The organism is Paenibacillus roseus, assembly GCF_016424485.1.
Classification (GTDB): domain Bacteria; phylum Bacillota; class Bacilli; order Paenibacillales; family Paenibacillaceae; genus Paenibacillus_D; species Paenibacillus_D roseus.
In genome coordinates this window covers 788,782-846,452 of the sequence record NZ_JAELUP010000103.1, presented here as the reverse complement: position 1 = coordinate 846,452, position 57,671 = coordinate 788,782, and the positions used below count along the sequence as shown (strand labels likewise).

Below are 57,671 nucleotides of genomic sequence, written 5' to 3'. Positions count from 1 at the left end.
GCTGCGGCGTCGTTTCGAACATCGAATCAATCAGGCCGACAACAGTCATTTTCTCTGTCGCTTCCGCTTTCTTGATATGTTCGTTAACAGTCGCCTTTGCCTCTTCTTTCACGCGGGCGGAATCTTCCTCCGACCAGAGGCCTTTTGCTTCCAAAAACTTGCCGAAACGAACAAGCGGGTCCTTCAAGGCCCATTCCGCCTCTTCATCCTTGGTACGATATTTGGTTGTATCATCCGCCATGGAGTGAGGACGGAAACGGTAAGTCAAAATTTCGATCAAGGTTGCGCCTTCGCCGTTGCGTCCGCGCTCGGCCGCATCAGCAACCGCTTTATATACAGCCAGCACGTCCATTCCGTCTACTTGAACACCTTTGATACCGGCAGCAATCGCTTTGTGAGCAATTGATGGAGCAGCAGTCTGCTTGGCAAATGGCGTCGTGATCGCATAGCCGTTGTTTTGAACGGCGTAGATCACAGGAAGTTTGAATACGCCGGCAAAGTTCAGACCTTCGTAGAAATCGCCTTCGGACGAACCGCCATCACCCGTATACGTAATCGCAACGCGCTTCTCGCCGCGCTTCTTGAATGCCATACCAAGTCCGGTCGCATGCAAAATTTGAGCGCCGATAATAATCTGCGGCATCAAGACGTTTACATCCTCAGGAATTTGACCGCCATGCTGATGTCCGCGGGAATACAGGAATGCCTGGTACAATGGCAGACCGTGCCATACGAGCTGAGGCATATCGCGATAGCCTGGACAAACAAAGTCTTCTTTTTTCAGCGCGTACTCGCTGCCTACCATGGAAGCTTCCTGTCCCGATACTGGGGCGTAGAAGCCAAGACGTCCTTGACGCCCCAGATTGACTGCACGCTCGTCCCAAGTACGGGTAAATACCATGCGGTACATGATTTCTTTCAATTGATCATCGCTAAGTTCCGGCATCAAATCCGGATTAATAATTTCCCCTTCAGGAGACAGAATAGAAAGCGGTGTTACCGGCTCTGTCTGAACCTCATAAGGAACCTTGGTCATGAACGTTCACCCCAATAAAGATATTTGAATATCACATAAAGCTGTTATAGAATTATTATAAACCTGTTTAGGAAGAATGGTCAAAAGAAAAATCGAAAAAAGTGTTATTTTATCTTATTTTTTCGATCTTCAGACGCATTTTTGTTTGTAATACAGCTCAAAAAATAGCATAGTACAGAATAGTACAATAGCGGAAAAAGACCGTTAGAATGCCTAATCCCTCCTATTGTTTACCCAAATCTTCAGAAAACCATGCAGGAAAAGGAGAAAGAATTATGAGTGATTATTTGAAGCGGACAATTGTCAAAGAAACCGTCTCCTCACGTTATCTCCCGGAGCGTGAGCGCGAGCTTCGCATTTTTTTGCCGCCGGGCTACAATGAAATCGTCAGTTACCCGGTTGTATATTGTCAGGACGGCGAGGATTTTTTCAATTTTGGCCGAATTGCAACACAGGCCAACAAGCTTATTCTTGAAGAGGACATGGAGCCTTTTGTTATTGTCGGAGTGGATGTGGATAAGCAGAAACGCACAGCCGAATATGCCCCGGACGGCGACCGTCACGATGATTATGTAAAATTTTTTGTGGAGGAAATGCTGCCATTCGTCTCTTCCCGTTATTCTGTCCGCAATGAGGCAGATCAAATCGTACTGGCCGGCGATTCGCTGGGAGCAACTGTCGGACTTCATATTGCGCTGCAATATCCGCGGCGCTTTGCTACTCTTATTTCATTCTCAGGGGCCTATTACCCTGCTTCACAGGCTATTGTAGAGGCCTATTCGGATTCACTGGCATGGCTGCATATGTTTATGTCCGTTGGCCTTCAAGAAACGGCCTACGAGACAGACAGCGGCGTATTTGACTTCGTGGCGCTGAACCGCAGCATGAAGCCCCTGCTGGAAAAGAAGGGCGCAAAGCTCCATTATTCGGAGCGTGACGGCCTTCACCAGTGGGGCTTCTGGCAGAAGCAGGTTCCCGAAGCGCTGCAATGGGCTATGCAGCCAGCTCGGATTTGACCTTAAGCAGCAGCCGCTTGCAGCCGGACTCGACCAGTTCATATACTTCATCGAAGTTGTCGGTATAATACGGGTCCGGCACATCGGTGAAGCCCCTTTCAGGCAACAGGTCCATAAATTTCATAGTCGTTGCTTGAATGCGCTGCTGCTTTGGCAGCCACTTTTTCACATCTTGCTCGTTCTGGCTGTCCATGCAAATAATATAATCAAACTGCTCATAATCATCGGTACTTACCTGGCGGGCTTTCATCCCATCATACCCGATGCCTCGGTTGTCAAGCAGCCTCCTTGTCCCGGCATGAGGAGGCTTGCCCAAATGCCAGTCGCCGGTCCCGGCCGAGTCCACCTTGATCTGGGTGGCAAGCCCCTCTTGCTCCACTAAATTGCGGAACACTGCCTCCGCCATCGGAGACCGGCATATGTTTCCCAAGCACACAAACAATACCCGTTTCATGGTGTTGCCCCTTTCACATTGTGTAGTAACGGTTTATGATTTTTTATCATTGGAAGTCGCGGCAACCTGCTTGAGCGAGCGGCGCGGCAGCTTCCATTTATAATGGACAGAAAGCATGCGGAAAATAATAATGAGCACAAACAACCCTAGCAGTTGCCAGGTTGTTGTTGCCCAGCCTATGCCAATCATGACACCGCCAAGCATGGCCCAAACGGCATAAATTTCATCCCGCAGCACAAGCGGCTTTCTCCCGGCAAGCAAATCGCGGATCATACCGCCTCCGATTCCTGTCAACATAGCCGCTACAATGACAGCGCTAAGCGGCACCTGCATGCTTGTAGCGGCCAGTGCCCCCTGAATGGCAAAGGCAGATAACCCGATTGCGTCGAAAAGCGCCTCGCTTCGCCGCCAGCGTTGAATCCAGCCAATAGGCAACAGGAAAGCGATTAACACTGCGATAATTGCTGTTTTCAGAAAAAGCCCCTGGCTCCATAATGTCGTTATCGGCATTCCAATCAGTACATTGCGCACAACACCGCCACCGAAGGCAGTCACCAGTCCGAGCACAAATACCCCTAAAATATCGTACTCCTCTTCCATCGCTACAATTGCTCCGCTCACCGCAAAAGCAATGGTGCCGATAATGCTGAACCAGCTGAAAATATCCAAATCCACGACCTGACTCCCCCGTCTCCCCTTCTACACCATTTGACTTGTTTTAGCAAATAGCGTCTTTTGATGTCTTTTCCCATTGTAGCGGCGCCCCATCATTCTCGCAACCCATAAATCTCTGATTGGAATTTTGTTCAAGTATCGCTAAAATAGAAGAGTTACGATCGCAGCACGTATAACTCAGCATGAAAGGTAAAGGATGAAAAGAATTGAACAAGAAAGGACATCTCTCACTCGCGCTCGCTGCCGGCTCGATGGCTGTCTATACGAGCGCATCTTATTCCGTATCGGACTGGAATCATACCGTGATTGCGCTCATGTTGACAGCCTGCGCCGGCATCGGCGGTCTGGCGCCTGATATTGACCATAAAACAAGTACAGCGAGCAAAACGATCCAATTCTCCGCACGCAAGCGCAAGAGATTGCGCGCGGCCTCAGGCGCTTGCTTAACAATCGGCCTGATTCTTACTGCCTTATGGCTCGCTGCCAAGTTCAACTGGATATCCTGGGATGCATGGATCAATCCGTTGTGGTCTCCCTATGCGGCTAGTGCGGCTGCGGCGGGCCCATTTTTGCTTGGCGGGGGACTTGTGTTTCTTCTGCTGTCGCGCTTGCGCAATCTGGTGCTGATTGCCGGAGGGGCCGGCCTCCTGGCCGCTGCCTATCTCAATGATTGGCACTGGATCGCCTCATTTGCAGGCATTAGTCTGTTGCTGCTACCTCTGGTCAAACACCGCGGCATTATCCATACGCCAGAGTTCGCGCTAGCTCTAACAATCGGTCTGCTCTCATTTGCCGGACAGCAGCCGGAGCTTGCACAGGCGGCAATTACCGGATTTATTATCGGCTGGTGGACACATTTGGCGGGCGACTGCTTCGGGAGCGAAGGCATTCCTTCACTGATTATCCCCAAGCTGAAGCTTGCCATGCATCTGTTCTCCAACGGAAGTGCCACAGAAAAGCTGGTTATCGGCATTTGCACATTGTGCATTACGGTTGTCTGGTTCTTGCTTGTCATGAATATTGAACTTGGTTCATTAACAGCCGGAAAGCCTATCCTCGTCAGCAGCATCGGCAACCGTATTCCAATCGAAATAGGCGAGGTGTAATACATGGGGAGTAAAATTGTGATTTTTACAGGCGGGCGCTTGGGAGAGTGGGCATTGTTCCTGGCTAACAGCGCTTCTTATATTATAGGGGCTGACAGCGGCGCCTGGTTTCTGGTTCGCAACGGAATCAGCCCGGATCTGTCGATTGGCGACTTTGATTCGGTGACAGAAGCTCAATTAAAGCAGATTGAAAGGGGAAGCAAGCAAACCTTGGCTTGCGACGCCATTGACAAGAATTATACGGATACTGAGTTGGCCTTCCTGAAGGCAGTCGAGCAGCAGCCTAGTGAAATTGTAATTGTCGGTGGGCTTGGTACACGATTTGATCATTCGCTGGCTAATGTGCATCTGCTCGTTCAGGCGGCTGCTGCCGGCATTGAAGCCGTTATTATGGATGAACACAACGAAATCCGGCTCGTAACAAACAAACTTTCCGTAAACAAAGGGGATCACCCGACCGTGTCCCTTCTGCCTCTGACCGAACAGGTTGACGGTATTAATCTGACAGGTTTCAAATATCCGCTCCACAATGCCACCTTGGCCATGGGCCAATCGCTTGGCATCAGCAATGTGCTTGGAGAAAAGACCGGGCATATTTCGATCTCAAGCGGCAAATTGCTTGTTATACAAAGCAAGGATTAATCACAAAAAAGGTATCTTCTCTGCAGCCAACCCTGCCTGGGGAGATACCTTTGCTATTGAAAACGGCACTATTCTGTAAGTAAACTGTCTTCAAGTGAGCTAGGCAGTGAAGACAGTGCTCGCAAACCGTATTAAAATACGAGCGGCGTTCCGTCCAAGAACGAATAAGTCATTCCGGTTTTGGAAAATGTAACCTCTTCCGGTAGTGCATACTCGCGTTGTAGATCAAGATCGTGAGATAAATGGGTAAGGATCGTCGTCTTGGGCTGAATAACAGAGATCAACTCCATTGCCTCTTGAACGTCATAGACAGATCTCGTTTCAATCGGGAACGGCTCTTTGTAAAAGCTAGTACCCAGAATGAGCAGTTCCAGCCCAAACAACGGCTGAAGCTGTTCCTCTGTTAAAGATATAGCATCCGAGCAATAAGCCCAGGCTGTACCTGTCTGATCATGGTCAAAGCGGAAGGCAAATGCGTAGCCGTTCTTTCCGTGATTCACCTTCCAGCTCTTCACCTTCCAATGTCCCAATTGCAAACCCTCGTCAAGGGAATACAAATCTAACGAACGGTTCAGCCACGGAAAACGGGCAGAAATCTCATCCAGCACGATTTGCGGCGCATAGAGCTGACCCTTTTTGTTTAGCCAGCGGCATGCATCCGCCCATTCGACCAATCCGCCAATGTGATCAAAATGTGCATGTGTAATCAGGACACGATCCACATCACGCAGACCCGCCAGTTCCATCTGCCGTCCAAAATCAGGACCGCAATCGATGAGCGTGTCTCCGCTAACTTTGTCGCAAATATGCAAAGAGGATCTAAGTCTCCGATTTACCCCTCTGCTTCTGGCTTCCTGGCACACTTCGCAGTCACAATATGTTCTCGGCACACCCATGGCGTCCCCTGTTCCTAGAAACGTAAGTCTTGTCATGAACGACAGCCATCCTTTACAGCGGCAAGAGCGCGATTTCGTTTTTGGTTTTCAGCCCGTCCATCATATCATTCCACGCCTGCGGTTTATTAGGCAGGGCGGAATAATATTCAGTCAGAAAGTTGTAGACAAGCTCTGCAGGCAAGCTGCCAAGCTCTTCTTCAGCTGGCAGAAAGCTCAGATCAAGTCCAGACACCGCATCACCTTGATGATCCCACGAAGGATGGACATAGCTGAAGTCCAGCTTGCGGTATCCAATATGAGACAGCACTTCTCTTCTGACATAAGAATTCATCGGTGTGACTCCGCCAAAGCTGTACTCAATTCGATACGGATCGTAAATTTCGGCAAACATTCCGATCGGTACCGTGCGCGACTCGCTGGCGATGCGCTCAATATCCTTCTCACGCTTTTTCAGCAGAAAACGGCCGATCCCAAGACCTGGCTTGCCGATAATTGTAAAATCGGTCATTGCCGTCCTGAAATGAGGATAATAGCGGTATTCAGTAGCCCCCACGACTTCTCCATTTGCAATTGCTACGTATACATGAATACCGGGATCCTGGATAGGCTCCTCCCAAAGGCTGAACTCCAGCACCTCCTCGGGAGGAAACACCTCCTGCATCAAACGGTGCATTTTCGGAAAATAAGAGTCTTGAATGGATGTAATACGGTAGTAATCCATTCTATCATTCTTCCTCTCTATCTATAGTTATGAAGGGATTCACCCATTGCATAAGCGCGCCATAATGACCTGATTCTTCATCATCAAGATAATTTTCCGCTACGCCAACAGGCGTCCTGCCGCACCTCAGGAGAAAGCTTACGACCGGGTCCTCCCATATGCCAGAAACTACGTTGTCCAGATACTCCTGAGCGGATGCCTCATGCGCATGACGGTGATAGCCTGGCATTCTTCCGCACCCAAGCAATCTGTCGCATTGCAGATGCACAACAACCTCGTACATGGATTGCATGAGCCATTTGCCGATTCCGGCTTTGCGAAATGCCGGAACAACGCAAAGATCCACCACATATAACGTATCCCCGGACGGGTCATGATTTCTTATGTATCCCTGATCGGCTATCGCTTCCCATGTGTGGGAACCTTGCAGTTGATCGCTCCCTACCCGCAATGCCGTCATTGAGCCGACCAGCTTGCCGTCAGCCACCGCACAAAGCGCTCCTTGAGGGAAAAGGCTTACGTGCTGCTTAAGCTGCTCATGCTTCCACCACAAGTCGGATGGGTACGGGGGTGGGAAACTTTCCTGCTGGATCGCAATCATCTGCTCGAAGTCTTGCTCCGTGTAGTTGCGGATCACAATTTGGAGCGGCTTTTGCTCCAGAAAGACATACATTTCCTTCCACACGAAGCATCATCCTCCCCACTATATTGACAATCGCATATTACCAATCCGGGTAAAGATCTGTCCTGCGGTCGCGCCATGTTGTGACAGAACCTCCCTGGCGCACCTTCTCCAGCAAGTCAACGTTCAAATCGCCTGCAACGAGCATGTCGCCGTTAATCTCCCCCTGCGCAATAATGCCAGCCGGCGGGAACGGGATATCATTCGGAGATATAATTGCAGCCTGACCATAATTTGCCCGCATAAAGTCGACCTTGCGAAGCGATCCGACAGTCCCGGTCGTAACAATATATACCTGGTTCTCAACAGCACGCGCATGACAGCAATACCGGACACGGTAAAACCCGTGGCGATCGTCCGTACAGGACGGGCAAAAAATCACATCCGCCCCTTTGGCCCTGGCCATCCGGACGATCTCTGGAAACTCGATATCGTAGCAGGTCAGCATAGCGATTGTACCGTATCTGGTATCGAACACTTCAAGCCCATCCCCTGGCGTCATGTTCCATTCTTCTACCTCGGTAGGCGTCAAATGCAACTTCGCCTGTGTATCAATCCGGCCGTCAGGGTGGAACAGGAAGGCTGTATTGCGAAGACCGGAACCGGTCTGGACGATATGCGTCCCTCCGATGATATAAAGATCATATTGCTGTGCCAGCCCGGACATCAAGGTTGTATAAGCCTCGGTGAATTCCGGCAGTCTTGCGATAGGAAATGCTTCATTGCTTTCATCTCCAATCGAGAGCAACTGCGTCGTCATGAATTCGGGGAACAGTACAAATTGCACCCCATATTCTAGGGCATTTTTCACATAATGAATGACCTGATGCCTAAATTCGGAAAAGGATGAAATATCCTTTAGCTCATATTGTACTGCCGCCGCGCGAAAAGTCATATAAATCTCCTCTCATTATACATTAAAAAAATCTCATTTAATTCTCATAATAGTGCTCAAACCCGTGCGGAATCAAACTCCGTTCTCTCCTTGTTATAAATTAGGGAATCTTATCTCTGTTATAGTTATGAGGCGAAGGAACTACAACTCAAAAATTTATGGGGGGAATTAAATCATGCTTAAGTCCCAACTGATTCAAAAAGTGATTATTACAGGTCTGTTCGCAGCAATCGGATTATCAGCGACCGGCATAGCAGGACAAGCCCCGGCAGCGTATGCGGCCTCGACAACTTCCGCAAAGGCCGATAATATTATTGCCATCGGAAAAAAATATTTGGGAACAAAGTATGTATTCGGCGCACCGACCGGAATCACCGCGTCTTTCGACTGCTCTTCCTTTACTCAATATATTTATAAAAAGAACGGTATTTCACTGCCTCGTTTATCCCAAGATCAGGCTAAAAAAGGGATTACCGTGAAGAAGGCCAATCTGCAGAAAGGCGATCTTGTCTTTTTTAAAGTGCCTTCCAGAGGTAAATCCATTGCGCATGTAGCTGTATATATTGGCAATAATAAAATTTTGCATACCTATGGAGATGGCGGCGTCAAATTTTCCGACTTGAATTCCCCGCATTGGGAAAGCAACTACGTGACTGCTCGCAGAGTTATTTCCTAAAACCAGCCGCGATGTTCTGACAATTTAAATGATTCAATTTTATAATTGACCGGCTATATGCCGGTCAATTATTTTTTTTCGGGAATTGCAGCACTATTGTCGTTCCCTGATTCGGTTTGCTGAACACATCAATATTGCCGCTATGCAGCTCGACTATCCGCTTGGCAATGGCCAGCCCGAGTCCTACGCCGCCTGTTGCTCTGCTGCGAGCGCCATCAACTCGATAAAAGCGCTCGAACAAATGGGGAATTTCCTGCTCCGGTATGCCCATTCCCTTGTCCTTTACATCAATCCGAACCGAATTTTTGTTGGAGCTGACTGTAATCGAAATCGGCTCCTTGCTGTACTTGATGGCATTGTCAAGCAAAATCACGAACAGCTGGCGGATTTTGTCCTTGTCCGCCACAATGGTAACGCCACTGCGTTCGGACTGAACGCGAATCGTACGCTGAAAAGTCGTATTGAGCATTCCCGCCAATTCATCAAGAACCTTCACCACATCAAAACTACTCAATCTCAGCCAGTCTTCTTGTTCGGCCTCAGCCAGCATCAGCATCGATTTCGTCAGGTTTTGCAGACGCTGTGCTTCATTGGAAATGGCCTCAATCGCCTCGTCCCGGACCTTGTCGTCATCCCTTCCCCAGCGTTTGAGCATACCAGCATAGCTGGAAATAACGGTAAGCGGAGTTTTCAACTCATGAGAAGCATCGGCGACAAATCGCTTTTGCTTCTCAAATGTGCGCTCCAGCCGCTCAATCATCTGGTTGAACGCTCGAATCAACTGTTGAAGCTCTGCTGACTCTTCGTTGCTGTTGATCTCAATTCGCCTCAGTTTCCCGCTTCTATCAATCTCCCGCATCGTCTGCACCATATGCGAGATGGGGGCAAGCAGTCTGGAGGTAAACCAGTAGGTCCCAAATATCGCAAACAGCACTGCGCCAAGGCTCGTCACGATCAGCGCACCGACCAGAATTTGCAAGTAGCTGTCCAACACATTAAGCTTCCGCACAATCTCCAGCATGCCGGTCAAATTCATGTTCTTGTCATAGAGCGGCACTCTCAGGTAGACGACGCGTTTGCCGCCGTAATTGTCTATGCCTGAAGAGTTGTTCCAGCTGAAACTAACCGGGATCGAAAGCAACTCCTCATCTGAGCCGATCTGATTAATGACATTGCCAGTCGAGCTGACAATCCGGATCATTTCATTTACATTGTAAAATTCACTGAGTAAATGAGGATCGTCAAGGGAAGACATCTGCTGAATCCGCTTGTTCTCCAGCAGCAAATTGACTTTATTCATCAGCAGCTGTTCCTCGCTGCGCGATGTAATTTTAATTACATAAAAATAAACGAAAATGTTAAATAAAATTAGAATAAAAATTAACCAAAAAATCGTGAATAACGTAAACCGTTTGCGCAGTGTCATTATTCCTGCTCCTTAAGCATATATCCGACGCCGCGTACGGTGTGAATCAGCTTATAGCGAAATCCTTTATCGATTTTTTGCCTCAGATAACGGATATATACGTCGACAAGGTTCGTTTCCCCGATAAAGTCATAGCCCCATACTTCCGACAATATCTCCTCACGGGATTTCTCCTGATTTTTATTCTCCGCCAGAAAAACAAGCAATTCAAATTCTCTTGGCGTAAGCTCGATTGGCACTTCCTTGCGAAATACTTTGCGGGTACGAAGCTCAATTGTCAGCTCCGTTACCTTGAGTACATCCGCTCCGCCCTCCTCCTTGCCCTTCTGCTGGAAGATACGCAGCAAATTCCGAACCCGCGCAAGCAGTTCTTCCATTGCGAATGGCTTCGTAATATAATCATTGGCGCCATGTTCAAAGCCGCTGACCTTGTCCGGCACCGTATCTCTTGCTGTCAGCAAAATAATCGGAATCTGGTTGCCATTATTACGCAAACGGCGCAGTACTTCAATGCCATTCAGCTCTGGCAGCATCACATCCAACAGCATTAAATCCCATTCCCCGGTAGCTGCCATTTCCAGCCCCTGGCGCCCGTTCTCGGCTCTCCCTACTGTATAACCTTCGTGCTCCAGCTCCAGCTGCAAGACACGGGCAATATTATCTTCATCTTCCACGACCAGCAAACGTTCATGTTCCATATATTAATCACCTAATTTCACAAGTTGCATACAGCAGCGCCTGCAATGACGCACTCAGGGTTGCCTGCCCACGGCATACCCAAGCCTGTAATAAATTTATGATAAAGAACACGCTGATGAAATGCAAGTCAAGCAGCTATAAGCAAGCTAACTATTGTATGAATTGGTCTATTACTGGATGCAACAACAATTGCAACTCCCGCTTCCATCGGGGATAATCGGTTGCCCACCGCCCTTCCCAAAGGCACTGCGTCCATGCAGCAAAGGCAAGCTGCGGCACACAAGCAACAGGGGAAGTTGGCAGCAGGCCCATCCATTGCCTGCGCTGTGGGAATTCCATGTCTTTATTCGCTAGCCAACTTGTAAGCAAGCCGCGACGACTTCTCCCTTCTGCGATCTTCGAATAGCCGTCTATCGAATTCACCCCCCATTTAGAAACCCAGGGGTCCGCAACAAACAGGACATAGTCCGCTTCATCCAGCAACGCTGCACATTCCGGGCTGCGCCAATGCCCCGAAATATCAATCAGAGTCACCTCAGCTTCCTCCGTTTGATAATCGAGAAGCCGCTCAAGTCTGGATGACGAATCCCTGACATCACGACCTGAATATGCTAGCGTGTACCATCTCGTTCTATCTTCCTTCCACAGCTCGTAGCCAAGCGGCTCGGCCTGCAGCCCAAGCCGACTTCGCTGCGGTCGTCCCGAGAAAGCAAGCAATGCCCGCCATTCCGGCTTATGGAGTGGATGCTCGACAGCAACACAGCTAGTGCACCTGGCTAGCAGCAGCTTCGCAAGCGTCAGCGTTATGAAGGTGGCGCCAGAGCCTTGTCCAAGCGAAGCTACAACGACTCGTTTTCCACGGGGCCTTGTAATGTCTGAAGCGCTGCTGGCGCCGACAATCCTCATGTAGCTATGCTGAAAGGTGACCAGCGATTCACTAACCTCTGCTGCCGATGATGGACGATGTTCCGGGTCAGGCGAGAGCATCCGGGTTAGCAGTGTGGATAAATCAGGAAACTGCCTGCTTGCAGTCGTTGTCTGAGGATTACTGGCACCTTGGGAGTAAATATGTCCAAACATCAAATAATAAATCAGAGCCCCCAGTCCGAAAATATCGGTACGGGCATCCGTCTGCGCTCCGCCGCTTTGCTCAGGAGCCGCAAATCCGGGCGTCCCAAGCCATTGTGTATCCTCTGAAGCTCCCCATCGAAACGAACGCGCGATGCCAAAATCAATAAGCTTGATTGTGCCCCCCGCCTCGATCATGATATTGGATGGCTTCAGATCGCGGTGAATAACAGGCGGTGTCTGACGATGCAGATAGTCCAGCACCCCGGCAAGCTGAATCGCAATGGGCAGCAATTCCGGCATCGGAAGCGGCAATCCTCTTTGGCTGCAATATTCCCGAAGCGTACAGCCTTCCAAATATTCGGTCACCAGTACGGCTTCTCTGCCTTCGTCCCATTCAAAATAATCTGCGACCCCAGGCAGACATGGATGATACAGCTTCATTAGCAGCCTGGCTTCCCGGAGATGACCTGATGCTCCTTGCGGCTTTGCCATGCGCTTGAGCGCCCACCGCTTGCCTGGAAGACGCAAATCCTCCGCCATATATACGGTTCCCATGCCCCCTTGTCCGGCAATTCCGGCAATTTTATAGCGTTCATTCACGATCATTCCTTGCTCCCATTGCGTATGCATATGTTCCTCCTTGGTTTTGTGGCAGCAAATATTCCCTTCATTGCGCCAGGCGTAACGGGTTTACGTCCTTTGACAGGCAAAAGCAAAAAAGCACCCCGAATCCAAGCGTTAATGCGCTTGATTCGGGATGCTTTCCCGTTAAATTTCACTGATATCCGCTCAGAGGCCGTTTCGGACTACCGTTTCTCCAAAAGCAACGTGATTTCATCACGGTTATGAAATAACTGCTTGGCTTTGCGGATTATAAATACTTCCTGTAACTTCTGCATGACGTCGCGAATGGTTTGCAGCGGCTTCCGATGCATTAATTTAATCGTTACAATGGCATCGCCCCCGCTGGAGAGCGCCTGGCTTAAGTCAAGCACCAGTTTGCCCATTTGCATCGGACTCCAGCTCATATCGCATACAATCAAGTCAAACGAATTCGGAGAAAATTTGACTTCCGATGCATTTTTTTTAAGATATGTTAACCGTCTGTTGGAGACGAGCGATGGGTGAAGCTCTGCCGGGTCGATTGCCGTAACGTCGAGCCCCCGGTCAAGCAAGAGGGATGTCCAGCCGCCAGGCGCTGCCCCGATATCCAGCGCCCGCTTGTGCTCGGCCAGATTAATCCCGAAGGTCCGTTCAGCTTCGAGCAATTTGAATTTAGCCCGAGAGATTTGACCTTCCTCGCGTTGGAAGCGCACCGCTCCTCCAGGCCAATCTGACAATAGCTCACGCGGCGTCCCCCAGCCGATCAGCAGACTATCCTTGGACGCGTACAGCGATAATATCTGCTCCGGCTGCTGGAGCGAAAGCTCGCTGCCGATGTCGATGAGAATTGCTTCTACGACAGCCTTGGTATCCGCAGCCGAATACGGGAACGGACTGTTTTCCACCCGACGCAGATGAACCGCTGTTCGCTTTCCTTCAAATACCTTGCGCGCATCGCGGACAATGTCGACTAGTTCCTCCAAGTCGTCGGTATCCTCGCTAAACGTGATTACATGATCAACAGGCTGAATATGTCGCAAAAATATCGGCTCGTGGTCCTCAATCTCTGTAAGCACCTGTTCCCGATCCTCCGGCACCTCAAAGCTGAACACTTCCCCGCTGCTGAGTTGCTGAAGTTTAATCTCCTTAAATAGCCGCCTCAGTTCCTCCATTGCATATGAGGCGAATCCGTGATTGGCCGTACCGATCCAACGGCTCACAGGGCATCACCCTGGTTGCGGACACGAATCCATGGCCGCTCATGCGCCCATTCAACTTCAATCGGCAAGTCATACGCATCGCTAAGAAGCTCACCTGTAACGACTTCATGCTTTGGTCCCGCTGCCGCAACTTTGCCCTCATGAATAAGCGCTACGTGTGTAAAGAGCGGGGTAATTTCCTCGATATGATGCGTTACATAGATTGCGGTCATATTTTGCTGGCTGAGCCGGTTAAGCTCTTTGAGGAATTTTTCCCGCTCATACAAATCAAGACCCGCACAAGGCTCGTCCATAATCAGCAGCTTCGGGTCTGCCATCAGGGAACGGGCGAGCAGCACTTTTTTGCGCTCCCCCTGCGAAAGTGAGCCTAACGGCTGATAAATCAAATGACCGAGACCCATCCCCTTCAAAAGCTCCTGCGCCCGAGTTTTCACCTCTTGTGGAATTTCCTGATAGAAACGCAAGAAGGCAAATGCCCCTGTCGCTACAATTTCCCAGACTGCATCAGCGAGCGTCAGTTTCTCAATCAGCGATTGGCTGATATATCCGATTTGTTTGCGAACCTCGCGGACATCACATTGGCCGAAGCGATTGCCAAGCACATCCACTGTACCCGAGGAAGGGAACATATAACCGGTAATCATCTCCAGCAAAGTCGTTTTGCCAGAGCCGTTTTTTCCAAGAATCACCCAGTGTTCCCCCGGATTGATATCAAGAGTAACACCATCCAAAATGACACGCTCATCACGGCGTAAATGCAGATTATTCAAATGAATCATTGCTTATCCCCACCTTATTATCCTCAAAACGCGCAGCCTTCGCTCTGACAGATCCCATTCTGCCTTACGCTTGTAAACCAGCGCCTTGTTTCATTCGTTATTACTGTCTCTCTCCGAAGCTCCTGAGCGCCTCAGCCGCATCCGCCATCGGACCAAAATGCAGGATCGTATCTGCTGGAGCATGTTCGGAAAGATGCTTGTACATTTGCATTTTACCTGCGGGACTTGAAGTATGCAAATAAATTTCCTTCGGGTAGCGCCCGGTCTCGACAATATGCCGCGCTACCTCCATTCCCGTCAACTCGCTCAGACCCAAATCGAAATCAAGCGATAAAATACCGATTTCTTCTCCGTCAATTAGCATGTTGCACTCGGTTGCATTGAGAGCCAATACGAACCCTTCCGGACATCGCCTGTAATCATCAAGAAAAACATGTATCATGGCCGGCCCCTCCTCTACTCCATCCACTGCTTCAGCAGCTTGATTTGTTCCCCATGGGTCCCGCTGGCATCCTTGCGAGTCTCCAGCACAACCGGAATATCCTTAAGCTCGGGAAGTTTGAGGAACGCGCGAATGCCGGGTTCGCCGATATATCCCTCACCGACCGCCGCATGTCGGTCCTGCTGCGAACCCGAAGGGTAAACAGAGTCGTTCATATGTACAGCCGCCAAATGTTCCATATAGCCGAGCTTGCGAGCCTGGTCAACAAACTTAAGATTTTCAGGCTCCTGCCACACTCCACTGGCGAATAAATGACAGGTATCCAGACAAAAGGCAATTTTATCCGGGCAACGGGTCAGGCCGCGAATTTGTACAAGCTCCTCAAAGGTAGTGCCCATCAGCGCATGATCGCCGGCCTGATTCTCAATAAGCAGCTTGGCCCTCCCTTGCCACTGCAACACCGTCTTGTCCAAGGTTTGTATAATGTTTTTATAACCCTGCAACGGGTCTTTCCCCTTGTAAATGCCAAAATGAACCACAACCCCGACCGAGCCGCATAACTCGGCTATTTCCAGATCATTGATCAAGGAAGCGACGGTCTGCTCCTGCTTGGACGAATCTTCGACAGCCAGGTTGGCCGGATAAGGCGAGTGGGCAATGGATAGCAGCCCGTTTTCCCGGCAAAATGCCGCACAGCGCATTGCGTCACCCTGATTTACCGCTTTGACGGCAAGGCTGCGCGGATTTTTGGGGAAATATTGAAACGCGCTCCCGCCCTGGGCGAGCGCTGCCTTCGCTGCTTCCAGATACCCTTTGCTTATACTGACATGGCTGCCGAATCGCGGCATAAACTAGCTCTCCTTTTGGCAATTCGGACAATAAAAGACTTTACGCGAAGCAAGCTCCGCCTTGACAATCTCCGTTCCACATTGGACGCACGGCTCTCCTCCACGGTCATAGACGAGACAATGCTCGTTATAACCGCCGGTCAACTGATCATCCTTGGTAAAAGGCAATTCAATGTAGCCGCCCTTGGCTGCAGCATCCTGAAGCACCTTGTGCATGGCCGCATATAAGCCGTCAAGCGTCTCTTCAGTGAGCGAAGCGATTTTCGCGTCTGGACGAATACCGGCTGTAAATGCAATCTCGTCTGCATAACAGTTTCCGATACCGGAAATAAACTGTTGATCCACGAGTGCAGATTTGAGCGTGCTGCGCTTGCCACGGAATTTGGCCTTGAACGCCTCCGGCGTGAGACGCTTGTCGAACGGGTCTGGTCCGAGGCTGCCAATCTTCTCCTCCACTTCCTTGACGGACAAATAATGCAGAAAACCTAATCTTAACCCGATAAAATATAAATACCCTTTATCTAACTGAAAGACTACCTGAGTCGTTCTGTCAGGCTTGTCATCCTCGCTCCCATAATACATCAAACCGCCCAGCATCAGATGCAACAGCAGGCGCTTTCCGTTATCAAGGTGAAACAAAATATATTTGCCGCGGCGCTCTACGAACCAAATCATGCGCCCCTCAAGTTCTTGCTTGAACTGTTCCGCCGGGATATTCACGGTCTTGTCCCGGGTTACTTCAACCGTCTGTATTGTTTGACCTGCCACCGTGCCTGTCAGCAGCTTGCGGTAGGTTTCCATTTCCGGCCATTCTGGCATCGGTCATCTTCCTTCCTGTTCGTCAGGGTCGTTTCCTTCTCTTATATCCCGAGCAAAGATAAAATATACGTATTCAACTCGCGCAAATCAGCAAAAATCCCATCCGGCTCAATTCCGGTCTGCTCCCGGTAATGGTCAAGATTACCGGTGTTTGTGAGTCCGGTCAGTACAAGCGCAGTGCCGCAGCCCGCGGACTTTCCCGCAGCAATATCGGTAGCCATATTATCGCCTACCATCCAGGTATCGCCAGCCTTTAGGCCCATTCGGTCAAGCGCAAACTCCACGAGAATATTGGAGGGCTTGCCGATTATCGTCGGCTTTACTCCCGATGCCGTCTGCAGCAGCGCCGAGAGCGAGCCCGCTCCGGGAAGCAGCCCATCATCGGATGGCAGCAGTACGTCCGGATTAGTCAGTATGTATTCGGCCCCCTCCAGCAGAAGAGCTACGGTCCGCTTCAGCTTCTCATAGGTAAGTTCCCGATCAATGCCCTGCAGGACAAAATCCGGGCGTCCCTCCGGCTCCAGCCTAAGCCCAGCGCAGGCTGCGGCCTGTCTAAGCCCCGTCTCGCCCAATATATGAACCGAAGCGCCGGGACGGATACGGGCAATGTAGGCCGCCGCGGCTTGCGCTGAGGTCACCACATCCTCCGCTGCTGCCGGGATGCCCATCCGGCTAAGACGGTTTGCAACGATTTCCGGCGCGGCGGTGGAATTGTTCGTGACGAACAAATACGGCAGGCCTGCCTCTCGCAGGCTGACAATCCATTCATCAGCGCCGTCTATTTTGCGTTCTCCGTGGTACAACGTACCGTCCAGATCGATCAGAAGCCCTTTTGGTGCGGATAATTTTTGTACAGACAAATTGCCTCCCCCTCCAGCCTAGCGGGATAATTTCCGCGTCAGCCGTTCAATGCGATTGGATAATGCTTCCTGTTCGGCACGCCGCTTGGCATCTGCACGATGCAGATGTGCGCGATCGCTGATAACCCGCTGCGCCCCCTTGGCATAAGCTAGCGCAGTATCGAGTTGCTTGGCCCGGTGCTCATAATACATGGCTAGCTCAATATGCGCCTCATATACAGAAGTGTACAAGACATGCCCTTTCATCGCTACCTTTTGCCACAATAACACAGCCCGCTCCCAATTTCCAATCTTCTTGTCTCTGGCCGCAAGCAGCAGCAGACTCGGCTCACCCTCAGGGTCAGTCTCCATTATGATGCGAAAGAGCGCCTCCGCCTGCTGCGTCTGCCCCATCCGCTCAAGCCACAATCCGGTCCGTATCCATTCCTCGGGCTTCTCCGGCGCATATCTCTCACCTGCAATCCGGTTATCGAGCAAACGGCCGAAGCGGATGGACAAGCAAGCCATCGCCAGCATATCCAGCTCATTGTGGACGAATACGCCCTCCAGCGGGGCAGGATTGCTGTCGGCAAGAAATTGAAAATAAATGGCAGGCGCCTCGGAGCCGGGCACATCATCCACACGGTGAATGCCGAGCCGTTCCTCTTCCACATAGCTCAGCTTGCAGGAGGCAAGCGTATTGCGCCAAATGCTTCTCGATGGATGCAAGAAATCCAGATGCTTCAGCTTCAGCTCTGCGCGGTCAAGCCCGTTCATTATAAATCTTCCCGCAAGCACTGGCCAGTCAAAAGTTCGTCCATTATAAGTAACCAGATACTGAAAGGAGTCCATGCGATCCTGCAAATCCGCCAGCATCGCTCTTTCCTCCGCCGGATGGCGGATCAAATATTGTATGATGACAAATTGCCGTTCTTCCACGAAGGCAAGACCTGCCATAAACGGGATATTGCCGGCTCCCGCCCCGAGTCCGGTCGTCTCCAGATCGAGAAACAGCAAATTGTCCATAGCAGGTGCGGCCAGTCCGCTTTCATCGGAATGAAAAGCTTTTAAATGTAACGCTGTATCAGCAAGCTCCGAAAGCATATGATGTCCATGCCGATGCTCGAGCGAATAACGGACCTCCCGCTGGAGGAAACTCCCCCATTCATTGCCCCGTTCCGTTACCTGAAGCTTTGTCCATACAGCCTCATGGTCGTCCCCTTTAACAGCCGCGGCCAGCGAAGATCCAGCCGCTGTTTCTTGACGCGCACTCGCCGGTACAACTGCTTGCGCACTTTCGGGCTGATCTGCGGGCTGCCCCTCTGTAACAGCCTCCTGCGAGCCGCGCAGCCGGTTCATCCGCTCTCTCATACTGCTCATTGCCCCACCCCCACTTGCTCCAGCATGACCAGCGCCTGCTCCTGGCCGAGCAGTTGATTTGATAACGATATCAGCCTGTGAAAATTCATTTTCCTATATTTGAAATTATAGAAGGCTCAAAAGCTGCATGCTCCTGTGTTTTCCGTTCATACCTGCTATTTCCGTACCGATACATGACGGGCAACCCTCCTTGCAAGGACATCTTCGTATCAAATTCTTGGCCGATTCCCGCACTTCGTCGAATCTTTTGTACACGTCATCTGCCAGGCCGATACCGCCGGGGTAATGGTCATATATAAAAATTGTCGGCAGCCCTGTATGGGCTGCTTTTATTTGTGGCGTTACATGGACGTCCCCTCGATCACACATGACTAACACAGGCACAATATGCTGGAATACATTTGCGATTCCCAGTAACAATTGCTCCAGCGTCTTTGTGCCTATTTCCGGGTCAACCTGCTTTAATTCCAGCCATGTAGCGCTGGTGTGCAGTTCTTCTTCAGGCAGGTGAATAGGCCCTGAACCAATGTTTTCGAACGTGGTCAATTTGATTTTTTTAAAAATGGTCGGGATCATGTTTACGGCTACATCTCCATAATTTACAGCCGCTTGTCCCCTGTCATTCGTCCGGTCAATCTCCAGCACTTTCAAGTTAACAGCCAGGTTGGCGTCCGTATAATACTCCACATCAACTTCCCGCACGTAAGCCTTTTTATGGTCCCAGTCGAGCTGTTCCACCTGATACTGCACACCTTCATGCAAATAAATCGCTTCGTCGTGAAGCAGGGTCATCGCGCTAAACCGATCCATTTCGCCTATAATCTTCACCGCCGCGACGTTAGACTGGTCAACGATTACGACATTTTCCTGGGATGCAGAACGCAAGCTTATTTCACTTGCCGGGAAAGATTGCGCGGCCCAGTAAAACATATCGCCGTTTCGATGCAGAACCCTTTCTTCCTGGAGATATTCTAAAATATCCGTAACATCCAGCGGACCGAATTCTTCTGTCGCCTTAAACGGCAGTTCATACGCAGCGCACCGCATATGATCGACAAGGATGAGAAGGTTCTCAGGATTTATCCTGGCGTGCTCCGGCGACCGGTCAAAGAAGTACTCCGGGTTTTGCACAACGTACTGGTCAATCGGCGTAGAGCTAGCGACCATTATTATTAAGGCCTCCCCATGCCTGCGCCCTGCACGTCCTGCCTGCTGCCATGTGCTGGCGATACTGCCAGGATATCCGGTCATCACGCATACTTGCAGTTGCCCTATATCTACGCCCAATTCTAGCGCATTCGTACTGACCACGCCCAAAATTTCTCCGTCCCGCAGCCCTCGCTCAATTTCGCGTCGCTGTTTCGGGAGATATCCGCCACGATAGCCACGAATTGTCTTTGAACCGATTTCGTTCTTAACCAGTTCCTGTATATGACTTAAAATAATTTCTACCCGAACACGACTACGAGCAAAGACGATCGTCTGAATTTTGTGCTTCAAAAACTCTTTTGCCAGGTTGTTTACCTCTATGGTAGAACTTTTTCTAATATTGAGCGGGGCGTTTACAATTGGAGGATTGTAAAAGACGAAGTGCTTCCGTCCGCGCGGCGCGCCGTTGTCATCTATCAATCGCATGGGGTTGCCCGTTAACTGCTCGGCAAGCTCCTTCGGGTTGGCAATTGTAGCTGATGTGCAAATAAAAGTCGGATCACTGCCGTAGAATTTACATATTCGTCTCAGCCTTCGAATGACATTCGCAACATGACTGCCGAATACTCCCCGGTATGTGTGCAACTCGTCAATGACGATAAATTTTAGATTTTCGAAAAGACTAACCCACTTCGTATGATTAGGCAGAATAGCCGAATGCAGCATATCCGGGTTTGTAATTACGATATGACCGGCTAGCCGAACCTTCTGGCGGATCGCGGGCGAAGTGTCCCCATCATAAGTGAAGCTCTTAATATCAATGCCCATCTCGTCAATGATTTCGTTTAATTCGCTCTTTTGATCTTGAGCCAGTGCCTTCGTAGGGAACAAGTACAGCGCCCGGCTTGAATCATCCCTGGCAATTTCCTGGAGTACGGGCAGATTGTAGCAAAGCGTTTTCCCCGATGCTGTAGGCGTTACCGCTACAATATTTTCTTGTGCAGCGACAATACGGAATGCCGTTTCCTGATGCGTATATAGCTCAACTATGCCGCGCTTGTGCAACGCTTCCCGAATTCTGGGGTCGACACTTTCCGGGATTGGCCGCGTCTGTGCTTCCTGAGGCGGTATTTCATGCCAATTTACAATATTTTCATTCTTGCGCAGATCGTCTATAAGTTCAAGTAAGGATTTCTTCTTCAGCATGCAATTCACCCCATACTGTTAAGTTTAGCGAATATGTGTTTGATTGGCTAGAGCAAGCGTAAACGAACTTTGCTGTCCTTTGACAGGCAAATGCAGCCCCGACACAACCGGCGATATTTCGCGAAAGAATTCTGAAATATTCGCCTTATAATTTCACCGTCTCCTATAATCCACTGGAAAAAAGCTTTTCCTGTCGTTTTCTGCGATTTCCCGGGAAAGCGGGAAATTCACTTTATCCAATAGCCGATTTCCTGGCGATATCGAAGCCGATGGCTGACGCTTGATGAGGTCACAGAACCCAGACTTTGCAAAAGCCGTCAGGACCGCTTGGCTGCAAGCGATTCTGACGGCCCTGTATGAGAATTAAGCTTTTTCTACATTGAAGTACTGTGCTTCAGGGTGTGCGAAAACCATCGCAGATACAGAAGCTTCCGGTTCCATCATAAAACCTTCCGTCAGCTCTATACCGATATCCTCTGGTTTCATCAGCTCGAACAGCGGCTGTTGATCTTCAAGGTTCGGACACGCCGGATATCCGAAGGAGACACGAATGCCCTGATAGCGCGCGCCAAGACGCTGCTTCATCGTCATTTCCTGTGGGTCCGGGAAGCCCCAAATATCCCTCATCATATGATGGACACGCTCAGCAAGTGCCTCGGCAACTTCTAGAGCTACCGACTGCAGCGCATGGGAGCGCAGATAGTCGCCCTGATCCTTTAACTGGGTTGCCTGCTCACGAACCCCCGCGCCTGCTGTCACCACCAAAAAGCCGACGTAATCCATGACTCCGCCCTCTACCGGCTTCAAATAATCGGACAGACACAGGAACGGCTCGACCTGCTGACGCGGGAAACTGAATCGTTTGATTTCCTTGGTCTGTGTCTCGGGATCATAGATAATAATATCATTGCCCGAGGACTGAGCCGGGAAAAACCGGTACATGCCGTTCGCCTGGATCGTGCCTTCGTTAGCCGCCTCGTTCAATATGCTGTCCACCGTTTCTTTAAGATGGATCGTCTTTTCATGCCCCTCGGCAATCAACTGCTCGACTTTGCCGCGAACGCCAAGATGATGTCCAAGCAGCATCTGCATATTAATATAAGGCACAATATGCTTGATCGGCACGTTGCGAAGCACATGCCGGTTCAGATCAGGCGGGGTAAAGATCGGCGCATCCAGAGATACCTTGGACCGCTCAATACGGGTCAGCTTCGGCAGCGCCGGCGCTTCCATGACTGCAACCGCCCCTTCCTCCTTTAGCGCCGCATGTTCTGCTTCCAACTGCTTGCGGTGATTCTTGTCCGTCAGTTTGTTGGCAATATCCAGCCCATCCATCGCATCTTTGGCGTACAAAACAAGACCGTCATACTCAGGCCCAATGCGGTTTTTCGTGAATTTCCGGGTCAATGCCGCACCGCCTACCAGAATCGGAACATCAATCCCTGCTGTCCGCAAATCCTGCGCAGTGATGACCATTTGCTGTGCGGATTTGACAAGTAGTCCTGACAGTCCAATCGCATCGACCGGTTCTTTGCGATAAGCTTCGATCAATTGCTCTGGCGGCACTTTGATTCCCAGGTTAATAATTTTGTAACCATTATTGGAGAGTATGATTTCGACCAGGTTTTTGCCGATATCATGCACATCGCCCTTAACGGTGGCCAGCATGATCTTTCCTTTAACAGCCGATTCGTTCTTCTCCATAAACTGCTCCAAAAAGGCAACCGAAGCTTTCATGACCTCGGCGCTCTGCAGTACCTCTGCAACGATTAGCTCATTGTTATTGAACAATCTGCCGACCTCTTCCATCCCTCTCATGAGCGGGCCGTTGATAGTCTCCAGCGGCGTATACTTCTTGAGTGCCAGCTCAAGGTCAGGAATGAGCCCTTCCTTCGTTCCTTCGACTACATAAGAGGCAAGACGCTCCTCCAGGGTCAGATTGCTTGCCTTTTCTTTCTTGACGACCGTCTTGTTCCGGAAAGCGGCCACAAAAGCAGCAAGCGTGTCATCGTTTGTGTTATAGAGCAGCTCCTCTGACAAGCGGCGCTCCTCTTGCGGGATCGAAGCATAACGCTCCAGTTTCTCGGTATTGACAATTGCATAGTCAAGTCCGGCCTTTGTACATTCATAAAGGAATACCGAGTTAAGCACCTCGCGGCCAGCCTCCGGCAAGCCGAATGAAATGTTGCTGATTCCGAGAATCGTCTGGCATGAAGGCAGCGACTCCTTGATTAGCCGGATGCCTTCAATGGTCTCCTTCGCCGAACCGATATATTGCTCGTCCCCGGTACCGACCGGAAAAACAAGCGGATCGAAGATAATATCCTCGGATTTCATCCCATACTTGTTCACCAGCAAATCATGAGACCGGATAGCAACCTCCAGCTTGTCTTCCTTGGTTATCGCCTGCCCGCGTTCATCGATTGTACCAACAACAGCAGCAGCGCCATAGCGATGTATAATTGGAACAACATGCTCGAATTTCTCTTCGCCATCCTCAAGGTTAATCGAGTTAATAATCGATTTACCCTGCGTATATTTGAGCGACATGTCGATGACCTTCGGATCAGTCGTATCTATAACGAGCGGAACCTTGACCTTCTTTACCACCAGCTCCAGAAACTTGCTCATATCCTCGGTTTCATCACGGTCCGGGTCCTGAAGGCAAACGTCGATGACATGAGCGCCGTTCTTCACCTGTGCACGGGCAACCTCGGCTGCTTCTTCATATTTCCCCTCTGCAATAAGACGTTTGAATTTGCGGGAGCCAAGTACATTCGTTCTCTCACCAACCATGTAAGGGCGGTTGTCATTCTCAATGTACACCGTCTCAATGCCTGATACCGCAGGTGGATGCGTCCCCGCCAACTTGCGCGGCTCATAAGAAGCCAACAGATTATCAAGCGCTTGGATATGCGCAGGGGTCGTTCCGCAGCAGCCGCCGGCCATGTTAAGCCAGCCCTGCTCTGCAAAGGCAGCAATTTTTTTCGCAAGTGATTCCGGTGATTCGTGATATTGGCCGTTCTCATCAGGGAGACCCGCATTCGGGTAGCAGCTGATCGCCGCTTTGGAAATTTCACTGAGGGAGCGGATATGATCTCGCATAAATTCCGGCCCTGTCGCACAGTTAAGTCCGATAGAAACCGGCTCCAGATGCTCCAATGAAATATAGAAGGACTCAATATTTTGTCCGGCTAGCGTTGTACCCATCGGTTCGATGGTACCGGAAATCATAATCGGGAGCTTGCGGCCTATCGTTTCAAAAGCCTTGCGAATTGCGATACTTCCCGCTTTCACATTCAGCGTGTCCTGACAGGTTTCAAGCAGGAGCGCATCAACATCGCCTTCCATAAGAGCAACTGCCTGCTCATAATAGCTGTCTACTAGCCCGTCAAAAGTAACCCCGCCTGTTACAGACAACGTTTTGGTCGTCGGACCAATCGCCCCCGCCACATAACGGGGTTTGTCCGGCGTAGAATATTTATCCGCTGCGGCGCGTGCAAGCGCTGCAGCAGCCAGGTTAATTTCCCTCGCCTTCTCCGGGATGTCATATTCCATCAAAACGACGCTGGCTCCGCCGAACGTATTCGTCTCAATAATATCCGCTCCGGCTGCCAAGTATTGTTCATGAATGGACTGAATAACATCCGGTCGTGTTAGAACGAGCATTTCATTGCAGCCGTCCAGTTCCTCGCCTCCGAAATCCTCTGCTGTTAAATCAGCCTGCTGTATCATTGTACCCATGGCGCCATCTAAAATGAGAATCCGCTTCTCCATGAGATCTTTTAATGTAGGTTTTGTCATGTTCGAACTTCCTTCCAACGAATCATTAAACCTTAGTCTATCAGACTTATTCCTTTGTGAAAAGGGAATTTGAGTCGACAGTGAACTTGCTTTGATTTATAATATAACCATATACGTTATCTCACATAGGAAAAGAGGGAATACGATGGCTGAAATTCGGATTCGCAATACAGAGGAGCGAATTAAAGGCGAGGAAAATGTGCGGGCATTTTTAAACCAGCAGGAAGTGCTTTATGAGCATTGGGATGCTTCCAAGCTTTCAACCGAGCTGCAAGATAAATTTGTGCTTTCTGATGAGGATAAAGCAGCTATTCTTTCTACTTACGAAAGCGAAATCAATGATTTGGCAGGGCGTCGCGGGTATAAAACCTGGGACATTGTAGCCCTCTCCGACGCAACCCCTAACCTGGATGAGATTCTGAAGAAGTTTGAGGAAGTTCATACTCATACCGAAGACGAAGTCCGCGCCATTATCGCCGGTCGTGGAATCTTCATTATTAAAGGAACTGATGATGTCGGATACTTTGACGTCGAACTGGAAGCCGGGGACGTTATTTCCGTACCAGAGAATAAACCGCATTTCTTCACCTTGATGGAGAACCGCCAGATTGTTGCGGTGCGCCTGTTCATTGAGCCGGCAGGCTGGGTTGCACAGCCGTTTCAAGACCCTTCGTTTCAAAAATAAGTCGGTCTCATTAGTATGATATCTGGAAGCTCTATATATGAAGCCCGTCTCACCTGGAGACGGGCTTTGCTTATGCCCGATAATGACCTTTTTATAAAGCAGCTAGCAGATCAAGCAGTTCTTTCAGTTCATCAATTTCATGGGTAGGTACAATTTCATCGCTGCGTGAGATTCGATGTCTGTTGATCCACACTGCATCCATGCCTACTCCGAGAGCGCCAATAACATCGGTCGTCAACTTATCCCCAACCATCAGACCTTCTTCCGGCTCGATGCCGAGCTTTTCCAGTGCGTGTCTGAAGATACCAGCATCAGGCTTTCCTCTTCCAAATTCGCCTGAAATAATAATATGGTCGAAGTAAGGAGCAATTTCAGGTACGCCAGAAAGTTTTTCTCTTTGCAAATCAGGAGAACCATTTGTCAGCAGGAGCAGCTTGTACTTATCCTTTAGCTCATCCAGCACGTGGAACGTATCATCATATACCAGCGCTCTTGCTCTCCGCTCTGCTGGAAAACGCTCTGCCAATTCCGCTCCAAGCGCCTCATCATCCACACCTAGAACCTTAAGCCCTTGTGTCCAGGCTGCCTTGCGATAGCTTGGTGCTAGCGCCTCAAGCTTGCGAAACTCTTCCTGCTCACCTTCCCGGAAATTCGCCCAAAGCCCCTCGAACGGGTTAATACCGATCATGGTTGTAAACGGGTACGTTTCATAAGAACTATAAAGCTCCCTGGCCTGTTCGCGGACAGATTTTTCCAAAGCGACCGGATCAATGCCCGTTCTTTCCGCAGCCGCTCTGCAAGTCGCATCAAATGCTTCCTGTACGCTGCGATCATCCCACAAGAGGGTGTCATCCAAATCAAATAAAATGGCTTTCTTACTCATAATGCCGACTCTCCCCTTACAATTAAGCTTTTTCTACAAATTCGATCTGGTTATCCTTCGCAAACTGTTTCAAGCGCTCTGCCATATCATTCGTAGGGAAACGGTTCATGAATCTGGAAAACACCCAGCTTGGCCCCTTCACCTGCTCAATGACAACATACCCGTCTTGCACGTTAATCTGTTTGATGCCATTGGCGCGAAGCATCTTGTCCCCTGTAAAACGGCGCGTCTGGACAAATTCCTTGGCAACGTTTAAATATGGGCGGCGGAAGAAAAACAGCAGCGACAGCAAAATATAACAGGCAATCGTTATCCAATACAAAGTGTCTGTATTGCCTGCATCTCCCACTGCTGCTTGCCTTGCAATAAAGCTGATATAAGCATAGAAACCTGTAAAGAAAATGACGGCCAGCGGTAAAATAATATTCCGGCCCTTAAAGCGATCAACACGATTGGCTTCCGAGATAAAACCATTTCCACCTTGTTTTTTTCTTTTCTTGTTGACTACAGATGTATTCTTGCGAACCATCCGTTCCCAGGAACGGGACATAATGCGGCCTCCCCTAATTAAAATGCAATACCGGCAACTTGAACATAGGTACCGGAACTTTCCAATAAAACAACTAAAACAACAGGTACTCAAGCGGCAGCGAGCTTGCTTCATAACAGTAATGAAGACGACAATTTATCCGCATACATCAAAAATCCAATAGAAGGGCAAGTATCCATTTCCCTATCTATTGGCTGTAGACATCCTTATACTAATGCTTTAGCGGCGGCTCTTCATCCGTCCACTCGATAGAATCAAGTTGGTTGCGGAAATTATTTTTAAAGATAGTAAGATATTGCTCTCTAAGTATATCCCGCTCCGCCTTCTCTTCTTCCGTCAACCCCACGGACTTATTTTTTCTTGACAATTCATTAATTCGGGCAATCAGCTTCTCCACTTCAATGACCTCCTGGAACGTTTCTCGCTGCGACCTTCTTTCTATAGGTCTTAAAAATCTATCCATTCTCTACTTTGACATTTTCACAGAGCAGTGTCAAGCATACGAGAGATCAAATAAGCTTAGAGAAACGAATCTTCCGTCGACGAAGCAATCGGGCAAAATTAATAATCCTGCTAAGAAAGAAATAAATGAAGAAAAACCAACTACATTAAAGAAGATGGAGCAACGGTCTATTTAACGGGGATGAGGATAATATCACCTGCGTGAATGATGGTAGATTTAATATTATTGAATTGCTGGAGCTCATATACAAACTGTCCCAGTCCGGCGTCCTTAGGTTTATAACGCTTCGCAATTTCCCACAAAGTATCACCGGCCGATACGATAACAAATCTACTATCGGGTACAACCGCCTTGCTATAAGTAACATCTTGATAATTAGAAGCATTGGACTGAACAATAAACAAGAAAGAAAACAGAGATGAGAACAGTAATACCGCAATGATTCCCCCGGCTAAGTGCCTGCCTGCCAGACCAAGCAATGCTTGGCTAAAACGATGCTTTACAGCAGTACTTGCGTTATCCCCCCGGGCATTTATGCTGCTTGAAGAAGAACGCAGTTCATTCATCGATTGATAATAGATTCCACAGTTCATTATCAGCACTCCAAACATATGTTCTTAATTCATAGAATAACTCGAACATCTGTTTGTGTCAATACAAAAAGCGAACATTTACTCTCAACTTTCATTCAACGAACTTATGTTTGTGCGAACTCCGGTTCTGTGCTATAATTTGTCACAAGAATGGTTTCTCTGGAGGAATGCAATTTGTCGAAATTATCTAACCGTCAACAGACGATACTGGAATTTATCAAGAATGAAGTCCGAGAAAAGGGCTACCCTCCTTCCGTCAGGGAGATTGGCGAAGCGGTAGGACTTGCTTCCAGTTCTACAGTACATGGTCATTTGGACCGTCTCGAGAAGAAAGGGCTGATTCGTCGTGACCCGACCAAGCCACGTGCCATCGAAATTCTGAATCAGGAGCAAGATGAAATTCCATTTCCTGTTCATGTAGCCAAGGTTCCCGTTGTCGGTCGTGTCACAGCAGGGGTTCCTATTACAGCTACGGAGAATATTGAGGAATACTTCCCTTTGCCGAGCCACTTTGTCGGAGATAACCAAGTATTCATGCTTAATGTCGTTGGCGATAGTATGATTGAGGCAGGCATTCATAACGGCGATTATGTCATCGTACGCCAGCAGCAAACGGCTAATAACGGAGATATTGTAGTTGCGATGACTGAAGACGACGAAGCAACTGTTAAGACCTTCTATAAAGAACGCGACCATATCCGCCTTCAACCTGAGAATTCAACCATGCAGCCATTGCTGCTTACAAAGGTAACGATTTTAGGCCGCGTAGTTGGTTTGTTCCGCGATATTCACTAATACCCCGCAATAACCTTGCGCCAAAAATTTTTACTCACAAAAGCCCGCGGTGTAAACTGCGGTTTTTTTAATAGGGTTTATCATCTTATTCAAATTTGTTACTATGGATATAGACCGGGATGGAGGAACTGCTATGAGTGACCAAATGTTGCAGCATATACTGGATTCATTGCATCAAGTGAACTCCAAAATAAATGACATGGATAATAAAATCACCAACATGGATACCAGAATCACCAGCATGGATAACAAAATCACCAACATGGATAACAAAATCACCAACATGGATACCAGAATCACCAGCATGGATACCAGAATCACTGACATAGACAACAAAATCATCGCCATGGATACCAGAATTAATCACTTGGATGAAAAATTTAGCGATAGATTTAATGGTCTTGACCTTAAATTAGACAGTATGGACAAGCGCATTGGGAACCTGGAGACGGACGTGCATGTTGTCAAGACGAATACGTCACAGATCAAGCAAGCTGTTCTCGAAACATTGGAAACCGCCAAGCAAAATGAAGCCTCCCAAAAAAGCTTTGAACGAAAAACAACTATTGAATTCAATACTCATGAACATAGTATTGATATCCTTAACCGTCGGCAACTAAAACTTGAGGCAGAGGTTGAAGCGTTAAAAAGGACTTAAATTTATCAATTTCCGCGCTATCACAGTCCCGCGGTTCTTCACGCGGGACATTTTAGTATCTTTAACAATTAATTGAATCTGGCTATCAAGCTTTCTTATGCACCCGAACAACCACGCTGTCAAACAATTTGTCGTCTATATAGACATCAAGACGCCATAAACCAGGGGATGGCAATGACATCATTGACGGCACTCTGAATGCCGGCTCGTTATCCCAAATTTCAGATTGTACATAATAAGATCCGGACTGCATAACCTTCGTTTTCATCAGCTCCATTTCTTTTCCCGTAGTTTTGCTGACAGCTATGACTTTAACCTCTTTACCTAGCTTTGCCTGTGATTTCTGCGGATCACTCCCCCAGAAGTGCCACATATACTTTTGCTGCTTCCCTGGATAAAAGCGACTAAGCTCGTTATCACTATAAATAAAACCCAAACGCCCCTCCTTCCCGATCATCGTATATGGACCCGACACAAATAACGGGCTAACCTCCCACTTCGTCAAGTTAGGCTCCTGCGTATTCGTTCCGCAACTTGAGATAAAGATTGTAAGCAAAATCATAGTTAGATAGCGGCGCATATGCTCACCCCTTGTTGATTGTTTTCTAATATTTGAAGCCCAAACCTTTAATCACTATTTTTAACAATAGACGCCCGAAATAACAGCGTGGTTTAAATTAGCACTTAAAATAAACATTGGATATTTATAATTTATAAGGAAACCCCCTGCTTATTTCTTGTATAAAAATTATCGTAAACGATCTCATCTCTTTTGACAGGCAGAAGTTTGTTTGCGAATCCTTGCTATTGGTCAACCACTGATTTTGGTTTGAGCAGATTTTATAATTTATAAAAGAATTAACGGGGTGATGTTATGGCATCAGCATGGGGTGTCGCCGGGATATTTTCAATTCTATTTATGCTGTTTTCTCTTATTTTCCACATTGCGCTATGTGTCTGGACATACCGGGATGCCACACGCAACGGACGCAGCTTTGAATTCGCTCTATTGGCAGTAGTAGCAGTTCTATTCTTTCCGATAGTCGGGTTTATTGTTTATCTTTTAATAAGAAGTAATGGCTCTAACAATGGCTACCGATACTGATCATATTTCCTAAAGATATTTTCAAAACTGCTTTTTTCGTGGCTTGACGGGCAAAGCTTCGTTTTCGTAAAATTTCGAAGCCTTTATAAAACTTTTATAGTCCAAAAAAGCCCGTGTGGCTAATGCTTTGATGAGCATTAACCATACGGGCTTCAATATGCAAACCATTAGTGCTTCGATCTTAATAAAGAGTCAAATACTGATCTCTTTCCCATTGATGAACTTGGGTGCGGTACATATCCCACTCGATTTCCTTCAGCTCGTAGAAATGTGCGAGTGCATGGTCGCCGAGCGCATCGCAAATTACTTCGTCACGAAGCAACTCCTCCAGCGCCTCCTTAAGGTCAGCCGGCAGACTTGGAATACCCTCATCAGAGCGCTCTTCATCTGTCATCACATAGATATTGCGGTCTGTTGGAGCCGGCAAGCTCAACTTTTCCTTAATGCCGCTCAGACCAGCCTTAAGCATAACTGCAAGAGCCAGATACGGGTTAGCCGCCGGATCAGGGTTGCGCACCTCGACGCGAGTGCTCAGCCCGCGAGAAGCCGGGATACGGATCATCGGGCTGCGGTTGCTGGCAGACCAGGCAACATAGCAAGGAGCTTCATAGCCCGGTACAAGACGCTTGTAGGAGTTTACAGCCGGATTAGTAATAGCCGCGCACGCTCTGGCATGCTTAAGCAGTCCTGCCATATAGTAACGGGCAGTCTGGCTCAAGCCCAGCCTGTCGCTCTCGTCATAGAAGGCATTTATGTCGCCCTGGAACAAGGACTGGTGACAGTGCATACCTGAACCATTTACGCCAAACAGCGGCTTTGGCATGAAGCTTGCATGCAGCCCATGCTGGCGGGCAACAGTCTTCACAACCAGCTTAAAGGTTTGAATCTGGTCAGCAGCTTTGATGGCATCCGCATATTTAAAGTCGATTTCGTGTTGGCCAGGGGCTACTTCATGATGTGAGGCTTCGATTTCGAAGCCCATCTCTTCAAGTGTCAGTACGATTTCACGACGACAGTTCTCGCCAAGATCAGTAGGAGCGAGGTCAAAATAGCCGCCCTGGTCGTTTAGTTCCGTTGTCGGATTACCCTTCTCGTCCGTCTTGAACAGGAAAAATTCCGGTTCTGGCCCAACATTCATTGCCGTATAGCCCAGTTCCTCCGCTTCCTTCAGACAGCGCTTTAGAATACCTCGTGGGTCCCCGGCAAATGGCGTGCCATCCGGCATGTAGATATCACAAATGAGACGGGCAACGCGATTTTCCGTTACCCAAGGGAAGACAACCCAGGTGTCCAAATCCGGATACAAGTACATATCGGATTCCTCGATACGCACATAACCTTCGATGGAAGAGCCGTCAAACATCATCTTGTTGTCGAGCGCCTTCTCCAATTGGCTCACTGGAATTTCCACATTTTTGATCGTACCTAGCAAATCCGTAAACTGCAAACGAATAAAACGAACATTCTGCTCCTCTGCGATACGGGTAATATCTTCTCTAGTAAAGCTCACAGAATCCTCTCCTTCAACCTGATCTGGTTTTATGATTTGGCTGCTTTGCCAATGACTTCTCTAGCCTTCATTGCTTTACACCTTTATCCGGTCCTTAGCCAAACCTTTAAGGCCTGGTACTGTAAAATCGGGATAGTTGGCCTTGAATCAGAGAAGCTTTACCCGGTCTCTTCTCAAGAAGCTGCTGCTTTAACAAGCGGTGAAGTTGTGTATCCGAGAGTTCCCTGCGTTTGGTCTCCGTCTGGTCTGTAATAACCGTAGCTTCCTCAGATTCTTTGGAAACCGGATTCATAACTTGTTTAATGCCGGCGATATTAACGCCTTTCTCAATCAATGATTTAATTTCCAGGAGGCGCTCAACATCGTTAAATGAAAACAGACGCTGATTGCCATTCGTACGAGCGGGTACAATCAATTCATGCTGCTCATAATACCGGATTTGTCTCGCAGTTAAATCCGTCAGCTTCATAACGATTCCGATAGGAAATAATGCCATATTCCTGCGTATTTCGTCAGCCATGTACATCTACCTTCCAATCCTTGTGATATGTTTTTATTGTAACTCCCTACCAAAAACATGTCAAGTCATGTTAGGTTTAATCACAATAATTCCGCGTTTTTGCATCTCCAAAAGTGCAGTCAACACGCCGAACTTCACGTGGCTATAAGTAAGCCCGCCCTGCATATAGGCAATATACGGCTCACGAATCGGCGCATCGGCTGAAAGTTCCAGACTGCCCCCTTGAATGAACGTACCGGCAGCCATAATAACCGGATAATCATATCCGGGCATGTCCCACGGCTCAGGAACGACATGCGCATCAACAGCCGCAGCCCGCTGAATTCCTTGTACAAATGCAATCAGCGCATCCTCGCGGCCAAACCGGATAGCCTGAATCAAATCCGAGCGTTGGGCGTCCCAGGAGGGATTCGAATCGAAGCCCAAAAGCTCCAGCAAGGCAGCCGCGAACACTGCTCCACGCAGAGCTTGTCCAACGAGATGCGGAGCAAGAAACAAACCTTGGTAGGTTGCTCTTAATGTGCCAAGCATAGCCCCGACCTCTCCCCCGATGCCTGGTGCTGTCAGCCTGTAGGAAGCTTTCTCGACCAAATCCGCGCGTCCGCAAATGTAACCGCCAGTACTCGCAAGACCGCCGCCAGGGTTTTTGATCAGAGAGCCTGCCATTAAGTCCACACCTACCTGGGTAGGCTCCAACTCCTCCGTAAACTCTCCATAGCAGTTATCTACGAATATGATGCAATCCGGTTTTAGCTGTCTTATCCTTTTAACCATCTCGCCGATTTCTGCAACAGACAAGGAGCTGCGCCATGCATAGCCGCGCGAGCGCTGAATGCCAATTACCTTAGTCTTGCTGCTGATTGACCGTTCAACCTGGGCCCAGTCAATCCCCCGGTCCTCCAGCAAAGCTACTTCTGAATATGTAATGCCCCAGTCTTTTAACGAACCGTTGCCGTCTCCCTCGTTGCCAATTACCTTGTGCAGGGTATCATAAGGTCTCCCTGTAATGTACAGCAACTCATCTCCGGGTCTAAGCGCGCCAAACAACGCACAGCTGATCGTATGCGTTCCGGAAGCAAAATGGGGTCTTACAAGCGCTGCTTCAGCTCCAAATACCTCTGCATATACTTCATCAAGCACTTCACGTCCCCGATCATTATAACCGTAGCCGGTCGAGCCGGAAAAATGAAAATCACTGACCTTAAATTTTTGAAACGCTCTGATTACTTTCCAATGATTGCGCTCTGCTGTTCGGTCCAACTCCCGAAGCCGGGGCGCAGCAAGCGCCTCCGCATGCTCCGCCCACTGCTCCAGCAGCTCCCAGCCTGATCGTTCCTGATTATTCACGATGTATCTTTGATTCTCCTTACGTTTCCATATATTCGCGCAGCTTATAACCATGTACTTGAAAATCCTGTTTATTCAGCTCAATGGTCAGAAGCATCCTGTCCTCTTCAACCTGCTGCCCGGTTACCTCTCCGCAGCGGTAAGCAAGCGCAATCAGGTCTCCGCGGTCGACCGGCAGAGCAAAGGTCATCGTGTCACCAGACAGGCGAAGCTGAATCATGTTACTCAACTGGTCCAAATCATCCCGCGAAAACGCACTGATCCAAATCGAATCGACACCGGCCATAAATTCGTCTCTATTGGTTACAGCGTCCTTTTTGTTAAACACTGTAATTTGCGGCTTGTCTGCCGCTCCAAGATCACCGAGTATGCCCTGGACAACCTTCATTTGCTCATCACGCATCTCCGAGGAACTGTCTACAACGTGAAGAACGAGATCTGCCTCACAAACTTCCTCTAGTGTAGCGCGAAATGCCGCTACCAGATCATGAGGCAAATTTTGAATAAAACCAACGGTGTCCGTCAGTATAACCTCTTTGCCGCTTGGAAGCTCCAAGGTACGGGAAGTTGGGTCTAGTGTAGCAAAAAGCTGGTTCTCCACATAGACATCTGCAGCTGTGAGCTCGCGCAGCAGCGTTGATTTACCGGCGTTCGTATAACCTACAAGCGCAACCTGGGTAATACCCGTCTTGCGGCGGCGCTCCCGGTGCAACTGGCGATGCCGTACAACCTCTTGCAGCAGCGACTTCAAATCTGAAATGCGGTCACGAATATGTCTGCGGTCGGTCTCCAGCTTCGTTTCACCCGGCCCTCTAGTGCCGATTCCGCCCCCCAGTCGGGACAGATTTTTCCCGTGACCAGACAAGCGCGGCAGCAAGTAGCTGAGCTGCGCCAGTTCCACCTGGATAATCCCTTCACGCGTCTTGGCGCGCTGGGCGAAAATATCCAGAATAAGCTGTGTCCGGTCAATAATCTTCAAATCAAGCGTCTCCTCCAGGTTGCGCACTTGAGCGCCGGACAGTTCCTGGTCAAAGATGACAGTCGTTGCTCCAAGCTCTCCAGTTGCTGCCCGAAGCTCCTCGACCTTGCCTTTGCCGATAAACCATCTGGTATCCGGCGTTTCCAGATTCTGAGTTATAGTCGTCAGCACTTCGACGCCCGCCGTCTCGGCCAGATTGACCAGTTCCTGAAGGGAATGCTCTGTATTGATGCCGCTGCGTTTTACTGCTTGAGTAACAAGACTCACCAGCACCGCGCGATCGTGAAGCTCATAGTCGGTCTCATGGGTCGTTGGACGCATTGAAGTTCGTTGTCTCCTTAATTAGCTTTAGTTTCCCATTTCAAATCTTCGGGCCGCAGCGCCATAAGCTCCTGCTTTCCCGGTGAACTGGATGTATAGTGTCCAAGCAGCCGCACTGCCTGAAAGCGGATGGACCGCTCGATCACATTCCGCACGTAACGCGCGTTGCTGAACGCATAGATGCTTGCTCCCCGTTCCTGCATCAGATGCTCCCGCAGCTTGAACAGCGTCTGCGGCATCAGATTATATTCCCGTTCCTTGGCCATCAACTCAGCAATTTGTATAAGTTGATCCACCGAATAGTCGGGAAATTCAATCTGAATCGGAAATCTGGAAGGGAGCCCGGGGTTGGTCAGCAAAAAGTTTTCAATCTCAAGCGGATAGCCAGCCAATATTAATACAAATTGATTTTTGTGGTCCTCCATGGACTTCACAAGCGTATCAATCGCTTCCTTCCCAAAATCCTTTTCCCCGCCGCGAGCGAGACTATAGGCTTCATCAACAAACAAAACGCCACCGAGCGCTTTCTTGACCAGGTCACGCGTTTTCTGCGCCGTATGGCCAATATATTCGCCTACAAGGTCCGCACGCTCGACTTCAATCAGGTGACCCTTCGCGAGCACGCCCATCTTCTGAAACAGCTTGGCAACGATTCTGGCAATCGTCGTTTTGCCCGTCCCGGGATTGCCCTTGAAAATCATATGATAAACGTGCGAGCCCCCAGTCAGTCCTGCCTCCGCACGCAGTTTTGTTACTTGCAGCAGCGCATAAATTTCATACACCAGCGTCTTTACATTATCCAGCCCGACCATATGATCGAGCTCCTTCTGAATATCCTGGAAGGAGTCATTGGGAGCAGGAGCCTTGATCGCAGCCTGGGCAGGTTCAACTTCTTCCACTGCATGTAGCACGGCTGCTGCCTGAGAATGGCTGCGCAGCACAACATTAATTTGTCTCGACGGCCTGGTACCGTTCTTCTGTACGCTGCTGCTCACTGTATTCGGATTCATCAGAGCATCCCCATCCTTTGCAACGTCGGCATCCGGTCAGCGCACAAGGCTGCGAACCGGATCTATTTTTCACCGCATTACCAATGTATTCAGGCTTTGCCTGTCCTATTAGTACAATTGCAAAAGACACGGGACACTCCGGTTGACCTGCACAAGCAAGCAGCCAGCCGCTATAAAGGCGCAGAAAATCCCAGCCTCAGCAGCAGCTTGTCTATCTTCCACTTCGTCAAAGCAAGATACTCTCGGGAATGATTATACGTCTTGGAAAGCACAACTGAAGAAGCGCCAGATACAGCAAGCGGCCGGATGCCTACGAACTTCGCGATATCCTTGGCCCTTGCCGCATGATATTCGTGCGTCACTACAGTCGCGCTCTGCAAATGGTGTTGCTCCATTATCTGTTTGCTAAACAGCAAATTCTGGTAGGTCGTCTTTGAATCCGGCTCCAGCAGAATGACTGCTTCTGGAATGCCCTTGTCCAGCAAATAATTGCGCATGCCCTCAGCTTCGGAAAGAACCGACCTGTTCTGGTCAGGGCCTCCCGAAACAATAATCGTGCTGAACTTACCCTCTGCGTACAAGCGGGCTGCCATCTCCAGCCTCTCTCGGAGGGCGGGGGACGGCTTGTCATTCCATAAGGCGGCTCCGAGTACAATCCCGGTATCGGTCACCAGCTCCGGGGACACATCACGGAAGCAGCTAATTGAATACGCCATCCAGCCGCTCCATCCTGCTACAGCAGCGGTCAACACAATGAAAGCGCGCAGCAGCAACCTGAACGGGCGGCCGCGGCGCTTGCTCATGTCGGGCAAAACAGTAGCAGCAAGCACATTCCCCCGAGTATCCTTCATCATGATCCCTGATATCCGCCCATGCGGTCTGCAAGTGTTTTACGATGCTTCAAACTGAGGGTAAAATACCTGAAACGCCCGTTGCGTATAGCGGAAAGCAGCTTGCCTGCCGTCTTGCGCGCCATATTCGCATCCTTGTGCGACACGTCGCCGCTGCGAACCGCATCTTCAAGTTCATCCTCATCCATCAGAAAGACCTCTCCGCTTGGCAGCACCACAACATCAAGATACATATCATCGAACCAGGGAACCTGCTGATCGGTCATGCCTTGATTTTTGCATACATCAATATACCACTGCACAACACGGCCCTTGTCATCAAACATCGTCGTCACGACAAACTGTTCACCCTTCGGGAAATGCTGCATCCATAAATATCCTTTGTCAGCCAGACATAACCTGCGACCGTTATATTCTTTCCATAATGGCTCCCTCAAATCATGGATGCGGTAAAAGGTAACCAGACCTTTAAATTCATCGCCGTCCATAGACAGGCAAGAGTAACTTTTCCGGAGAATACGACGCCAATTCGCCCGGTCAGAAAATTTTCTTTTCATACGGAACGTACCCCTCCGTTAGGATACGACGGCCCCCTTAAATGTTGATACAGCCGTCGCCAGTCGATTGAAGCGTAGAAAGATAAGAATCTCCATTATAACTTCATTTTATACTTTCTTATCTATAAAAAAAGCTTACCACAACTTAACGTCCATCTCCAGCCAAACACCAAAATAAACCAAGCGTAAGCGGCTTTGCCGGCCTTTGACAGGCAAAAACTTCGTTTCGCGTTGAAATATAAGCCATTTATAAAAAGGCTCAAAACCAAAATTAGTGGTTGCCCTCTAGTAAGGAGGGAACGCTGCGTGGCAGAGGATTCTTCCGATCGCTGTTAAAGCCCGATTCCTGTATAGGATAGAGGCTAGCAGGGGGAATCGTTCTTTAAAGGCGACCACGTTCGTTTCTCCAGAATTCCTCTGCCCCTTTGCTGCTATCTCCTCGATGTCAACCACTAATTTTTAGGTTGAGCCTTATTTACAAAGGAAACTTTATAAATTCTTATATCTTCAAAAAAACTGCTGCCGTAGAGACGGCAGCAGCCATTAGCATATATCTTATTCCTGTGGCGGCACAATTGATGTACTCGAACTTTCATGAGGATTGCCTGCATCCGGTCTGTTGTTTCCCCGACCCGGCTTATTGCCTCTGGCATTGTTCTCTTGGCCGTTTCCGTTTCCGTTTCTGTTCCCGCTATTTCCGTTATCCAGCCAACCGGGGGCAGATTCCCCATCGTTGCCGTTAGGAGCTTCCCCTCCGGGGCTTCCCCCAGGAGTCTCGCCTTGGCCTCCCTCTGGATTGCCCGAGTCAGGCTGACCTGTGCCGTCTGGCGGCACTTGGCCATTCCCCCCGTCTTCAGGCTGACCATTTCCAGGCGCATTCGGATCGCCAGGGTTCAGTACATCATCTGGCAACTGAATTTCCTCAATCGGAATATCAACTTTCACTTTTGCAGAGCTTGCGCTCTCCAGCTTGGTATTCGCATCATAAGCCGTCACATAATACTCATATGACTTGCCTTGCTCAATGCTTATATCTTCGGCAGCAATCGCATCCACCTGATCAAGAATACGTTTGAAATCAGGTTCAGACGCTTCCTTCCTGTATATCCGGTAGGAGACATTACTGCCCTCTACTGCTGTCCAGGATAATTGGACATCGCCTCGCTCCTGAATATAAACGGCATTAAAACCGTTTACCCCCGTCGGTGGCTTCGTCTCCTTCACGCCTGACGGCTTCTTGAAGCTGCTCTTCGGCATATCTTTCATTGCCGCGTTCATTACCTTGGTAAAAAAGTCCACAGTCTGTCCGCTGCTCTTCTTGAGCAGATGATCCTTGTCGGTCTTGTCATAGCCCATCCATACAGCGGCTGTCCATTCCGGTGTATAGCCGACAAACCAGACATCTCGATTGGCTGCTGATTTCAGGCCGGGAATGCCATGCTGCGTTGTTCCCGTCTTGCCTGCCACCGGTCTGCCGCTCACCTTCGCCCGGGCCCCTGTCCCGCCTTGCTCGGTGACACCCTGCAAGATCTGCGTCATGTACCAAGCGGCTTCCGGCGACATCAGCTGCTTGCTTTTCGGAGCCTTATATTCATATTCCGTTAGGCCGTTTTTATCCTTGATAAGCGTAATGGTATGCAAGTCAACCGATTTCCCTCCATTGGCAAACACGCTATAGGCTTGCGTCATTTCCATTGGGGTAACGCCGTGCGTCAAGCCTCCCAGCGCAATGGCCAGGTTGCGGTCTTCCGAACTGAGATTAAAGCCCAGGTTTTTGGCAAACTCCAATCCTGTGCCGACCCCAATCTGATTAAGAAGCCATACGGCAGGCAAATTGCGGGATTCCTTAATAGCCTGGCTCATGCTTACCGGACCGATATATTTGTTCCGATTCGAGTCGCTTGGGCAATATCCGTTGAAACATTCCTTATCATCCCGCAATGTCGACCACGGGAACCAGTTTCCTGACTGCAACGCCGGGCCGTAAGAAGTGATCGGTTTGAAGGAAGAGCCAGGCTGTCGAGGCACAACGACCCTGTTCCAGCCATTCTTCGCATAGTCACGACCGCCAACCATAGCCTCTATCTCGCCATTCCGGTGATCGGCCACGATCATCGCTCCCTGGACCTTCTGCTCGTCACCGCTCTTTTCAAAGTTGTCGTCATTTTTAAATTCATCTTCCATAATGGTCTGCGCTTTGACATTCAACGTCGTATGAATTTCGTAACCGCCAAGACGCAGTTCTTCCTCTGTCTTATTCGTCACGCGCATTGCCTCGTCTATTGCATAATCAACAAAGGCCATAAAGACGGTATTATTCGGACGCTTCGCTTTGTCCGGGTCATAATCAACTGCCTTGGCTTCGTCCATCTGCGATTTCGTGATCAGCCCTTGCTCGTACATGAGCTGGAGTACGACGGCACGACGCTCCTTGGACTTCTCCGGGTTGCTGAGCGGATTGAACGCGCTTGGCGCTTTTGGAATTCCGGCCAGCGTAGCAATCTCCCATACTTCCAGATCGTTAAGGTCTTCCTTGCCAAAATACAGCTCAGCCGCCGCCTTGATGCCGCTCGCGCGCTGGCCGAAGAAGATTCGGTTCAAATACATTTCCAAAATCTGATCCTTGGTGAAATTGCGGTCAAGCGCAAGTGCGATTGAAGCCTCGGTTGCTTTCCTCAAAATCGTTTTGTCATGACTCAAAAACATATTTTTAGCGAGCTGCTGCGTAATCGTACTTCCGCCTTCTACCGCACTGCGGGCCACAATATCTTTGACGACAGCCCGACCGATTGATATAAAGTCAAGGCCGGAGTGCTCACGAAAACGTCTGTCCTCGACAGCTACAAAAGCATCGGCCAGCAGCTTGGGAATTTGTGAATATTCTACATTCTCCCGATTTTCATCCGTGAACAATTTCAAAATCTGATTGCCATCCCGGTCGTAAACAACGGAAGACTCTGCAAAATTGAACTGGTCTTTATTTGCGTTCAAAATCTTCTCGCCATTTAAGGTGATAATGAAATATCCGATAATTCCGCACAGGACTACCAGAGCCCCTGTAAAAAATAATACGATCAGCGTATTGCGGAGCGTAAACTTACGTTTCCCTTTTTTCTTCGTCGTTTTTTTCTGTGGTGCCGTGCGCCCTGATGATTGACGTTCTGCCATGAGCCGACTCCCTTCTCCTTGGCGCCCTTGAGGGCGCCTATCTCTATTGCTGACAGTATAAACTAAAAATCTCCTTCGCATTCGAAAGGCGGAATGAAAAGAACAACCTCTCGGCCCCAGGAGAACCCGGCAAGAAGCCGGTATATTCGACTGGCGCAAAACGGTTGCTCTGCAGTCCGTTATTCTTTTAAACGCATGATACTATGAAAAAGTTTCAAAATATGACTGATAAACGCTGCTACTCACTGCTGGAATCTTGCATTAACGACACGTTGCGCTGCGGGGTAAAGGTAGAGATGGCATGCTTGTATACCATCTGCTGACGGCCTTCACTGTCGATAACGATCGTAAAATTATCAAATGCTTTGATAACGCCGCGAATCTGGAAACCGTTCGTCAAATAGACGGTTACCGGAACACTATCTTTACGCAGCTGATTAAGAAATGTATCTTGAATGTTGATCGATTTGTTCATTGGCCGTTACCTCCATTATGGTAAGATTGAATACATGTATATTCGAGCTAGTCTCTAAACTTTCCTGCTATTATACCATGAATAATTGACAGGGCGTCATTAAAATTTTGTAACTTGTCCAGCTCTACCCAGTTGAGATCCTGCATGTGTCTGAACCAGGAAAGCTGCCGCTTGGCAAAATGCCGGGTGTCCCTTTTAAGCAGATAAACCGCCTGCTCAAGCGAGCATTCCCCGCGCAAATAAGGGACGATTTCCTTGTATCCGAGCCCCTGCATGGCAACGGCCTTATCGGATACGCTGGACTCCAGAAGCTGTTCAACCTCCGCCACAAGTCCCTGCTCCATCATCAGATCGATGCGTTGCTCCACCCGTTCATACAATCGGTCACGTTCCATGTTAAGCCCGATAATGCACAGATTGTAAGGCGATGTCTTCTTCTGGCCGCGAAGCTGCTCCGACATGGGAGCGCCTGTCAGCCTGAACACCTCCAACGCCCGAATTACCCGCCTGACGTCATTCGGATGCAGCCGTCCGGCCGTCTCCGGGTCAACAAGCCTAAGCTGTTCATGTAATGCTTCATTGCCCTGCTCTACTGCGTGCTGCTGCAACTCATCACGGTAGGCATCATCCGAACCAACCTCGGAGAACTGAAAGTCATAGCAAACCGATTCTACGTAAAGACCAGTTCCGCCTACAATAAAGGGAAGCTTGCCGCGTGCAGTTATCTCCTGAATCAGGCTGCGGCAACGCGTCTGAAATTCCGCTGCGGAGAACGGCTCGTCCGGCTCATAGATATCAATTAAATGATGTACGATTCCCTCCCGGTCTTCAAGCGGAAGCTTGGCGGTTCCAATATCCATCCCTTTGTACACCTGCATGGAGTCTCCGGATATAATCTCGGCATTCCATGCTTTGGCAATTTCCAGACTGAAAGCCGTCTTGCCGACCGCTGTCGGTCCGACGAGCACCAGCAGCCTTGGTTTGTCTGCTTGCTGCTCTCTGGTCAAATCTTGATCACTCCATAAGCAATTTTTGATGTGTTGACAGACCGCTTCTCAAAACCGAGACGGTCGAATTCTCCGCTTCCCCTGTGCTCCTTGATCACTACTGCCTTGCGCGCAACCCTTCTGGCCTCGGCTACCGAGGCTGGCGACAGCGGACTATGATTGGCGAGCTGCCGGAGCGGCGCAAGCGAGTTGGAGGCATGGATAGGCTGCCGAAACATCGGATCAAAATATACGATATCATAGCTATCGTCGTCAAGCGAGCTAAGCAATGTCTCATGATTCTGACAGACAACCTCAATGTTTCGCATAGCCTCGTTGGCGTCAGTCATCCCGGTATCATACCTTAGCAGACCCTCCCTGACAAGTGCCGCTAGTACCGGTTCGCTCTCCAGCGCAGTCACTCTGCCCTGCGGCCCGACCGCATAGGAAAATACGAATGAATCAGAGGCAAGTCCTGCCGTACAATCCAGTACTTCATCGCCTTCCACGCACCCGGATACCTCCAGCATCAAGTCGGTTTCCCCTCTCAGCAGCCGCTTGACCCGGACAAAGGCCATGCTCGGATGAAAAAACAACGGCGGTTCCTGACCGTCGTAATAACGGACGTCGTGACCGGATACGACCAGAATCTGCTCGTCTTTATGCCTGGTCCCCAGCCGCTTCAGTGAATGGCTTCCCCTCTCAGCATAACGGGCGCCCAGCTCATCCGCCAACCGCTGAGCGTCATGTATGATTGCCGTATCGGGGGATGAAGAGGTCGTTACAATCATTACATCACCCGCTTAAACATTTTTTCCAATTGATAGGTCGAAAGATGCACCACAATCGGCCTTCCATGCGGACACGTATAAGGCTGCTTGCATGCCGCAAGCCGCTGAATCAGCGTCTCCCCTTCCTCACGGGACAAGCGCTGGTTGGCCTTAATCGAGGCTTTGCAGGAACAGAGGATTGCCGCCTTCTCACGGAGCTTCCCGATATCCACCGCTTTTTTCTCGGTCAATATCCAATCTGCAATTTCTTCAATCACGTCCAGTTCTTCCCCTTTGGGCATCCATTGCGGATGGGAACGGACAAGGAAGGCATTCTGACCGAAGGCTTCCACTTCCACGCCGGCCTGCTCGAACAGATCGATCCGTTCCCGCAGCAACTCCGCCTCGACGGACGTAAATTCCAGCGTATGGGGAACCAGCAATTGCTGGCTGGCCTCCTGCGGCCTGCCAAACTTCTCATAGTAATACTCATAATGAATTCGTTCATGGGCAGCATGTTGGTCAATCAGGTACATCCCCGATTCGTTCTGTCCGATGAGATAAGTACCGTGGAGCTGCCCTACCCAGGACAGTTCAGGGAAGGCCCCCGCGTTGGCATTGCCTGCCGTTCTGCCGCTCTCTTCGTCGCGCTTCCAGCCGTTCTGCTGTCCATTTGACGCCTCTTCCTGCGTACCGGGTACAGCAGTTGCACTAGATCGGCCAGCTTCCGGCGCCCAGGAGGGCTGTCCGAATGAGGCCTGCTGGCCGGGGATAGCACGTGGAGAAACATCATGCTCCCCCGTCTCCCGCAGAAAATCACCTGCCGACAGCCGTTCCGAAGGCTTGTACAGCTTCCGAGCAGCATCAGGCGGTATTACGGGAGCCTGCTCTGCTGTTCCATGCGAAAAATCGCCTCTCTGGGAAGGTCCTCCAGCAGAGCTTCGCTGCAAGTCCCCCCACTGATCTTTCGGCTCCGGCCGATGAAAAGAAATCTGCTCCTGCACAAAAACAGGCTTGGAGCGCTCACTGCTGACCGCCGCTTCCGGGATATGCGCCTGCTCCCCCAGCGCCTTGCGGATGGACTGCTGGACAAATTCCTTCAACTCCGTCTCTTTGCTGAAACGAACCTCCATTTTGGACGGATGGACGTTTACGTCGACGAGCGACGGGTGCATGCCGATTTCAATCACAGCCATCGGGTAGCGATTAATCGGCAGCAATGTATGATACGCCTGAAGAATCGCCTGATTCAACGCAAAGCTGCGGATGTACCTGCCATTGACAATCGTGGTCATCCCGTTGCGGTTGGCTCGTGTCTGCTCCGGCTTGGAAATGTAGCCGCGCAAATCATAATCGGGATGCTCGCCCTCCACCGGCAGCATAGCTTTGGCCAGCGTCGTGCCGTACACTGCGGCGATCACCTGCTGGCGCTCCCCGTTGCCTAGCGTTCGGAGCAGGCTCGTGCCATTGTGTTTGAGCGTAAAGGCGATACCGGGATGAGCCATCGACAGCCGGTAGATATAATCAGAGATATGCCCTAGCTCCGTCTGAATGGATTTCATATATTTCAACCTTGCAGGCGTATTGTAGAACAAATCTCTCACAGTCATTTCCATGCCCTGACGGGCAGCCGCCGCTTCACGGCTTATCACTTTGCCGCCCTCCATGACAAGGCGGGTACCAAGCCCGCTGTCATCAACAGCCGTGACGCATTCCACGCGAGCGACAGCCGCGATGCTTGGCAGCGCCTCGCCGCGAAAGCCCAGACTGGCGATCCGGAACAAATCCTTGCTGCTCAACAGCTTGCTTGTCGCATGGCGCAAGAAGGCGGTCTCCAGATCTTCTTCCTCAATACCGGAGCCGTTATCCCTCACCTGTATGAACGTTAATCCGCCCTCCTCTATCGCCACATCAATAGCTGAACTGCCCGCATCGATTGCATTCTCCACAAGCTCTTTGACAACCGAAGAAGGCCGTTCCACGACCTCCCCTGCGGCAATCTGGTTCGCGAGCTGTTCGTCCAGCACATGTATTTTAGCCATATTACGATGCGCCTCCTTTGCTGCGGGATTATTCGGCCATTTTTTGCTTCATATCGCTAATCCACTGCATCGCTTGCAGCGGGGTCATATTGAATAAGTCCAGCTTTTTCAAATCTTCGGCGAGCTTATCGGACCTGGACGGCTTCCTGGGCTTTTCCTGGGAATTCTCGGCAGCAGGTGCAGGTGCAAACAGGGACAACTGGACCACCTCGCTTGTTGCCGCAGCTTCGAGGTTATAGAGCGGTAACAATCGATCATCCCGCACCTCGTTTACCGCCCCATGGCCACGACTAGCCCGTTCTACGGATGAAACTTCTTGAGAAGCTGCTCCAGCTACAGGCCGGGTCTTCGACAACAAGCCTTCGCTGCTCTGCAGCAGAAGATAGGCACGGTCTATGATGCTGCCCGGCAAGCCTGCAAGCTGCGCGCAATAAATGCCATAGCTAGTACTCGCTGCTCCCGGTACGAGCTTGCGAAGGAAGGTTACACGGTCTCCGCTTTCCTGTACAGCCATGCAGGCGTTGGAAAGTCCCGGAAGCGATTCCTCCAGATGGGCCAGCTCATGGAAATGCGTGGATACCAGCGCCTTGCAGCCGATATGATGATGTACAAATTCAATCACGGCCTGTGCGATAGCCATCCCTTCTCCCGTCGAGGTGCCGCGTCCCAGTTCATCAATAATAACCAGGCTTTGCGCGGTCGCCTGCTCGGTCATCACCTGAATATCCTTCATCTCAACCATGAAGGTGCTTTGTCCGCCGATCAGGTCATCCGCTGCCCCGATTCGTGTAAAAATCCGATCAATCAGCGGCATTGCAGCAGCATCTGCCGGGACAAAACAACCGATCTGGGCCATGATGCAGATTAAAGCAACCTGGCGCATATACGTACTCTTGCCCGCCATGTTCGGTCCGGTAATGAGCAGCATGGACTGCTGCTGCTTCAGCGAAGTGCTGTTGGCAATAAACGTCGTACCGCCCATTACGGCCTCTACAACCGGATGGCGGCCGCCTTCAATGTTCAAATCGTAGCTGTCGTTAACTTGCGGACGGACGAAGCGCTGCTCGGCGCTGACCGTAGCCAGCGATTGGTACACATCGATGGCCGCAACAATTTCCGCAAGCTTTTGCAGCCGGTGCAGATGCGAGGATAAATGCTCGCGAAGCTCGGCAAACCGCTCGTATTCGAGGTCCACCATCTTCTCTTCCGCTTCGAGAATAAGCCGCTCCTTCTCCTTCAGCTCCGGAGTCACAAAACGCTCGGCATTGGCAAGCGTCTGCTTGCGCTCGTAACGGCCTTCCGGAAGTTGCGACAGATTGGCCTTTGTGACCTCCAGGTAATAACCGAACACTTTGTTGTAGCCGATCTTCAGCGTCCGGATACCTGTAGCTTCACGCTCTTGCTTCTCCAGCTCCGCAAGCCATTTTTTGCCGCCTGTGCTAGCTTCACGAAGCCGGTCGAGATATTCATCATAGCCGGGGCGAATAAGCCCGCCTTCGCGGAGCGATACCGGCGGGTCTTCCACCAGTACGGTTCCCACCATTTCCGCCAGATCGGAGCAGTCGTCAAGACCCGTTACAAGCTGCGCCAAAGTGCCTGACGAGGATGCGGCGCAGCGCTGAGCAAGGGACGGCACATGCTGAAGCGATTGCTTGAGCGCATTCAGATCACGGGCGTTGGCGCTGCCGAATGCTACCCGCCCTACAAGACGCTCCAGGTCATAGATTTCCTTCAGCTCTGTACGCAGATCATCCCGCAGCATCAGATCGTTATACAACCTGTCCACTGCTTCCAGCCGCGCCTCGATGCTGCTTGCACTGAGCAGCGGCTTGTCAATCCAGCGGCGCAGCAGCCTTGCGCCCATCGCCGTCTCGGTGCGGTCCAGCAGCCATAGCAGCGAACCCTTCTTGCGCCGTTCATGGACAGTCTCCGTCAGCTCCAGATTGCGCCGGGTAAACGGATCAAGCACCATATACTGGTTCGGCTCATAAGCTCGAATGACCCGCATATGACCAAGTGAGCGCTTCTGCGTCTCATCCAGATAGCCGGTCAGTACACTGACGGCCTTTACCCTCACTTCCGCAAGCGATGCAAGCTGCTCCCTGCCAAACTGCCGTTCCAGCCCCTCCTGAGCCATCGGCTCGCGCGGAGTCATCAGCAGCGGGCGATTCCAGCTTTGGAACTGCTCCTTCACCGCCTCCAGCAGTTCAGCATCCCCAACCATCTCCGACGGATGATAGACATTCACCTCATCGCTCAACATTTGGAGCGAAGCGGGGAAAGAAGTGACGTACAGTTCACCCGTAGACAAATCGCATACAGCGAGCGCATAGGCGCTGCCGATTTGCGCGATCCCGGCGATGAAGTTGTTCGCTTTGCCCTCCAGCGATTTCGTCTCCATCACTGTACCCGGTGTGACGACGCGGACGATCTCCCTGCGGACGACTCCCTTGGCCACTGACGGGTCCTCAACCTGTTCGCAAATGGCCACCTTGTAGCCCTTCTCAATAAGCCTAGATATGTATCCTTCTGCCGAATGAAACGGGACGCCGCACATCGGGATTTTCTCCGCAGCGCCTCCATCACGGCCGGTTAATGTAATTTCCAGCACCCGGGAAGCGAGCACCGCATCGTCAAAAAACAATTCATAAAAATCGCCTAGTCGGAAAAATAAAAAGGCGTCCTTCGCCTGTTCCTTGATGGCGAGATATTGCTGTATCATCGGCGTGTAGCCGGCCATAATATCACCCTGCCTGATCGTATCATCTATTCCCTCAAATCTATGGATACTTCATTATATCAGATAACCGCAGCCTGAGGGAATGACAGAGCAGACAGGAGAGGGAAGGCAGAGCTGCTTCGTGTCGGTCGTGTCGGTCCCCTTGAACAAGCCGCGTCTTTTTGACCCGGCCAATATATCTGCTGACGGCCTGATCTACCGGAGCGGGATGCGCCACTTGACCCGGATGTCCCGGGATTCATCCCACTCCTCTCCCCTGCGGATTGCACGAAGCAGCGGCTCCATCCATTCCGCAAGCGACGGATAGCTGGCGGTCTGCGCGATCCGCTCAAAGAAAGGCTCCATCCCCTCGGCAAGCATTTTCCTGTCTCCACTGTAATAGGCGTGCACCAGTTCCTCTCTGGCGGCGGGCAATGAATCGGTAGCGCAGCCCAGCGTCCGATATTCCAGGGCGGCGAGCAACGCGAACGCAAAGACCGCCTTTGCGGCGGCGGGCGAGATGAGCCAACTGGGCGGCGTCCGGTACTCGAAGCCGCCGTGCGGCTGAAGGCGATAGTCGCCCAGCCATCCATAGCGGGGGCGGCGGGCCCGCGAGCCTGCGCTCTCCACCAGCGCCAGCGGGAAGGCGACGCAGCTGTCCAGCGCGCGCAGCAGCAGGCTCGTCAGCGGCACCCCGCTGAGATGGATATGCCCGCCCAGCGCCAGACCAGGCACGGGCATCCCTCCCGCAAGCCAGCGCAGCCCTTTGCCGCTGATGCGGGCAGCAGCCTGATGCAGCAAATGCTGCAAGCTTGCTGCGAGGGCGGCGGGAGTCGTCTCCGGGGCCGGACGCAGCTCGGCTACCGGATAGTGCAGACGCCGGCCGACCGGCACGGCGTCGCAACCGATGCGGCCGTGCGGGTCCAGGTACCGCGCGGCAGAGACGATTCGTCCGTCCTCGCGCAGCAGGACGAATTCAGGGTCCGCTCCGATCAGGAGCGGACCCTGTGCCGCGGCAGCCTCTTCGGCCGCGGCACACGCGGCGGCGAAGCGTTCAGCCGCCGCCAGCCACAGGCCGCCGCGGGCATCCGGCGGCGGCACGATGACGGAAGAGACAGCCGTTCTTCCGTCATCGTTCAGCGCGACTACGACCTCGCCCAGGTCGAGACCGAGCGCATAAAGCGCGCGTACCGCCGTGCGGGCTACGCGGCGGTATAGCGGGTCTTCCGGCCCAAGCCCGGCCGGAGCGGCTGCTGCCCCAGCAATGCTTCCAAGGCTGCCGCTGCCAGCCATGGCAGACGCTGAAGGAGACAATCCTGCCATATCCCGCAGCGACCGGGCAGGCAAGTGTACTCTTTCCAGCTCCAACACCTCCAAATGGAACACAGCAACGCGAAAAAATCGATAAACGCTCTCTCCGCTATCTGGCCTCCCTGCACCATTTCCGATGTTGTCCAGCCATCTCACGCCCGCCTTGCCCAGACGCATCTGCAGCCCGGTTTTTGTCATGACGGACAGCCGACACACGCCCTCATTAAGCAGCCAGATATGTCCCGGCAAGCTCCCTGGCTTGTGCGGGTCCGGCAGAGAAGGACATTTTCCTGCATGCTCACGAAGATTTCCATAATATACTAATTCTTCCTTATTCCGCTTCAATTCCCCTGCCTGAACCTCATACTCCGGCCAATAAATAATAGCCCGCTGGTTCGCAACTGCATATCTTTCCACTCTTTCCCTCGAATCGCCGAATACTCCCGCTCCAGTCCGGTTTGCCGCCTGCGCAGCCGACTCTCGCAAATGTGAGGCCGCAACCGACGCGGACGGAGACGTAAACCTTGACTGATGCTCCGCCACCCGGTGCAGTTGATTCAAGGTGCTGCCATTCCATATCCATACTCCGCCCATATGCGTCACCCTCCGAAAGTTCTTCCATTTCTTACGCACCAAATTCTTGCGTGCCCAATCTAAAAAGCTTCCTTTTCAGCTCAATAATTGAGGTTGAATCGGAAGCTGAATGTCCGCGGCTTGCTCTCGACAGCACCGCGGCGGTTTACCTATACTAGAGGTTGTAAACCTGATTATTTTTAAAAAAAAGAGGGCTATCGCCCTCGACCGTCTAAACGGTACTGCATACTATGAATAGAAACTACAAGCAAGACATCCGCTCTTACAGCTCGTCGTCCAGAAGGTCAGGGTCCAAGTCCTCGAAATCCCCGTCGTCTGCAAGCCCATACTCGAAATCCTTACCGTCCAGGTCGTCGCTGCCGCCAGGAAGGACAGCAACAAACACCTTGGTTTCGGCAATCATTTCCACGACGAATTCCCGTTCAACGCGGATAATGACCGAAGTTCCGTTGGATGAGATGGTAGCTTCGATACAGTTCGGCTCCTGTGTCGATTCGGCTGCCACCTCCTCCGTCGAAGCTCTGTGTTTCGGATCAAGGTAAGAGAGCGGAACGCTTTCTACATAAGATACGGTTTCTTTTGCTACGTCGGTTTGAGAGTTTCTGTCGTAAGAGTACCATACGTTGATATCATAAGTACCGATAACTTCAATTCCGTCTCCAGCCTTTACCGCTTCATATTGGTGGTTGATAATCCATGCACCTAATATGCTAGTCGGATGATGAGGCGGCGTTACGGTATGCGTTACCGTAGAAAACTTACGACCTTTACCGCAGACAGCTTTGGTTATGATCTCTCTGGTTTGAAGCTGTTTATCTGCAATTGTCATTGAATTAACCTCCTCCATACAATCATTCAATTAAAGTGTATGCAGGGCATAGGCAAATGTTGATTAAACTTGGGCCAAAGAAATATTAACTGCTTATAAATTTATGCCGCATATCCAGTCTCAAGACTTCCAAACCAAATCTTTCATGAAGAAAATTGCCAGTTTCAGGCCAATTGCATGTTCCATTGGAGTGCTAACTTCCTGCCTGAAGCGTAGACGGCTGTGCCTGCCTTCTCTTCTTCCACCTTCTAGCGATTGAAAGAAAACGTTCCAGCTCCCGGCATAGCTGAAGCAGCGCAGAGCGTATCTCAAATTCCTCCCGCGACACAGGAAGCGGCATGCCCCGGAATATCTCCTCCAGCTCTTCAAGCTCCTGTTCAGCATGGCCCTCATAAACATCCGACATGACTTCCTCAGACAAAGAGTCGAACACTTCCGCCAGCAGTTCGCCCTGCGGCAGCTTCTCATAGACCAGCGCTAGCAGCGGGAGCATCTGCTGGATCGATTCGAGCTGCTCTCTGCGCATTTCATAATAGGTGCGCCAATATTTTTCATAGCCCCAAATCCGGTTCTCCTGGTAACTTCCGACCTTTTGCAGCCCTTGTTCAATCGCATCATGCGCCTCCAGAAGCTGCCCGCCGTTCCACAGATGGGCCGGGTTGCGCAAGGTGTTTCCCATCTCTGTGAAAATCCTGTTGAACAATTGCTCGGTCAGACTGCGGCAGCTCTTCAGAGCCTTATCCTCCCTTGGCATATAGAGCAGATTCACGATAAGCGCCCAGCCAAGGCCCGTAATAAGCAGCATAAATTCATTGCCGATCAGCTGCCAGCTCACCTCCTGACGGTCGAACATATGGAAGACGATGACCGAACTGGCCACAATTCCGTCCTTGAGGTTAAAGCGGGACAGTATCGGGAATGCAATGAGAACAAAGATAGATAGCGCCCAAATTTCAAAGCCGAACAGTAAAAAAACAAGTGAAGCAAAAAACAATCCCACCATAGAGGCCACCAGACGGACAAAAGCAATTCGAATGCCTCTCATCCGGGTGACCTCTACAGCAAGGATTGCAATCAGACCCGCCGACAAGGCCGGAGTAAGCTCAAGATACAACGCTGTATAGATAGCAGCAAGTGCGGCCAATGCTGTCTTAATGACTCGTATCCCCATATCATTGTTCCTCGCAAGTATTTTTAACCTAATCCTAACGCTCTCTCCAACCCCTAGTCAACCTCTCCTCCAGCAATGCAACCAGTTGGTACATGATCGCCGCGACGATGGCAATGACGACAAGACTTGAAAGAACAAGCGTAAAATTAAATACCTGGAAGCCATAAATGATCAAATACCCGAGACCTGATTTGGCTGTCAAAAACTCACCTACGATAACCCCAACCCAGGCCAGCCCTACATTCACCTTCAATGTCGAGATAATAACGGGGAACGACGCAGGCAATATCACAAGGCGGAACACCTGGCTGCGCGAGCCGCCAAACAGCCGCACCACCTTGACATAATTGGTGTCAATATCACGGAACCGATTATAAATCGCAAGTGTCGTAATAATGACCGTTACCGAGAGTGTAATGGCAACGATCGACAAAAAGCCAGGACCAAGCGCAACGATAAATATCGGGCCAAGCGCGACCTTCGGCATACTATTGAGCACCACAAGATAAGGATCCAGCACCCGGGATAAAAAAGGATACCACCACAGCAGCGCTGCCAGCGCCGCGCCAAGCAGTGTACCTAGCACAAAACCTGCAGCGGTCTCCATAACCGTGACCGCAATGTGGGGCGGCAGCGTACCATCAAGCATCGTTGTATAGAGCTGATCCCATAGCTTGCTTGGATAGCTGAACAACAGCACATCAATCCAGCCCAGCCTTCCGGCCAGCTCCCACAATCCAACAAAGGCAACTAGTATGAGTACCCGAACCGATATGACGGCTGCCGTCCGTTTTTTCCGGCCAGTGAGGTAATTCTCATGCAGCCGTTTGAGCATGCTGTTCATGGGCTATCGGCCTCCTCCCCCTCCTCGGCTTCCAGCTCCGACCAGATGGAATCAAAAAGATCCTGAAAGCCGGCGCTGCGCCTTGCTGCGGTTGGAGGCAGCTCCCGGATATCCGGGGGAATATCGAATATTTGCCGGATACGGCCGGGGCGGCTGCCAAGCAGGATCACGCGGTCGCTCATCGCCGCAGCTTCCGCCAGATCATGTGTGACGAGGACCGCTGTCTTGCCCAGACGGGTAAGTGTAAGCTGAACCAAATCCTCAAGCTGCAGCTTGATATGCATATCCAGTGCAGAGAACGGCTCATCCAGCAGCAGCACCTCCGGAGAGGCCATAAGCGTGCGCACGAGCGCCACCCGCTGGCGCATCCCCCCTGACAGCTCATGCGGATAGCGGTCTGCAACCCCATCCAGCCCCATATCCGCAAGCAGTTGCTCCATCCGTTCACCGGCATTGTCAGTAAGCTGTTTACTAACTTCCAGCCCCAGCAGTGCATTTTCCCGAATGGTCCGCCAAGGAAACAAATAGTCTTGCTGCAGCATATAGCCAACCTTCGTCGACGGACCCTTTACCTGCTTCCCATGAAACAACATCTCGCCCTCAGTCGGCAGCAACAGACCGGCCAGCAGACTGAGCAGAGTCGTTTTACCGCAGCCGCTTGGGCCAACCAGACTGATGAATTCCCCAGGCTGAACCTTCAGATCGACAGACTCTATCGCCAGCGAGGCTTCCTTCTCGCTTACATAAACATGAGAGACATGTTTTAATTCCAGTACCGGTCTCATTCGCTTTCCTCCTTGCTCTCCTGCTGACCCGTCTGTGTGCTGGTATTAACGGAGGACGCTGATAAAGCTTGCTTTCGTTCAATTTAATTATTTCAATACCTGCTCCGCAAAGGAATTATCCACAAGCTTGCTGTGTTCCACTCGCTCTTTCAATTCGCCTGCAGCCTCCATCACATCGAGCAGATTGTTCCACTCCGACTCGTCGATGATCGGATCGGATGCATAAGAGCCCTGGCTTTTATAGCGATTGACAACCGTAACGACAATATCCATATCCGCATCCTCAAAATACGGTTTAATCACCTTCGCGATTTCTTCTGCGCTATGTTGCTCCACCCAAATTTGTGCCCGGTGAACCGCCTTGACAAACGATTCCGCCGCCGTCTTGTTTTTCTTCAGGAAGCTTTGTTTGGACATATATACCGTATACGGAAGATGACCGCTCTCAGCGCCAAAGGAGGCAATAACGTGGCCGCGCCCTTCTTTTTCAAAAATCGACGCCTGCGGTTCAAAAAGCTGTACGTAATCACCTGTACCGGAAGCAAAGGCAGCCGGAATATTGGCAAAATCCACGTTTTGAATCAGTTTCAAATCCGTTTTGGGGTCGATGCCCTTCTTCTTCAATGTGAATTCGCCTGCCATCTGCGGCATGCCGCCTTTGCGCTGGCCGAGGAAATTCGACCCTTTAAGGTCATTCCAGTCGAAGCCGTTGACCGCCTCCCGCGACACCAGGAACGTTCCGTCGGTTTGTGTGAGCTGTGCAAAATTAATAACCGGGTCCTTTGCCCCCTGCTGCGCTACATAAATGGATGTTTCTGAACCGACAAGTCCAATGTCAATATTGCCGGACAATAGCGCCGTCATCGTCTTGTCCCCGCCAAAGGTCGAAACCAAATCAACCTCAAGACCCTCATCCTCAAAGAAACCCTTGCTCAGTGCAACGTACTGGGGCGCGTAAAATATCGAACGTGTAACCTCGCCTACCGTCAGCTTGGTTTTGCCGCCGCCCGCATCCTTCCCGCATCCGCCCAGCACAGCGCCTGCCAGAAGCAGCAGCACAAGCAGCGCAGCCGTACTCTTTCGACGCATAGCTCATCCCTCCAATAAAGTCTGTCAGTGATTCAGCCTATGCCGCTTATGCCTGATCGGTGCCATTTTTCGGATGGAGCTTGGATCAAAAAAAACCGTACATTCATCATGGATGAACATACGGTTTGGGCATAATTTTTTACAGCCTATAAATATCCTTATACTTCGTTTCCAGGTATTGAACCAAATGAGCCGGATCAAGCGGCTTGCCGGTTACGCGCTGTACGATTTCCGACGGTGTCTCCAATTTGCCGTACTGATAAATTTTGTCGCTCAGCCATGTCTTGATTGGCAGCAAATCCCCCTTGCCTACCAGTTCCCACAAGTTCGGCAATTCGCGCTCCAGCGTCTCCGTGAACTGGGCGGCGTACATGTTGCCTAGCGAGTAAGACGGGAAGTAGCCGAACGCTCCGCCGGACCAGTGGACATCCTGCAGCACGCCTTCACGGTTGTTCGGCGGCACGATGCCAAGGTATTCCTTATATTTCTCATTCCAGATTTCCGGAAGCTCGCTAGCCTTGACGCCATTGTTGAAAATCGCTTTCTCAATTTCGTAACGGATAATAATATGCAGGTTGTAAGTCAACTCGTCCGCTTCAATCCGGATCAGGGAAGGCTGCACGACGTTAATGCCGCGATAGAATTGCTCCACCGGCACATCAAGCTGGCCCGGGAAGCGTTTCTGCAGTTCTCCGAAGTACCGCTCCCAGAATGGACGGCTGCGGCCGATGACATTTTCCCAAAAGCGGGACTGGGATTCATGAATCCCCATAGAGGTCCCATCGCACAGCGTAGTGCCGACCAACTCCTGCCTGATGTTCTGCTCATACAACGCGTGCCCGCCCTCATGGATCGTTCCGAACAGGGCGCTGGTCACATCATCCTCCAGGTAACGGGTTGTAATGCGCACATCCCCTGGGCTCAATCCGGTTGCAAACGGGTGAACGCTCTCATCCAGACGTCCGGCCTCAAAGTCATAACCCATCTGCTTCAGTATGTACAAGCTGAAATCTTTCTGTGCCGCCTGGCTGTAGTTCTGACGCAGGAACGCCGTTTCCGGCTGATGGCTGGAAGCGGCAATCGCGGAAGCCAGTGGAACCAGCTTGCTCCGCAGCCCCCCGAACACTTCATCCAACTCGGCTGTCGTCAATCCCGGTTCATAATCATCAAGCAGGGTATCGTAGCGTGTGCCGTTAACGCCGCGCAAATCGATGAACTGATTCGTCAGGTCAATGATTTTTTCCAGATAGGGCTGAAAGCTGGCGTAATCGTCGTTCTCCTTGGCTTCCTCCCAGTAGCTCTCTGCCTTGGAAGTGAGAATAACGTATTCCTCATTCAGTTTGGGAGGAATTTTTTTGCTTTTATCATATTCTTTCTTGCTCTCGGAGACGAGTCTGCGGTTGATTTCATCCAGCGAGCCCAACGTCTCCTGTTCCCCGAGACGAGCCAACAAATCGCCCATTTCATCGGAAGTCGTCAGTCTGAATGCCTCGGAGGACAATACGCCGATGGCCTCCGAACGGCTGGCCACGCCCTTGCGCGGCGCGCCCGTGCGCAAATCCCAATATAGTACGCTTAGCGCCTCATGATAGCTCTTGATGGTTTTGTTTAATTCGCGAAATCTCTCCAATGCTTTTTCGGTATTCGTCGCCACAACTCATCCCGCCTTTCTTTTTCAGTACTACCTCTTGATCATACTTTTTACCGCACGTATAATCAAATTTATTCGAACCCTGAAGGAGTCCTTTGGATGAAAATTGTATTTACCGAAGCTGCGCAAGCCAAGCTACTGCCCTTGCTTGAGCCGGAACATGCCAAATTAAAGCTGCTTTACGATACGGAAGGCTGCGGCTGCGTTGTTAGCGGCGTTCCTGCACTGCAACTGGTGGAAGGCCCCGGCCCTTATGACCGTCCAGGTGAAGGCCAGCCCATTCCCTTCCTCTTCGAGCAACGCCATGAAGTTTTTTTCGAGTCGGAGCTCAAGGTTGATTATTCCGCAGAGAAAGGGCAATTCTCTTTAAAGAGCGACCAGCAAATCTATACGAACCACCTTCGCCTGATCCGGCAACAAAATTAATCGGCTCAAAACCAAAATTAGTGGTTGACATCGAGGAGAGAGCAGCGAAGGGGCAGAGGAATTCTGGAGAAACGATAGTGCTCGCATTTAAAGCCCGATTCCCCCTGCTAACCTCCATGAAATCAAGGAATCGGGCTTTAACAGCGATCGGAAGAATCCTCTGCCACAGCGTTCCCTCCTTACTAGAGGGCAACCACTAATTTTTTGGTTGAGCTGATTAATCAGAGAACAATATATTCCTCACCCTGCTCGCTGATTAGCTGTCTGCTTCCGACTTTTGCCTTTCCCCCGCCAGTTCTGAAGCCCGGCGCTGCTCGTAGGCCTCCGCTCTCGCGGCAATCACACTGCTCCGGTCGCGGAGCGTATGCCTGTGTACGAGCTGGCCGTCGCAGCGGCTGGGCTTGCACCAGCCATATCCCGCAAGAGTCGTCCGTTCCCGACATTCCCGCTCCAGCTTAAGATCGCGGAACGGCAAATCCATGTCCCTGAATGGCGGCGGCTCTCCCGCTGCCGACAGTTCCTGCAATTTGCCTCTGACCATATCTGCGACAGCCTGCCCGCTCAGTCCAAGCTGCTCCAGCAATTGCGGGTTAAGACGCCGCTCTGCCTGCCGAAACAACTTCTCCGCACCCTTCACATTTCCTCTGCGATGATGATACTGACCCACCGCTATCTGAATCAGACCTACCCACGTATCCGCATACGGATCAGATGTCCCCTGCTCCTTCCAATGTTCCTCCAGAAGCTCGTGGCATTCAAAATAATCCCGCGTTCCATGAAACTCCACCAAATAATCGATATAGGGCTTAGCATACCTCATACGAGTATTTACCTCTTTTATCTATCATTTTGATCTACACTCCCGTATAGAAATTTTTTTGAGTATTCAAGCGTAAACGA

Annotated in this window: 53 protein-coding genes (1 of these 53 running past the window's edge); 8 read left to right on the top strand and 45 right to left on the bottom strand. The window is 50.6% G+C overall.

The annotated features are described in order from the left end of the window. On the bottom strand, nt 1-1,036 hold the 5' portion of the coding sequence (pdhA, locus tag JFN88_RS20910) for a pyruvate dehydrogenase (acetyl-transferring) E1 component subunit alpha (protein ID WP_199021200.1). 32 nt of this gene lie to the left of the window's left edge; 1,036 of the gene's 1,068 nt are visible here — the first part of the coding sequence; its start codon is at nt 1,034-1,036; the stop codon falls past the left edge of the window. A 275-nt stretch (nt 1,037-1,311) separates the two neighbouring features. On the opposite strand from pdhA, the gene JFN88_RS20905 reads away from it, so the two are divergent. Beyond that, nucleotides 1,312-2,052 carry an alpha/beta hydrolase gene (locus JFN88_RS20905; RefSeq protein ID WP_199021199.1) on the top strand — a complete coding sequence of 247 codons (741 nt, stop codon included), beginning with the start codon at nt 1,312-1,314 and terminating at the stop codon, nt 2,050-2,052. Here JFN88_RS20905 and JFN88_RS20900 read toward each other — a convergent pair. Beyond that, nucleotides 2,030-2,506, bottom strand: a complete 477-nt coding sequence (locus tag JFN88_RS20900) for a low molecular weight protein-tyrosine-phosphatase (protein WP_199021198.1) — start codon at nt 2,504-2,506, stop codon at nt 2,030-2,032. The genes JFN88_RS20905 and JFN88_RS20900 overlap by 23 nt on opposite strands. A 33-nt stretch (nt 2,507-2,539) precedes the next feature. Next, nucleotides 2,540-3,175, bottom strand: a complete 636-nt coding sequence (locus tag JFN88_RS20895; protein WP_199021347.1) for a trimeric intracellular cation channel family protein — start codon at nt 3,173-3,175, stop codon at nt 2,540-2,542. Nucleotides 3,176-3,387: 212 nt separating this feature from the next. Between JFN88_RS20895 and JFN88_RS20890 the strand changes: the two genes are divergently transcribed. Next, entirely contained in the window at nt 3,388-4,287 is a 900-nt protein-coding gene (locus JFN88_RS20890; protein WP_199021197.1) for a metal-dependent hydrolase, read from the top strand. A 3-nt stretch (nt 4,288-4,290) separates the two neighbouring features. Next, nucleotides 4,291-4,929 carry a thiamine diphosphokinase gene (locus JFN88_RS20885; protein WP_199021196.1) on the top strand — a complete coding sequence of 213 codons (639 nt, stop codon included), beginning with the start codon at nt 4,291-4,293 and terminating at the stop codon, nt 4,927-4,929. 131 nt (nt 4,930-5,060) lie between these two features. Here JFN88_RS20885 and JFN88_RS20880 read toward each other — a convergent pair whose 3' ends face one another. From JFN88_RS20880 to JFN88_RS20865, 4 genes are read right to left on the bottom strand one after another with little or no spacing between them, the layout of a single operon-like run. Further along, entirely contained in the window at nt 5,061-5,861 is an 801-nt protein-coding gene (locus JFN88_RS20880; protein ID WP_199021195.1) for an MBL fold metallo-hydrolase, read from the bottom strand. Between the two features lie 16 nt (nt 5,862-5,877). Beyond that, nucleotides 5,878-6,546, bottom strand: coding sequence for a GNAT family N-acetyltransferase (locus tag JFN88_RS20875; protein ID WP_199021194.1), 669 nt, complete (start codon nt 6,544-6,546; stop codon nt 5,878-5,880). Between the two features lie 4 nt (nt 6,547-6,550). Next, a complete protein-coding gene (locus tag JFN88_RS20870; protein ID WP_332908517.1) occupies nt 6,551-7,231 on the bottom strand; it encodes a GNAT family N-acetyltransferase in 681 nt (226 codons plus the stop codon). Between the two features lie 37 nt (nt 7,232-7,268). Then, a complete protein-coding gene (locus JFN88_RS20865; RefSeq protein WP_199021193.1) occupies nt 7,269-8,123 on the bottom strand; it encodes a carbon-nitrogen hydrolase family protein in 855 nt (284 codons plus the stop codon). A gap of 175 nt (nt 8,124-8,298) precedes the next feature. On the opposite strand from JFN88_RS20865, the gene JFN88_RS20860 reads away from it, so the two are divergent. After that, nucleotides 8,299-8,799, top strand: a complete 501-nt coding sequence (locus JFN88_RS20860; RefSeq protein ID WP_199021192.1) for a C40 family peptidase — start codon at nt 8,299-8,301, stop codon at nt 8,797-8,799. Between the two features lie 64 nt (nt 8,800-8,863). Here the strand turns inward: JFN88_RS20860 and JFN88_RS20855 are convergent, their stop codons facing one another. The 12 genes from JFN88_RS20855 to metH form a co-directional block, all read right to left on the bottom strand. After that, complete coding sequence (locus tag JFN88_RS20855; RefSeq protein WP_199021191.1) at nt 8,864-10,225, bottom strand: HAMP domain-containing sensor histidine kinase; 1,362 nt, start codon at nt 10,223-10,225, stop codon at nt 8,864-8,866. Then, complete coding sequence (locus tag JFN88_RS20850) at nt 10,225-10,923, bottom strand: response regulator transcription factor (protein ID WP_199021190.1); 699 nt, start codon at nt 10,921-10,923, stop codon at nt 10,225-10,227. The genes JFN88_RS20855 and JFN88_RS20850 overlap by 1 nt, the downstream gene beginning before the upstream one ends. 151 nt (nt 10,924-11,074) lie before the next feature. Continuing rightward, complete coding sequence (locus JFN88_RS20845; RefSeq protein WP_199021189.1) at nt 11,075-12,625, bottom strand: serine/threonine-protein kinase; 1,551 nt, start codon at nt 12,623-12,625, stop codon at nt 11,075-11,077. 176 nt (nt 12,626-12,801) lie between these two features. Continuing rightward, on the bottom strand, nt 12,802-13,818 hold the full coding sequence (locus JFN88_RS20840) for a 23S rRNA (cytidine(2498)-2'-O)-methyltransferase RlmM (RefSeq protein ID WP_332908516.1): 1,017 nt from the start codon (nt 13,816-13,818) through the stop codon (nt 12,802-12,804). Next, complete coding sequence (locus JFN88_RS20835) at nt 13,815-14,597, bottom strand: ABC transporter ATP-binding protein (RefSeq protein WP_199021188.1); 783 nt, start codon at nt 14,595-14,597, stop codon at nt 13,815-13,817. The genes JFN88_RS20840 and JFN88_RS20835 overlap by 4 nt, the downstream gene beginning before the upstream one ends. 100 nt (nt 14,598-14,697) lie before the next feature. Beyond that, on the bottom strand, nt 14,698-15,039 hold the full coding sequence (locus JFN88_RS20830) for a cyclic-phosphate processing receiver domain-containing protein (protein WP_199021187.1): 342 nt from the start codon (nt 15,037-15,039) through the stop codon (nt 14,698-14,700). 14 nt (nt 15,040-15,053) lie between these two features. Continuing rightward, on the bottom strand, nt 15,054-15,887 hold the full coding sequence (locus JFN88_RS20825; RefSeq protein ID WP_199021186.1) for a deoxyribonuclease IV: 834 nt from the start codon (nt 15,885-15,887) through the stop codon (nt 15,054-15,056). A 3-nt stretch (nt 15,888-15,890) separates the two neighbouring features. Beyond that, nucleotides 15,891-16,706: a bifunctional DNA-formamidopyrimidine glycosylase/DNA-(apurinic or apyrimidinic site) lyase gene (gene mutM, locus JFN88_RS20820; RefSeq protein WP_199021185.1), complete on the bottom strand. Its 816-nt coding sequence runs from the start codon at nt 16,704-16,706 to the stop codon at nt 15,891-15,893. 41 nt (nt 16,707-16,747) lie between these two features. Next, nucleotides 16,748-17,566, bottom strand: a complete 819-nt coding sequence (locus tag JFN88_RS20815) for a TIGR01457 family HAD-type hydrolase (protein WP_199021184.1) — start codon at nt 17,564-17,566, stop codon at nt 16,748-16,750. An 18-nt stretch (nt 17,567-17,584) separates the two neighbouring features. Beyond that, nucleotides 17,585-18,925 carry a ribonuclease H-like domain-containing protein gene (locus JFN88_RS20810; protein WP_199021183.1) on the bottom strand — a complete coding sequence of 447 codons (1,341 nt, stop codon included), beginning with the start codon at nt 18,923-18,925 and terminating at the stop codon, nt 17,585-17,587. A gap of 105 nt (nt 18,926-19,030) precedes the next feature. Next, nucleotides 19,031-21,277 carry a DEAD/DEAH box helicase gene (locus JFN88_RS20805; protein WP_199021344.1) on the bottom strand — a complete coding sequence of 749 codons (2,247 nt, stop codon included), beginning with the start codon at nt 21,275-21,277 and terminating at the stop codon, nt 19,031-19,033. Between the two features lie 366 nt (nt 21,278-21,643). Continuing rightward, on the bottom strand, nt 21,644-25,084 hold the full coding sequence (gene metH / locus JFN88_RS20800; protein WP_199021182.1) for a methionine synthase: 3,441 nt from the start codon (nt 25,082-25,084) through the stop codon (nt 21,644-21,646). Nucleotides 25,085-25,229: 145 nt separating this feature from the next. On the opposite strand from metH, the gene JFN88_RS20795 reads away from it, so the two are divergent. Then, nucleotides 25,230-25,769 (top strand): 1,2-dihydroxy-3-keto-5-methylthiopentene dioxygenase, encoded by a 540-nt coding sequence (locus JFN88_RS20795; RefSeq protein ID WP_199021181.1) that lies wholly within the window; start codon nt 25,230-25,232, stop codon nt 25,767-25,769. Between the two features lie 91 nt (nt 25,770-25,860). Here JFN88_RS20795 and JFN88_RS20790 read toward each other — a convergent pair whose 3' ends face one another. From JFN88_RS20790 to JFN88_RS20775, 4 genes are all read right to left on the bottom strand, one after another. Then, entirely contained in the window at nt 25,861-26,652 is a 792-nt protein-coding gene (locus JFN88_RS20790; protein WP_199021180.1) for an HAD family hydrolase, read from the bottom strand. 22 nt (nt 26,653-26,674) lie between these two features. Continuing rightward, the gene (locus JFN88_RS20785) at nt 26,675-27,202 is read right to left on the bottom strand and encodes a hypothetical protein (protein ID WP_199021179.1); all 528 of its coding nucleotides are present in this window, start codon (nt 27,200-27,202) and stop codon (nt 26,675-26,677) included. Nucleotides 27,203-27,413: 211 nt separating this feature from the next. Further along, the gene (locus tag JFN88_RS20780; RefSeq protein WP_332908515.1) at nt 27,414-27,599 is read right to left on the bottom strand and encodes a DUF896 domain-containing protein; all 186 of its coding nucleotides are present in this window, start codon (nt 27,597-27,599) and stop codon (nt 27,414-27,416) included. 233 nt (nt 27,600-27,832) lie between these two features. Next, complete coding sequence (locus JFN88_RS20775; RefSeq protein ID WP_199021177.1) at nt 27,833-28,258, bottom strand: LysM peptidoglycan-binding domain-containing protein; 426 nt, start codon at nt 28,256-28,258, stop codon at nt 27,833-27,835. A gap of 174 nt (nt 28,259-28,432) precedes the next feature. Here JFN88_RS20775 and lexA point away from each other — a divergent pair, with 174 nt between their 5' ends. Together lexA and JFN88_RS20765 are read left to right on the top strand one after the other, a co-directional pair. After that, nucleotides 28,433-29,053 (top strand): transcriptional repressor LexA, encoded by a 621-nt coding sequence (gene lexA, locus JFN88_RS20770; RefSeq protein WP_199021176.1) that lies wholly within the window; start codon nt 28,433-28,435, stop codon nt 29,051-29,053. 133 nt (nt 29,054-29,186) lie between these two features. Then, nucleotides 29,187-29,711, top strand: coding sequence for a coiled-coil domain-containing protein (locus JFN88_RS20765; protein ID WP_199021175.1), 525 nt, complete (start codon nt 29,187-29,189; stop codon nt 29,709-29,711). Nucleotides 29,712-29,796: 85 nt separating this feature from the next. Here the strand turns inward: JFN88_RS20765 and JFN88_RS20760 are convergent, their stop codons facing one another. The 21 genes from JFN88_RS20760 to JFN88_RS20660 form a co-directional block, all read right to left on the bottom strand. After that, nucleotides 29,797-30,168, bottom strand: coding sequence for a DUF4871 domain-containing protein (locus JFN88_RS20760; RefSeq protein WP_233168233.1), 372 nt, complete (start codon nt 30,166-30,168; stop codon nt 29,797-29,799). Nucleotides 30,169-30,997: 829 nt separating this feature from the next. After that, entirely contained in the window at nt 30,998-32,326 is a 1,329-nt protein-coding gene (gene glnA, locus JFN88_RS20755) for a type I glutamate--ammonia ligase (RefSeq protein ID WP_199021173.1), read from the bottom strand. 106 nt (nt 32,327-32,432) lie between these two features. Beyond that, nucleotides 32,433-32,846: a MerR family transcriptional regulator gene (locus tag JFN88_RS20750; protein ID WP_199021172.1), complete on the bottom strand. Its 414-nt coding sequence runs from the start codon at nt 32,844-32,846 to the stop codon at nt 32,433-32,435. Nucleotides 32,847-32,906: 60 nt separating this feature from the next. Next, a complete protein-coding gene (locus JFN88_RS20745) occupies nt 32,907-34,193 on the bottom strand; it encodes a methionine gamma-lyase family protein (protein WP_332908514.1) in 1,287 nt (428 codons plus the stop codon). Between the two features lie 19 nt (nt 34,194-34,212). Continuing rightward, a complete protein-coding gene (gene hflX, locus JFN88_RS20740) occupies nt 34,213-35,493 on the bottom strand; it encodes a GTPase HflX (RefSeq protein WP_199021170.1) in 1,281 nt (426 codons plus the stop codon). Between the two features lie 17 nt (nt 35,494-35,510). After that, complete coding sequence (locus JFN88_RS20735) at nt 35,511-36,503, bottom strand: AAA family ATPase (protein WP_199021169.1); 993 nt, start codon at nt 36,501-36,503, stop codon at nt 35,511-35,513. 170 nt (nt 36,504-36,673) lie between these two features. Further along, on the bottom strand, nt 36,674-37,357 hold the full coding sequence (locus tag JFN88_RS20730) for a YdcF family protein (protein WP_199021168.1): 684 nt from the start codon (nt 37,355-37,357) through the stop codon (nt 36,674-36,676). Continuing rightward, nucleotides 37,354-37,911 (bottom strand): ribonuclease FAU-1 family protein, encoded by a 558-nt coding sequence (locus JFN88_RS20725; RefSeq protein WP_199021167.1) that lies wholly within the window; start codon nt 37,909-37,911, stop codon nt 37,354-37,356. Before JFN88_RS20725 ends, JFN88_RS20730 begins: the two co-directional genes overlap by 4 nt. A gap of 555 nt (nt 37,912-38,466) precedes the next feature. Further along, complete coding sequence (locus JFN88_RS20720) at nt 38,467-41,079, bottom strand: PBP1A family penicillin-binding protein (protein ID WP_233168094.1); 2,613 nt, start codon at nt 41,077-41,079, stop codon at nt 38,467-38,469. Nucleotides 41,080-41,317: 238 nt separating this feature from the next. Further along, nucleotides 41,318-41,554: an RNA chaperone Hfq gene (gene hfq / locus JFN88_RS20715; protein WP_199021165.1), complete on the bottom strand. Its 237-nt coding sequence runs from the start codon at nt 41,552-41,554 to the stop codon at nt 41,318-41,320. 47 nt (nt 41,555-41,601) lie between these two features. Next, nucleotides 41,602-42,561, bottom strand: a complete 960-nt coding sequence (miaA, locus tag JFN88_RS20710) for a tRNA (adenosine(37)-N6)-dimethylallyltransferase MiaA (RefSeq protein WP_199021164.1) — start codon at nt 42,559-42,561, stop codon at nt 41,602-41,604. After that, the gene (locus JFN88_RS20705) at nt 42,558-43,331 is read right to left on the bottom strand and encodes a class I SAM-dependent methyltransferase (protein ID WP_199021163.1); all 774 of its coding nucleotides are present in this window, start codon (nt 43,329-43,331) and stop codon (nt 42,558-42,560) included. Before JFN88_RS20705 ends, miaA begins: the two co-directional genes overlap by 4 nt. Further along, nucleotides 43,331-45,352 (bottom strand): DNA mismatch repair endonuclease MutL, encoded by a 2,022-nt coding sequence (mutL, locus tag JFN88_RS20700; protein WP_199021162.1) that lies wholly within the window; start codon nt 45,350-45,352, stop codon nt 43,331-43,333. Before mutL ends, JFN88_RS20705 begins: the two co-directional genes overlap by 1 nt. Nucleotides 45,353-45,380: 28 nt before the next feature. Continuing rightward, the gene (gene mutS, locus JFN88_RS20695) at nt 45,381-48,092 is read right to left on the bottom strand and encodes a DNA mismatch repair protein MutS (RefSeq protein ID WP_199021161.1); all 2,712 of its coding nucleotides are present in this window, start codon (nt 48,090-48,092) and stop codon (nt 45,381-45,383) included. A 195-nt stretch (nt 48,093-48,287) separates the two neighbouring features. Beyond that, nucleotides 48,288-49,976, bottom strand: a complete 1,689-nt coding sequence (locus JFN88_RS20690) for a putative amidoligase domain-containing protein (RefSeq protein WP_199021160.1) — start codon at nt 49,974-49,976, stop codon at nt 48,288-48,290. 262 nt (nt 49,977-50,238) lie between these two features. Further along, entirely contained in the window at nt 50,239-50,805 is a 567-nt protein-coding gene (locus tag JFN88_RS20685; RefSeq protein WP_199021159.1) for an outer spore coat protein CotE, read from the bottom strand. A gap of 193 nt (nt 50,806-50,998) precedes the next feature. Beyond that, nucleotides 50,999-51,976 carry an aromatic acid exporter family protein gene (locus JFN88_RS20680; RefSeq protein ID WP_199021158.1) on the bottom strand — a complete coding sequence of 326 codons (978 nt, stop codon included), beginning with the start codon at nt 51,974-51,976 and terminating at the stop codon, nt 50,999-51,001. 34 nt (nt 51,977-52,010) lie between these two features. Then, nucleotides 52,011-52,820 carry an ABC transporter permease gene (locus JFN88_RS20675; protein ID WP_199021157.1) on the bottom strand — a complete coding sequence of 270 codons (810 nt, stop codon included), beginning with the start codon at nt 52,818-52,820 and terminating at the stop codon, nt 52,011-52,013. Beyond that, on the bottom strand, nt 52,817-53,605 hold the full coding sequence (locus JFN88_RS20670) for an ABC transporter ATP-binding protein (protein ID WP_199021156.1): 789 nt from the start codon (nt 53,603-53,605) through the stop codon (nt 52,817-52,819). Before JFN88_RS20670 ends, JFN88_RS20675 begins: the two co-directional genes overlap by 4 nt. 87 nt (nt 53,606-53,692) lie before the next feature. Next, nucleotides 53,693-54,694: an ABC transporter substrate-binding protein gene (locus tag JFN88_RS20665; RefSeq protein WP_199021155.1), complete on the bottom strand. Its 1,002-nt coding sequence runs from the start codon at nt 54,692-54,694 to the stop codon at nt 53,693-53,695. Between the two features lie 139 nt (nt 54,695-54,833). Then, entirely contained in the window at nt 54,834-56,348 is a 1,515-nt protein-coding gene (locus tag JFN88_RS20660) for a carboxypeptidase M32 (protein ID WP_199021154.1), read from the bottom strand. A 96-nt stretch (nt 56,349-56,444) separates the two neighbouring features. Between JFN88_RS20660 and JFN88_RS20655 the strand changes: the two genes are divergently transcribed. Continuing rightward, the gene (locus JFN88_RS20655; RefSeq protein ID WP_199021153.1) at nt 56,445-56,771 is read left to right on the top strand and encodes an iron-sulfur cluster biosynthesis family protein; all 327 of its coding nucleotides are present in this window, start codon (nt 56,445-56,447) and stop codon (nt 56,769-56,771) included. Between the two features lie 256 nt (nt 56,772-57,027). Here the strand turns inward: JFN88_RS20655 and JFN88_RS20650 are convergent, their stop codons facing one another. After that, nucleotides 57,028-57,591: a DUF309 domain-containing protein gene (locus JFN88_RS20650; protein WP_199021152.1), complete on the bottom strand. Its 564-nt coding sequence runs from the start codon at nt 57,589-57,591 to the stop codon at nt 57,028-57,030. Nucleotides 57,592-57,671: the final 80 nt, after the last annotated feature.

Bases quoted from the DNA above. Each gene is read 5' to 3' on its own strand.
- JFN88_RS20765 (WP_199021175.1), top strand. From the start codon at position 29,187: ATGAGTGACCAAATGTTGCAGCATATACTGGATTCATTGCATCAAGTG.
- JFN88_RS20720 (WP_233168094.1), bottom strand. From the start codon at position 41,079: ATGGCAGAACGTCAATCATCAGGGCGCACGGCACCACAGAAAAAAACG.
- mutM (WP_199021185.1), bottom strand. From the start codon at position 16,706: ATGCCAGAATGGCCGGAAATGGAAACCTACCGCAAGCTGCTGACAGGC.
- JFN88_RS20835 (WP_199021188.1), bottom strand. From the start codon at position 14,597: ATGATTCATTTGAATAATCTGCATTTACGCCGTGATGAGCGTGTCATT.
- JFN88_RS20730 (WP_199021168.1), bottom strand. From the start codon at position 37,357: ATGATGAAGGATACTCGGGGGAATGTGCTTGCTGCTACTGTTTTGCCC.
- JFN88_RS20655 (WP_199021153.1), top strand. From the start codon at position 56,445: ATGAAAATTGTATTTACCGAAGCTGCGCAAGCCAAGCTACTGCCCTTG.
- hflX (WP_199021170.1), bottom strand. From the start codon at position 35,493: ATGCGTCCAACGACCCATGAGACCGACTATGAGCTTCACGATCGCGCG.
- JFN88_RS20670 (WP_199021156.1), bottom strand. From the start codon at position 53,605: ATGAGACCGGTACTGGAATTAAAACATGTCTCTCATGTTTATGTAAGC.
- JFN88_RS20675 (WP_199021157.1), bottom strand. From the start codon at position 52,820: ATGAACAGCATGCTCAAACGGCTGCATGAGAATTACCTCACTGGCCGG.
- JFN88_RS20760 (WP_233168233.1), bottom strand. From the start codon at position 30,168: ATGATCGGGAAGGAGGGGCGTTTGGGTTTTATTTATAGTGATAACGAG.
- JFN88_RS20900 (WP_199021198.1), bottom strand. From the start codon at position 2,506: ATGAAACGGGTATTGTTTGTGTGCTTGGGAAACATATGCCGGTCTCCG.
- JFN88_RS20875 (WP_199021194.1), bottom strand. From the start codon at position 6,546: ATGGATTACTACCGTATTACATCCATTCAAGACTCTTATTTTCCGAAA.
- JFN88_RS20795 (WP_199021181.1), top strand. From the start codon at position 25,230: ATGGCTGAAATTCGGATTCGCAATACAGAGGAGCGAATTAAAGGCGAG.
- JFN88_RS20850 (WP_199021190.1), bottom strand. From the start codon at position 10,923: ATGGAACATGAACGTTTGCTGGTCGTGGAAGATGAAGATAATATTGCC.
- JFN88_RS20665 (WP_199021155.1), bottom strand. From the start codon at position 54,694: ATGCGTCGAAAGAGTACGGCTGCGCTGCTTGTGCTGCTGCTTCTGGCA.
- JFN88_RS20725 (WP_199021167.1), bottom strand. From the start codon at position 37,911: ATGAAAAGAAAATTTTCTGACCGGGCGAATTGGCGTCGTATTCTCCGG.
- JFN88_RS20785 (WP_199021179.1), bottom strand. From the start codon at position 27,202: ATGTCCCGTTCCTGGGAACGGATGGTTCGCAAGAATACATCTGTAGTC.
- JFN88_RS20885 (WP_199021196.1), top strand. From the start codon at position 4,291: ATGGGGAGTAAAATTGTGATTTTTACAGGCGGGCGCTTGGGAGAGTGG.
- JFN88_RS20825 (WP_199021186.1), bottom strand. From the start codon at position 15,887: ATGCCGCGATTCGGCAGCCATGTCAGTATAAGCAAAGGGTATCTGGAA.
- JFN88_RS20750 (WP_199021172.1), bottom strand. From the start codon at position 32,846: ATGGCTGACGAAATACGCAGGAATATGGCATTATTTCCTATCGGAATC.
- JFN88_RS20855 (WP_199021191.1), bottom strand. From the start codon at position 10,225: ATGACACTGCGCAAACGGTTTACGTTATTCACGATTTTTTGGTTAATT.
- JFN88_RS20705 (WP_199021163.1), bottom strand. From the start codon at position 43,331: ATGATTGTAACGACCTCTTCATCCCCCGATACGGCAATCATACATGAC.
- JFN88_RS20865 (WP_199021193.1), bottom strand. From the start codon at position 8,123: ATGACTTTTCGCGCGGCGGCAGTACAATATGAGCTAAAGGATATTTCA.
- JFN88_RS20830 (WP_199021187.1), bottom strand. From the start codon at position 15,039: ATGATACATGTTTTTCTTGATGATTACAGGCGATGTCCGGAAGGGTTC.
- JFN88_RS20735 (WP_199021169.1), bottom strand. From the start codon at position 36,503: ATGAATCCGAATACAGTGAGCAGCAGCGTACAGAAGAACGGTACCAGG.
- JFN88_RS20650 (WP_199021152.1), bottom strand. From the start codon at position 57,591: ATGAGGTATGCTAAGCCCTATATCGATTATTTGGTGGAGTTTCATGGA.
- JFN88_RS20860 (WP_199021192.1), top strand. From the start codon at position 8,299: ATGCTTAAGTCCCAACTGATTCAAAAAGTGATTATTACAGGTCTGTTC.
- JFN88_RS20690 (WP_199021160.1), bottom strand. From the start codon at position 49,976: ATGGGCGGAGTATGGATATGGAATGGCAGCACCTTGAATCAACTGCAC.
- hfq (WP_199021165.1), bottom strand. From the start codon at position 41,554: ATGAACAAATCGATCAACATTCAAGATACATTTCTTAATCAGCTGCGT.
- JFN88_RS20790 (WP_199021180.1), bottom strand. From the start codon at position 26,652: ATGAGTAAGAAAGCCATTTTATTTGATTTGGATGACACCCTCTTGTGG.
- JFN88_RS20880 (WP_199021195.1), bottom strand. From the start codon at position 5,861: ATGACAAGACTTACGTTTCTAGGAACAGGGGACGCCATGGGTGTGCCG.
- JFN88_RS20680 (WP_199021158.1), bottom strand. From the start codon at position 51,976: ATGGGGATACGAGTCATTAAGACAGCATTGGCCGCACTTGCTGCTATC.
- metH (WP_199021182.1), bottom strand. From the start codon at position 25,084: ATGACAAAACCTACATTAAAAGATCTCATGGAGAAGCGGATTCTCATT.
- JFN88_RS20685 (WP_199021159.1), bottom strand. From the start codon at position 50,805: ATGACAATTGCAGATAAACAGCTTCAAACCAGAGAGATCATAACCAAA.
- JFN88_RS20810 (WP_199021183.1), bottom strand. From the start codon at position 18,925: ATGAGCAGTATGAGAGAGCGGATGAACCGGCTGCGCGGCTCGCAGGAG.
- mutL (WP_199021162.1), bottom strand. From the start codon at position 45,352: ATGGCTAAAATACATGTGCTGGACGAACAGCTCGCGAACCAGATTGCC.
- JFN88_RS20905 (WP_199021199.1), top strand. From the start codon at position 1,312: ATGAGTGATTATTTGAAGCGGACAATTGTCAAAGAAACCGTCTCCTCA.
- mutS (WP_199021161.1), bottom strand. From the start codon at position 48,092: ATGGCCGGCTACACGCCGATGATACAGCAATATCTCGCCATCAAGGAA.
- JFN88_RS20845 (WP_199021189.1), bottom strand. From the start codon at position 12,625: ATGCATACGCAATGGGAGCAAGGAATGATCGTGAATGAACGCTATAAA.
- JFN88_RS20775 (WP_199021177.1), bottom strand. From the start codon at position 28,258: ATGAACTGTGGAATCTATTATCAATCGATGAATGAACTGCGTTCTTCT.